At 73.9% G+C, this 42,967-nt stretch carries 41 protein-coding genes (1 of these 41 only partly in view); 16 read left to right on the forward strand and 25 right to left on the reverse strand.

The genetic code is table 11. The annotated features are described in order from the left end of the window. On the reverse strand, window positions 1–414 hold the 5' portion of the coding sequence (locus ACIRG9_RS06195; RefSeq protein ID WP_402850954.1) for a DUF5995 family protein. Its footprint begins 357 nt before the window's first position; the window shows 414 of its 771 coding nt (coding positions 1–414); it begins with the start codon at window positions 412–414; its stop codon lies off the left edge, out of view. Window positions 415–533: 119 nt separating this feature from the next. After that, window positions 534–3,473 carry a helix-turn-helix transcriptional regulator gene (locus ACIRG9_RS06200; RefSeq protein WP_402850957.1) on the reverse strand — a complete coding sequence of 980 codons (2,940 nt, stop codon included), beginning with the start codon at window positions 3,471–3,473 and terminating at the stop codon, window positions 534–536. 195 nt (window positions 3,474–3,668) lie between these two features. On the opposite strand from ACIRG9_RS06200, the gene ACIRG9_RS06205 reads away from it, so the two are divergent. Next, on the forward strand, window positions 3,669–5,879 hold the full coding sequence (locus ACIRG9_RS06205) for an AAA family ATPase (protein WP_402850960.1): 2,211 nt from the start codon (window positions 3,669–3,671) through the stop codon (window positions 5,877–5,879). Between the two features lie 117 nt (window positions 5,880–5,996). On the opposite strand, the gene ACIRG9_RS06210 is transcribed toward ACIRG9_RS06205, so the two are convergent. Genes ACIRG9_RS06210 through paaK form a run of 4 tightly spaced genes read right to left on the reverse strand, consistent with a single transcriptional unit; the run spans window position 5,997 to window position 9,502 of the window. Next, window positions 5,997–6,563: a dienelactone hydrolase family protein gene (locus ACIRG9_RS06210; RefSeq protein WP_402850962.1), complete on the reverse strand. Its 567-nt coding sequence runs from the start codon at window positions 6,561–6,563 to the stop codon at window positions 5,997–5,999. Between the two features lie 55 nt (window positions 6,564–6,618). Then, on the reverse strand, window positions 6,619–7,728 hold the full coding sequence (locus ACIRG9_RS06215) for a nucleotide disphospho-sugar-binding domain-containing protein (protein ID WP_402850965.1): 1,110 nt from the start codon (window positions 7,726–7,728) through the stop codon (window positions 6,619–6,621). A gap of 36 nt (window positions 7,729–7,764) precedes the next feature. Continuing rightward, on the reverse strand, window positions 7,765–8,157 hold the full coding sequence (gene paaI, locus ACIRG9_RS06220; RefSeq protein ID WP_402851877.1) for a hydroxyphenylacetyl-CoA thioesterase PaaI: 393 nt from the start codon (window positions 8,155–8,157) through the stop codon (window positions 7,765–7,767). Window positions 8,158–8,194: 37 nt separating this feature from the next. After that, the gene (paaK, locus tag ACIRG9_RS06225; protein WP_402851880.1) at window positions 8,195–9,502 is read right to left on the reverse strand and encodes a phenylacetate--CoA ligase PaaK; all 1,308 of its coding nucleotides are present in this window, start codon (window positions 9,500–9,502) and stop codon (window positions 8,195–8,197) included. A 281-nt stretch (window positions 9,503–9,783) separates the two neighbouring features. On the opposite strand from paaK, the gene ACIRG9_RS06230 reads away from it, so the two are divergent. Together ACIRG9_RS06230 and crcB are read left to right on the forward strand one after the other, a co-directional pair. Continuing rightward, on the forward strand, window positions 9,784–10,263 hold the full coding sequence (locus ACIRG9_RS06230; protein WP_402850967.1) for a CrcB family protein: 480 nt from the start codon (window positions 9,784–9,786) through the stop codon (window positions 10,261–10,263). Further along, window positions 10,260–10,622, forward strand: a complete 363-nt coding sequence (crcB, locus tag ACIRG9_RS06235) for a fluoride efflux transporter CrcB (protein WP_402850970.1) — start codon at window positions 10,260–10,262, stop codon at window positions 10,620–10,622. The genes ACIRG9_RS06230 and crcB overlap by 4 nt, the downstream gene beginning before the upstream one ends. 63 nt (window positions 10,623–10,685) lie before the next feature. On the opposite strand, the gene ACIRG9_RS06240 is transcribed toward crcB, so the two are convergent. Continuing rightward, a complete protein-coding gene (locus tag ACIRG9_RS06240; RefSeq protein ID WP_402850973.1) occupies window positions 10,686–11,018 on the reverse strand; it encodes a hypothetical protein in 333 nt (110 codons plus the stop codon). A gap of 97 nt (window positions 11,019–11,115) precedes the next feature. Next, window positions 11,116–12,333 (reverse strand): MFS transporter, encoded by a 1,218-nt coding sequence (locus ACIRG9_RS06245; protein ID WP_402850976.1) that lies wholly within the window; start codon window positions 12,331–12,333, stop codon window positions 11,116–11,118. A gap of 154 nt (window positions 12,334–12,487) precedes the next feature. Here ACIRG9_RS06245 and ACIRG9_RS06250 point away from each other — a divergent pair, with 154 nt between their 5' ends. Both ACIRG9_RS06250 and ACIRG9_RS06255 read left to right on the forward strand, forming a co-directional pair. Further along, the gene (locus ACIRG9_RS06250) at window positions 12,488–13,477 is read left to right on the forward strand and encodes a LacI family DNA-binding transcriptional regulator (RefSeq protein WP_402850979.1); all 990 of its coding nucleotides are present in this window, start codon (window positions 12,488–12,490) and stop codon (window positions 13,475–13,477) included. Window positions 13,478–13,548: 71 nt separating this feature from the next. After that, a complete protein-coding gene (locus ACIRG9_RS06255; protein WP_402850981.1) occupies window positions 13,549–14,244 on the forward strand; it encodes an alpha/beta hydrolase in 696 nt (231 codons plus the stop codon). A gap of 4 nt (window positions 14,245–14,248) precedes the next feature. On the opposite strand, the gene ACIRG9_RS06260 is transcribed toward ACIRG9_RS06255, so the two are convergent. Then, entirely contained in the window at window positions 14,249–15,424 is a 1,176-nt protein-coding gene (locus ACIRG9_RS06260) for an aromatic acid exporter family protein (protein ID WP_402850984.1), read from the reverse strand. Between the two features lie 169 nt (window positions 15,425–15,593). Beyond that, window positions 15,594–16,520 (reverse strand): aminoglycoside phosphotransferase family protein, encoded by a 927-nt coding sequence (locus ACIRG9_RS06265; RefSeq protein WP_402850986.1) that lies wholly within the window; start codon window positions 16,518–16,520, stop codon window positions 15,594–15,596. Window positions 16,521–16,736: 216 nt separating this feature from the next. Between ACIRG9_RS06265 and ACIRG9_RS06270 the strand changes: the two genes are divergently transcribed. After that, window positions 16,737–18,227: a cellulase family glycosylhydrolase gene (locus ACIRG9_RS06270; RefSeq protein ID WP_402850989.1), complete on the forward strand. Its 1,491-nt coding sequence runs from the start codon at window positions 16,737–16,739 to the stop codon at window positions 18,225–18,227. 100 nt (window positions 18,228–18,327) lie between these two features. Here the strand turns inward: ACIRG9_RS06270 and ACIRG9_RS06275 are convergent, their stop codons facing one another. The 4 genes from ACIRG9_RS06275 to ACIRG9_RS06290 all read right to left on the reverse strand — a co-directional run bounded on the left by ACIRG9_RS06275 (window position 18,328) and on the right by ACIRG9_RS06290 (window position 23,290). Further along, the gene (locus ACIRG9_RS06275; protein ID WP_402850992.1) at window positions 18,328–20,916 is read right to left on the reverse strand and encodes a discoidin domain-containing protein; all 2,589 of its coding nucleotides are present in this window, start codon (window positions 20,914–20,916) and stop codon (window positions 18,328–18,330) included. A gap of 187 nt (window positions 20,917–21,103) precedes the next feature. Beyond that, window positions 21,104–21,226 carry a 50S ribosomal protein L36 gene (locus tag ACIRG9_RS06280; RefSeq protein WP_073836781.1) on the reverse strand — a complete coding sequence of 41 codons (123 nt, stop codon included), beginning with the start codon at window positions 21,224–21,226 and terminating at the stop codon, window positions 21,104–21,106. A gap of 166 nt (window positions 21,227–21,392) precedes the next feature. Further along, on the reverse strand, window positions 21,393–22,724 hold the full coding sequence (locus ACIRG9_RS06285; protein ID WP_402850997.1) for a PHB depolymerase family esterase: 1,332 nt from the start codon (window positions 22,722–22,724) through the stop codon (window positions 21,393–21,395). A gap of 182 nt (window positions 22,725–22,906) precedes the next feature. After that, window positions 22,907–23,290, reverse strand: a complete 384-nt coding sequence (locus ACIRG9_RS06290; RefSeq protein WP_402851000.1) for a winged helix-turn-helix transcriptional regulator — start codon at window positions 23,288–23,290, stop codon at window positions 22,907–22,909. Window positions 23,291–23,376: 86 nt separating this feature from the next. Here ACIRG9_RS06290 and ACIRG9_RS06295 point away from each other — a divergent pair, with 86 nt between their 5' ends. Continuing rightward, the gene (locus ACIRG9_RS06295) at window positions 23,377–24,195 is read left to right on the forward strand and encodes an MBL fold metallo-hydrolase (RefSeq protein WP_402851002.1); all 819 of its coding nucleotides are present in this window, start codon (window positions 23,377–23,379) and stop codon (window positions 24,193–24,195) included. Between the two features lie 25 nt (window positions 24,196–24,220). Here ACIRG9_RS06295 and ACIRG9_RS06300 read toward each other — a convergent pair whose 3' ends face one another. Then, window positions 24,221–25,360, reverse strand: a complete 1,140-nt coding sequence (locus ACIRG9_RS06300; RefSeq protein ID WP_402851004.1) for an FAD-dependent monooxygenase — start codon at window positions 25,358–25,360, stop codon at window positions 24,221–24,223. A gap of 76 nt (window positions 25,361–25,436) precedes the next feature. Between ACIRG9_RS06300 and ACIRG9_RS06305 the strand changes: the two genes are divergently transcribed. Then, complete coding sequence (locus ACIRG9_RS06305; RefSeq protein WP_402851007.1) at window positions 25,437–26,048, forward strand: TetR/AcrR family transcriptional regulator; 612 nt, start codon at window positions 25,437–25,439, stop codon at window positions 26,046–26,048. Window positions 26,049–26,058: 10 nt separating this feature from the next. Here the strand turns inward: ACIRG9_RS06305 and ACIRG9_RS06310 are convergent, their stop codons facing one another. Beyond that, window positions 26,059–27,132: a DUF4037 domain-containing protein gene (locus ACIRG9_RS06310; RefSeq protein ID WP_402851010.1), complete on the reverse strand. Its 1,074-nt coding sequence runs from the start codon at window positions 27,130–27,132 to the stop codon at window positions 26,059–26,061. A gap of 88 nt (window positions 27,133–27,220) precedes the next feature. On the opposite strand from ACIRG9_RS06310, the gene ACIRG9_RS06315 reads away from it, so the two are divergent. Both ACIRG9_RS06315 and ACIRG9_RS06320 read left to right on the forward strand, forming a co-directional pair. Further along, window positions 27,221–27,445: a hypothetical protein gene (locus ACIRG9_RS06315; RefSeq protein ID WP_402851013.1), complete on the forward strand. Its 225-nt coding sequence runs from the start codon at window positions 27,221–27,223 to the stop codon at window positions 27,443–27,445. A gap of 62 nt (window positions 27,446–27,507) precedes the next feature. Continuing rightward, window positions 27,508–28,428 (forward strand): 5'-3' exonuclease H3TH domain-containing protein, encoded by a 921-nt coding sequence (locus tag ACIRG9_RS06320; RefSeq protein ID WP_402851016.1) that lies wholly within the window; start codon window positions 27,508–27,510, stop codon window positions 28,426–28,428. A gap of 13 nt (window positions 28,429–28,441) precedes the next feature. On the opposite strand, the gene ACIRG9_RS06325 is transcribed toward ACIRG9_RS06320, so the two are convergent. Beyond that, a complete protein-coding gene (locus ACIRG9_RS06325) occupies window positions 28,442–31,243 on the reverse strand; it encodes a DEAD/DEAH box helicase (RefSeq protein ID WP_402851018.1) in 2,802 nt (933 codons plus the stop codon). An 86-nt stretch (window positions 31,244–31,329) separates the two neighbouring features. On the opposite strand from ACIRG9_RS06325, the gene ACIRG9_RS06330 reads away from it, so the two are divergent. Both ACIRG9_RS06330 and ACIRG9_RS06335 read left to right on the forward strand, forming a co-directional pair. Beyond that, on the forward strand, window positions 31,330–32,094 hold the full coding sequence (locus ACIRG9_RS06330; RefSeq protein ID WP_402851021.1) for an HAD family hydrolase: 765 nt from the start codon (window positions 31,330–31,332) through the stop codon (window positions 32,092–32,094). A gap of 87 nt (window positions 32,095–32,181) precedes the next feature. Beyond that, on the forward strand, window positions 32,182–33,135 hold the full coding sequence (locus ACIRG9_RS06335) for an EamA family transporter (RefSeq protein ID WP_402851023.1): 954 nt from the start codon (window positions 32,182–32,184) through the stop codon (window positions 33,133–33,135). On the opposite strand, the gene ACIRG9_RS06340 is transcribed toward ACIRG9_RS06335, so the two are convergent. Then, window positions 33,098–34,024 (reverse strand): diacylglycerol kinase, encoded by a 927-nt coding sequence (locus tag ACIRG9_RS06340; protein WP_402851026.1) that lies wholly within the window; start codon window positions 34,022–34,024, stop codon window positions 33,098–33,100. The genes ACIRG9_RS06335 and ACIRG9_RS06340 overlap by 38 nt on opposite strands. A gap of 230 nt (window positions 34,025–34,254) precedes the next feature. Between ACIRG9_RS06340 and ACIRG9_RS06345 the strand changes: the two genes are divergently transcribed. Together ACIRG9_RS06345 and ACIRG9_RS06350 are read left to right on the forward strand one after the other, a co-directional pair. Then, window positions 34,255–34,830 carry a TOPRIM nucleotidyl transferase/hydrolase domain-containing protein gene (locus ACIRG9_RS06345; RefSeq protein WP_402851029.1) on the forward strand — a complete coding sequence of 192 codons (576 nt, stop codon included), beginning with the start codon at window positions 34,255–34,257 and terminating at the stop codon, window positions 34,828–34,830. Between the two features lie 51 nt (window positions 34,831–34,881). Further along, entirely contained in the window at window positions 34,882–35,004 is a 123-nt protein-coding gene (locus ACIRG9_RS06350) for a hypothetical protein (protein WP_402851031.1), read from the forward strand. Between the two features lie 1,082 nt (window positions 35,005–36,086). On the opposite strand, the gene ACIRG9_RS06355 is transcribed toward ACIRG9_RS06350, so the two are convergent. The 6 genes from ACIRG9_RS06355 to ACIRG9_RS06380 all read right to left on the reverse strand — a co-directional run bounded on the left by ACIRG9_RS06355 (window position 36,087) and on the right by ACIRG9_RS06380 (window position 40,293). Beyond that, the gene (locus ACIRG9_RS06355; protein ID WP_402851034.1) at window positions 36,087–36,353 is read right to left on the reverse strand and encodes a hypothetical protein; all 267 of its coding nucleotides are present in this window, start codon (window positions 36,351–36,353) and stop codon (window positions 36,087–36,089) included. Between the two features lie 199 nt (window positions 36,354–36,552). Further along, the gene (tatC, locus tag ACIRG9_RS06360; protein WP_402851037.1) at window positions 36,553–37,506 is read right to left on the reverse strand and encodes a twin-arginine translocase subunit TatC; all 954 of its coding nucleotides are present in this window, start codon (window positions 37,504–37,506) and stop codon (window positions 36,553–36,555) included. 17 nt (window positions 37,507–37,523) lie between these two features. Further along, window positions 37,524–37,814, reverse strand: coding sequence for a Sec-independent protein translocase subunit TatA (gene tatA / locus ACIRG9_RS06365; protein WP_402851040.1), 291 nt, complete (start codon window positions 37,812–37,814; stop codon window positions 37,524–37,526). A gap of 217 nt (window positions 37,815–38,031) precedes the next feature. Further along, complete coding sequence (locus ACIRG9_RS06370; RefSeq protein WP_402851043.1) at window positions 38,032–38,280, reverse strand: hypothetical protein; 249 nt, start codon at window positions 38,278–38,280, stop codon at window positions 38,032–38,034. Window positions 38,281–38,290: 10 nt separating this feature from the next. Next, a complete protein-coding gene (locus tag ACIRG9_RS06375; RefSeq protein ID WP_402851046.1) occupies window positions 38,291–39,298 on the reverse strand; it encodes a helix-turn-helix transcriptional regulator in 1,008 nt (335 codons plus the stop codon). Continuing rightward, a complete protein-coding gene (locus ACIRG9_RS06380; protein ID WP_402851048.1) occupies window positions 39,295–40,293 on the reverse strand; it encodes a helix-turn-helix transcriptional regulator in 999 nt (332 codons plus the stop codon). Before ACIRG9_RS06380 ends, ACIRG9_RS06375 begins: the two co-directional genes overlap by 4 nt. Window positions 40,294–40,442: 149 nt before the next feature. Between ACIRG9_RS06380 and ACIRG9_RS06385 the strand changes: the two genes are divergently transcribed. Together ACIRG9_RS06385 and ACIRG9_RS06390 are read left to right on the forward strand one after the other, a co-directional pair. Beyond that, on the forward strand, window positions 40,443–41,414 hold the full coding sequence (locus ACIRG9_RS06385) for a cation diffusion facilitator family transporter (RefSeq protein WP_402851051.1): 972 nt from the start codon (window positions 40,443–40,445) through the stop codon (window positions 41,412–41,414). 76 nt (window positions 41,415–41,490) lie between these two features. Further along, window positions 41,491–42,576 carry a DUF3866 family protein gene (locus tag ACIRG9_RS06390; RefSeq protein WP_402851054.1) on the forward strand — a complete coding sequence of 362 codons (1,086 nt, stop codon included), beginning with the start codon at window positions 41,491–41,493 and terminating at the stop codon, window positions 42,574–42,576. Between the two features lie 64 nt (window positions 42,577–42,640). On the opposite strand, the gene ACIRG9_RS06395 is transcribed toward ACIRG9_RS06390, so the two are convergent. Next, complete coding sequence (locus ACIRG9_RS06395; RefSeq protein WP_402851057.1) at window positions 42,641–42,832, reverse strand: hypothetical protein; 192 nt, start codon at window positions 42,830–42,832, stop codon at window positions 42,641–42,643. Window positions 42,833–42,967 lie beyond the last annotated feature (135 nt).

The raw sequence follows: 42,967 nt of genomic DNA on the forward strand, positions 1-42,967 counted from the left end.
CAGGTCGTAGTTGATGTGCGCGTTCACCCCGGCGGCAGCCGAGGGCAACGGCCGGGCGTCCGGGCCGCGCATCCGCTTGAGCAGGCACGACCACGCCTTCGGGGTGTTCGGGCTCGACTCGGTCCAGAACCGCAACGCGTCGAAGTAGCGCGCGGCGAACTCCACGTCCAGGCGGGCCAGAAAGGCCGGGTCGGTGAACCGGTCGTCGTACAGGCCGTCGAGGACCGTGCTGGTGATGACCAGATAGAGCTTGTTGAAGTCCGCCAGGGGGCAGCTGTCCTCCAGCGGAGGCAGCCGAACCAGCAGGTCCTGGAGCTTGGTGAGGTGGTCGACGACCGCCGGCACGTCGGCCGGGTGGTCGGCGAGCAGCCCGACGATGTCCTGGTGCACAGGACCCCAAACCGGTTCGGTCATCATTCCTCCACTGTGGCGTTACACCGGGCCGGCGCCACCGGCGACGCTGGACAGCCTGCCAGCCGGCGCGAGCCGGCCGGATCAGTAGAACGACGTATTCACCGCGACCTGTGTACGTCTCACTCCGGACGGTTACGCAGGAAGATCGCGCTGGCCTGCACCCGGGTCCGGACCTGGACCTTGTCGAAGATGTGCGACACGTGCACCCCGATGGTCCGTTCGCTGATGAAGAGCCGCTGGCCGATCTCCCGGTTGGTCAGCCCCTCGGCGACCGCGGCGAGCACCTCCCGTTCCCGGGCGGTGAGCACGGCCAGCTCGTCCACCGTCGGTGGGGCCGGTGCCGCGGCCCGGGGCCGGGGCGCGGGACCGGCGGCGGGGCCCTCCTCCAGGGTCACTCGCGCCCGGCCGGCCAGTGTCCGGATCTCCGAGCTCAGCGGTGCCGCGCCCAGCCCCTGCGCCATCTGGTACGCCTGCCGCAGAAGCTTGCCCGCGGTGGCCACCCGGGCCCGGCGACCCAGCAGCGCCTCGGCCTGCCGCAGCCGCGAGTACGCTGCCGGGTACGGGTGGTTGCGCCGGTCCCACTCGGTCGCCGAGCGGGCCCACAGCTCCGGATCCCCCCGGCCGTCGTCGAGCCGGCTGATCTCGGCGTCGCAGAGCGCCAGGAAGCCGTCGGCGACGTAGCGCACCGGGGCACCGGCCTTCTCGCTCTTGCGGGCCACCCGGTCGACCACCTCGCGGAGCCGGCGCACCGCCGTCGGATCCACCGCGATGGTCCGGCTGGCGTACGCCTCGGCCTCCGCCCGCAGCCCGTGCCAGGCGAGCGTGGCGAGCACGATGACGTCGTCGGAGCGGCTCTCGGTCAGCCCCCGCTGGACCGCCTGCCGGGCCAGGTCGTGCCGGCCCTGCCACATGGCCAGCCCGGCCCGCAGGATGAGCATCGGCAGCACGTGCCGGGCGCCACCGCCGGCGAGCATCGTCGCCACCGCCTCCAGATCGCGGTCGGAGGCCTCGATGTCGCCGTACCCGACGGAGAGCCGGCAGCGGGCGAGCAGCAGCTCCACCGCGTCGGCGCCGGAGGGCCGGTGCCGCAACGCGGCGGCGACCACCTTCTCCGCCTCGGCCCACTGCCCGACCCGGAACAGCCCGTTGGTGGCGATGGCCAGCAGCCGGGTCTCCCAGGTGCGGCCCAGGCCCAGCTCGGCGACCCGCTCGGCGCCCCGGCGGGCCACCACCACCCCCTCCTCGAGGATGTTCAGCGGCCCGGTCAACAGCTCGGCCAGGTGCAGGTACGCGAACGCCACATCCTCCGGCCGGCCGGACCGCTCGGCGGTCTCCACGGCCTGCCGCATGACGGCCAGCCCGCCGTCCGGGTCCTCCAGGAACGCCTCGCTGAAGCCGAGCGCCGCGCTGGCCAGCACCACCGCCGACGTGGAGCCCGGCACCGCGCCGGCGAGCTGAAGCGCCTCCCGTGCCTGGTCGCCGGCCTCGGCGTACCGGCCCAGGTGCAGCAGCAGCTCGGCCAGGTGCGCGGCGGCGGTGGCCCGCTCGCCGGGCGTGCAGTCGGCCGCCGCCAGGGCCTGCCGGTACTCGGCCTCCGCCGGCGCGGACCGGCCCGCCGCCGCCAGGTACCGGGCCCGGCGGATGTGCAGCACGCACGCCCGGGGACCCGCCGGATCATCGGCCAGCTCCTCCAGCAACGACAACGCCCGGGCATGCTCGCCGCAGTGGTGCGCAGCCTCCGCGGCGTGCTCCAGCAGCTCGACGCGGTCCACGTCGACCGGGGCGGGCCGGACGGGGTCGGGCGGCGCCACCGCCGGGGCGGTGGCCAGCTGCAGCGCGACCGACCAGTGCCGGTGGGCCTCGGCGTAGCCGTACAGCCGTTCGGCCTCGCGGGCCGCGGCCATCGCGGCCGGCAGCGCCCGTCCCGGCTCACCGGCCAGCCGCCAGTGGTGGGCCAGGCGGGCCTGGTGCAGCTCGGCGGTGGCCGAGGTCAGCGTCTCGGCGTAGCGGCGGTGCAGCGCGGCACGCTCGGCGGGCAGCAGCTCGTGCGCCAGCACCTCGGCGACCAGCCGGTGCCGCAGCCGGTAGCCGTCGTCGGCGCCGACCAGCAGCCGGTGCGCCACCGCTGCCCGCACCGCCTCGATCAGCTCGGCCTCGGGCAACGGCACCACCCGGGCCAGCAGCCAGTGCTCCACCGGTTCGACACCCGCGGCGACCGCGTGCACCACGGCGTGCGCGTGCTCCGGCAACGCGTCGACCCGGGCCAGGAACACCTCGCGCAGCGTGTCGGAGAGCCCGTCGCGGCCGTCACGCAGGTCCCGGGCCAGTTCCTCGACGACGAACGGATTGCCCCCGCTGCGCTGCCACATCTGGTCGGCGGCGTCCGGGGGCAGCGGCCCGCCGACGATCGCGGCGGCCAGCCCGTCGGTGCCCGCCCGGTCCAACGGCGCCAGGTCGACCACCTGCACCGACCGCAGCCGGCGCAGCTCGGTGAGCACCCGGCGCAGCGGGTGCGCGCCCTGCAACGCCTCGGCGCGGATCGCGGCGAGCACCGAGAGCTGGAGGTCGCCGAGGCCGGCGAGCAGATAGAGCAGGAGTTGCCGGGTGCTCCGGTCGACCCACTGCAGGTCGTCCAGGACGAGGACCAGCGGGCCACCGCCGGCGACCACCTGCAGCCCTCGGGACACCCGCTCCAGCAGCGCGCCGGCGCCGTCCGGCCCCGGGGTCTCCTCATCGAAGACCTGGAGCAGGCCGCGCACCGCCGAGGAGGTACGGGCCTCGGTGAGTTCGGCGTCGAAGCGGCGCAGCGCCTGCCGTAGCGGATGCAACGGCGAGGCGTCGCCGATGTCCAGGCAGGAACCGGTGAGCACCAGCGCGCCCGCGTTCCGCAGCCGGTCGCTGACCTCGGCCAGCAGCCGGGTCTTGCCCACCCCGCTCTCGCCGGTGAGGAAGACCGCCGCGGTGTGTCCGGGCGCGACGTCGTCGAGCAGTGCCGACCGCAGTGCCGCCAGGGTGTCGGCACGGCCGACGAGCGGTGCGGTGTCCACATCGCTGGCCATGGCTGGCAGCCTAATCACACGGCCCCGAACCGTTCTACGGACTCAAGACCCTTGTGGTACCTCTCGCGTCGAGTTTGCGACTAAAGGTTGCGGGTGGTCGACATACGTCGTCCTACAGATCCCCCGACGACCCGGTGGTGAAAGTCTCCGGAGGTCGTCAGGCACCGGACGGGCGAAAGGGTGGGTGCGATGCCAATGACCACGCTCGTAGACAGTCGGAAAGCCGCCACCGCCACGCGCTGGCCGGTGCCCGAGGAAAGACGTACGGTCACCGTGCTCTTCGTCGACATCGTCGGCTCGACCGGGCTGGTGGAGCGGCTCGACCCGGAGGACGTCCGAGAGCTGCAACGCGCCTACTTCGGCACGGTCGCCGGGGTGCTGCGCCGGTGGAACGGCGTGGTGGAGAAGTACGTCGGCGACGCGGTGATGGCGCTGTTCGGAGCGCACGCCTCCGACGGGTTCGACGCGTACCGGGCGGTACGCGCCGGGCTGGAGATCCAGGACGCGCTGGACCGGCGGATGCCGGCCGGCTTCCGGCTGCGGGTCCGGGTCGGCGTGGCCACCGGCGAGACCGTGGTCGACCTGGCCGCCACCCGCGACGGCGGGCACGGCACCGCCAGCGGCGCTGTGATCACCACCGCTGCCCGCCTGCAGGAGTACGCCCCGCCGGGTGGTGTGGTGATCTGTGCGACCACCCGTCGGACCACCGCCGGCCTGGTCGAGCAGCGTCCGCTGGCGGCGATGGCGGTGGCCGGCAAGACGCAGCCGCTGGACGTCTTTCGGGTGACCGGGTTGGCCCGGCCGACGCCGGCCCGCCACCACGGCCCGCTGATCGGCCGACGGCGGGAACTGGCCGCCGCCGGTGACGAGATCGTCCGCGCGGTCCGGGACCGCCAGCCGCGCTGGGTCTCCCTGGTCGGGCCGAGCGGCAGCGGGCGCAGCCGGCTGCTGCACGAACTGGCCCGCGCGGTGTCGGCTGTGGACGGACGTCCGGTCCGCTGGTTCGTGGCACAGTGCCCGCCGTACCCGGAGGGGGAGCTTGCCCCGCTCGCCGACATGGTGCGCGCCTTCGCCGGGGTCAGCGACACGGACCCCGCCGCGACCATACGCCGACGGCTGGCCACGGCGCTGGCCGGCCTGCTGCCACCGCCCCGGCACGGCGCGGCGGCGCACGCGCTGGCCGAGTTCGTCGCGGCACCGCAGGACGCGGGGGCCGCGGGCCGCGGGGCCGTGGGCTGGCGGCAGGTACTCCTCGCCCTGGCGGCCGGCCAACCGGTGGTGGTGGCGGTGGACGACCTGGACCGCGCCGCCCCCACGCTCAGCCGGTTCCTGCACCGGCTCTTCGCCACGGCTGGCGAGCGGCAACTGCCCCTCGCCGTGGTCGCCACGCACGGGCCGGGCTGGGCCGACCTGCTGCCCGGGGCCGGCGGCCGGCGTCGCCGGGTGCCGCTGCCCGCGCTGAAGGCTGTCGACACCGGGCGGCTGCTGCGGCACCTGCTGGACCGGGCCGGCCGCCCGGCCGCGCTGGCCGCGGAGCTGCTGCCCCTGGTCGGCGGCAACCCGGCCGCCGCGCGAGCGTACGTGCGGGCCCTCGGCGAGGACGCTGCCCCGGCCGGGGTGCCGGACGCGGTCCGCCGCATGGTCGACGCCCGGCTGGACCGGCTGGACGGCGACCAGCGGGCGGTGCTGATGGCCGGCGCGGCCCACGGGACGGAGCTTCGGGCCGAAACGGTGGAACGGCTGCTCGGCTGGGCGCCGGATCGGGCCGAGCCGACGTTGCACGCGTTGGTCGCGGCCGGACTACTGCGCCGCACCGGCCTCGGCGGGTACACCATCGCCGACCCCACGGTGGCCCGGGTGGCGCGGCACCGACTGCCCCGCGCGCTCCGGGCCGAGTTCGCCCGTCGGGCCCGGACCACCCCGCACCCGGCGGCGGTCGGCGGGAGAACCCACCCGAACGCCGCCGCCACCACGGCCGGCCCCGGTCTCGCGACGCACTCCGGTGTCGCGGACCGGCGCGATCTCGCCACGCCCCCTGGTGTCGCGGCACACCTCGGTCTTTCCGCGCAGCCCGGGATCTCGGCCCGCCCCAGGATCGCGGGGCGGCCGGTCGCCGTACTCCACGCCGACGGCTCGTCGGACCCGCCTTCCTCCCGCCCCGACGACGGCCCGCCCGCCGTGTCGCCGCCGCGCGCCGAGTTTCACCGCGCGGGGCTGTCCCCCGCCGGGCCGTCCCACCGCCGGGGCACACCGGCGGGAGGCCATTCGTCGGCCCCGCCCTCCCCCGGGCCCCCGGCCCGACCAGCCCTGGCGGTCCGGGTTCGGGGAGCGACGATCCGGGCAGCGGCCGGGGCACCGACACCCGGCCTCGGTGATACCAGGTCGCCGGCACTCGCCGCGGCCTGAGCCCGGCGCCGGGGCGGAGCGGGCACGGGGCTGCTCCGCCCCGGCGCCGACGACGGCACCGAACCGGCGAGCGATCAGGACGACCGGCCGGTCCGTGCCGGCCACGGTGCCGACGGTTCAGCGGTCGGCGAGGAACGCCAGGACACGGTCCCAGGTCAGCGCCGCCGCCAGCGCGTCATGATCGGGCACCTCGGGGTCGGTGTAGAGGTGCCCGGGCCCCGGGTAGCGGTAGACGGTCAGCTCGGCCCCGGCAGCGGTCATCGCCCGCCGCCACTCGTCCAGCTCGTCCGGCGGCTCGTACTCGTCGGGGTCGGCGAGGTGCAGCTGCACCGGCAGCCCCGGGCGCACCGACTCCGGGGCGCCGCCGGTGCCGTGCAGCAGGAGCAGCGCCGCCGCCTGCGGCCGCTCGGCGAGCAACGCGCCAGCCACCCCGGCACCCATCGAGAAGCCGGCCAGCACCGCCTCGGCCGGAAGGTCACGGGCCGCCGCCCGGGCCCGCTCCAGCACGGTGTCACGGCCGACCTTGTCGAGCAGCGCGAAGCCCTCCTCGACGGTGTCCGCCGGGGGCAGTCCGTACAGGTCGGGGGCGGTGACCTCATGCCCGGCGGCACGCAGCCGGGCGGCGGCGGCCAGCACGGCGGGCCGCAGCCCGTAGACGGAGTGCAACAACAGAATGTGTGCCATCGGCTAATCCTGCCCCGGACCACCGACAGAGCCGGCAGCCGCGCCGATGGGGGGCTCAGAGCAGAGACTCGAGCCGGACCACCAGCTCGTCCGGCGGCGGCATCGCCGCGATCTCCCGGCTCACCTGGCGGGCCGCGGCGGCAAGCTCGGCGTCGGTGACCAGCCGGGTCAGGATGTCGGCGGTGATCCCGCCGGCCGGCACGGCGATGCCGGCGCCCCGGTCGGCCACCAACCGGGCGTTGTACCGGCGGTCACCGGGACCGGTGGTGGCGACCTGCGGAACCCCGGCGACCAGCGCGCCGAGGACGCTGCCCGCACCCCCGTGATGGACCAGCGCCGCAGCGGCCGGCAGGGCCGCGTCGAGCGGGATCCAGTCGACGGTACGGACGTTGGCGGGCAACGCCGACCGGGACAGCCGGCCGGGCGGCCGGACCAGGACGAACTCGGCGTCCACCCGGCTTGCGGCCGCGACCACCGCCCGCATCGGGCCCGCCCCACCGGGGCCAGCCACGGTGCTCCGGCTGACCAGCACCCGCGGCCGGTCGCCCGGTGCACGCAACCAGTCCGGAAGCTCACCGCCACCGGCGGACGGTTCGTGGCGCATCGGCCAGCCATCCTGGGTCACCACACTGGGCGGGGCCACCGCGATCGCCCCGGCGGGTGGCGGGATCGCGGCGACCTGGTGCCGGCGCAGCGCCCGGGTGAGTCGTTCCGTGGTGACCCGGACCAGCTCGCGCCCGTCGAAGAGCGAGTTCTCCTGGCGCACCGCCGGGACGCCGACCCGGGCGGCCGCCAACGCGCCGGCCACCGCGAACGGCTCGTACACCACCAGGTCCGGTGACCATTCCCGGGCCAGGGCCACCAGGCCGTCGGCCAGTTCCTCGTTGACCTGTCCGAAGAGGAGGGCACCGCCCCGGGTGCCGGCCGTGCCGGCCAGCTCGGCACGCGCGATCAGCGGATGCCGAAGCATGACGCCGCGGGCGATCCGTCCGAAGTCGAACGCCGGCGCGACGTCGCGGACCGGCAGCCCGGACCGGGCCGCCACGAGGCCGTCGGCAGCCGTGGCGACCAGCACCTCGTGCCCGGCGTCGCGCATGGCGAGGGCGAGCGGCAGCAGGGGGAAGACGTGACCGAGCAGAGGCGCCGACGCCACCAGCACACGCATCACCCGATGCTACGAGGCTCCACCGGCCCCGGTGGCTCAGCCGGCCGATCCGTCCCTCGCGTCCCGGGCCAGGGTCCGGCTGCGACCGCGGAACTCGGCGACCACCTCGTCGTCCCGCCAGACCGTGACGTCGTAGATGCCGCTGCGCCCGTAGCGGACCCGCTCGGTGGCCCGGGCCTCCAGCAGGTCGCCCTCGTGCACCGGACGCAGGAAGCTGACCTCTCCGCCGGCGGCCACGGTGGCCGGGCCGTGGCTGTTGCAGGCCAGGGCGAACGCGGTGTCGGCGAGCAGGAAGACGAAACCACCGTGCCCGATGGCGTGGCCGTTCAGCATGGTCGCGGTCACCCGCATCCGGGCCACCGCCGCGCCCTGGCCGGCCGAGACCAGCTCGATGCCGAGCCCCTTGGAGGCCACGTCGACGTCGAACATGTCGTGGGCCGCGGTACGGCCGTCGTGCTCCGCCACGTCACTGCCCCCGCCGCTGATCCACGATCCGGCGCATCTTGCCCATCGACCGTTCCACCCCGTCCGGCTCGATGACCTGCACCGCCACGCTCACCCCGATCGTGTTCTTGACCTGCTGCACCAGAGCCGCCCCGGCTCGTTCCGCCTCGTCGGCGGCCACCCCGGCCCGCCGCTCGACCCGGACGGTGAGGGTGTCCATCCGGCCCTGCCGATCCAGCACGCACTGGAAGTGCGGCGACAGCGCGGGCGTACGCAGGATCAGCTCCTCGATCTGGGTCGGGAAGACGTTCACCCCACGTACGATCATCATGTCGTCGGTCCGGCCGGTGATCTTCTCGATCCGCCGCATCGTACGGGCGGTGCCGGGCAGCAGCCGGGTCAGGTCCCGGGTGCGGTAGCGGACGACCGGCATCGCCTCCTTGGTCAGCGAGGTGAGCACCAGCTCGCCCTGCTCTCCCTCGGGCAGCACCGCGCCGGTGACCGGGTCGATGATCTCCGGGTAGAAGTGGTCCTCCCACAGGTGCAGGCCGTCCTTGGTCTCCACGCACTCGACGGCCACCCCCGGCCCCATCACCTCGGACAGCCCGTAGATGTCCACCGCGTGCATGTCGAGGCGCCGCTCCATCTCACGGCGCATGTCCTCGGTCCACGGCTCGGCACCGAAGACGCCGACCTTGAGCGAGGTGGACCGGGGGTCGACGCCCTGGCGTTCCATCTCGTCGACGATGGCCAGCATGTAGCTGGGCGTGACCATGATGACGTCCGGCTCGAAGTCGCGGATCAGCATCACCTGCCGCTCGGTCATGCCGCCGGAGACCGGGATGACCGTGCAGCCCAGTTCCTCGGCGCCGTAGTGCGCGCCGAGGCCACCGGTGAAGAGCCCGTAGCCGTACGCCACGTGGACCCGGTCGCCGGGGCGGCCGCCGGCGGCCCGGATGGAGCGGGCCATCAGCTTCGCCCAGGTGGCCACGTCGGCCCGGGTGTAGCCGACCACGGTGGGACGGCCGGTGGTGCCGGAGGAGGCGTGCAACCGGGCGATCCGCTCGCGGGGCACGGCGAACATCCCGAACGGGTAGTTCTCGCGCAGCTCGGCCTTGCCGGTGAACGGGAAACGGGCCAGGTCGGACAGCTCGCGCAGATCGTCCGGGTGGACCCCGGCCGCCTCGAAGGCCCGGCGGTAGTGCGGCACGTTCTCGTACGCGTGCCGCAGCGACCAGCGCAGCCGGTCCAGTTGCAGCGCCCGCAGTTCGTCGACGCCGGCCCGTTCGACGGGCTCCAGCTCATCCGGACCAGGGGTGCGGTCCTGCACGGTTGCCTCCTGCGCGACGGTCCAGACGCCGCCTCGCGCCGGACGATGCCGCACACCGTACGCCCGTACCGTGCCGCTGTGCCAGGTCAGGCGGCGGCCGGCGGCAAAGCTGTTGATCATGGCTGGACGCCGTGCCCGGCGCAGGTCCGGGCCGGGCCGGCCGGGCTATATGCTCGACGGAGACCGGCGGTGGGGCCCGCCGTCCCGGGCCGCGCCGGGAGAACCGCGTGATGTCGCCAACGGTCCCTGCCAGTGATGCCCGTGACTGGTGGGGAGGCACCGTGACACCATCACCCGAACTGCCCGTCGACCCCGACATCGACCTGCACGTACCCGCCGACCGGGGGGAACTGGCCGCCCACCCGGCGGCGGTGCTCGGCGCGATCGCCGCCGGCGGCGTGCTCGGCGCGCTGGCCCGGGCCGGACTCCAGACCGCGTTCCCGCATCCGCCCACCGGCTTCCCGTGGGCCACCTTCGGCGTCAACGTCGTCGGCTGCCTGCTGATCGGCGTGCTGATGGCGGTGCTCACGGCCCGCCCGGCCGGCCCACTGGTCCGGCCGTTCGTCGGCGTCGGCGTGCTCGGCGGGTTCACCACCTTCTCGACGTACGTGGTGGACGCGCAGCAGGCGGTGACCGCCGGGGCGCCGGGTACGGCGCTGGCGTACCTGGCGGCGACACTGTTCGGGGCGCTGCTGGCGGTCTGGACCGGGGACGCGGTGACCAGCCGGCTGCTGGCCCGGGCCGGTGGGGCGGCCCGGTGACCGTCCTGCTGATCGCGATCGGGGCCGCGCTGGGCGCGCCGCTGCGCTACCTCACCGACCGGGCGGTGCAGGCCCGGCACGGCTCCGTCTTCCCCTGGGGCACCCTGACCGTCAACGTGGCCGGGTCGCTGCTGCTCGGCGCGCTGGCCGGGATTCCGGCCAGCCACGCGGTGACCGCGCTGATCGGCACCGGCTTCTGCGGCGCGCTGACCACCTGGTCCACGCTCAGCTACGAGACGCTGCGGCTGGCCCGGCCCGGCACCCACCGCCACGCCCTGGCGAACGTGCTGGTCAGCCTGGTCGCCGGGCTGGGCGCGGCGTCCCTCGGCTACGCACTCGGCCGGGCCCTCGCCGGCTGACCGGGACCGCGCCCGCGACGGGCAGGCACCGCGCACCGGACCGGGCCGGACAGGCGCCGCCCGTCAGCGGGCGCGGCGCTCCGGGTGGGCCCGGTTCCAGGCCCGCATCCGCTCCGGGTAGCCGGTGCGGGCAGCCTCGTACAGCGGGATCGCGTGTCGCCGGGCGATCTTGGCGGCAGCCCGGGGCGTGCCGGTGCGCCGGCGGATCCACTCGCCGTCGTGGGCGATGGCGACCACCGTGGTGTCGGTGGCCGTGGTCTCCGGTTCCAGGTAGAACTCCACGCCGTGGCGGCTGGTCACGAATGCTTCCAGCGCGGCCAGGTCCTCGCCGGTGGCCTCGCGGTCGAGCTTGGTCGGGGTGGTCGGGTCGGCGGCCCGTCGGCTGAACCAGCCCATGCCGGCCTCCTCTCGTCGGGTCCGCCCAGTGCAGCACCCCCACCTGACAGCCGGCTGCGAGCCCGGTGGGAGTCCGCTGACCGGCCCGGCCACCCGGTCAGCGGGCCGGCGGGCGCAGCACCGGGACCAGCGCGAGGGTGGGCAGCAGCAGGATCGGCACGACGCCCAGGGCGTGCAGGATGCCCAGGTGGTCGCCGAGGAAGCCGAGCAGCGGCGGCCCGCCCAGGAAGGCGGTGTAGCCGATGACGGCGACCACGCTGACCCGGGCCGGGGCCCGGTCCTCGTCGTCGGCGGCGGCGCTCATCCCGACCGGGAAGCCGAGCGACGCCCCGATCCCCCACAGCGCCACGCCGACCACGGCGAGCGGCCCCGAGCCGGCCAGGACGGCCAGGGCGGCGCCGGCGGCGGCCAGCCCGATGGTGCCGAACAGCACCGGCACCCGCCCCCAGCGGTCGATGGCGATCGTGCCGGCGGTCCGGCCGAGGGTCATACCGACCACGAAGACGCCGAACACGGTGGCGCCGATCGCCTCGCTGACGCCGTATCCGTCGACGAATGCGACCGCCAGCCAGTCGTTTGCGCTGCCCTCGGTGAACGCCATCACCAGCACCAGCAGGCCGATGAGCAGGGTGCGCGGCTCGCGCCAGGTGGCCAGCAGCGCCCGACGCCGGGCCGCCGGGTCCGCCGGGCCGTCCGCCTCGGCGGGGGCGGGCAGGAAGGCGCGGGCGCCGAGGAGCGTGCCGACCAGGACCACGGCCGCGAGCGCGGGCAGGTGTACCCCGACCGGTACGTCCAGCCGGGCCGCCCCGGCGCCGATCCCGGCCCCGGCCACCGTGCCCAGGCTCCACGCGGCGTGGAACCGGGGCAGGATCGTCCGGCCGAGCCGCTTCTCCACCGCCGCGCCCTCGACGTTCATCGCCACGTCGCAGGTGCCGGAGCCGTAGCCGAAGGCGAGCAGGCCCACCGCGACCCCGACCACCGAGCCGATCAGGCCGGCGGAGAGACCGGCGACGACCGTGCCGAACGTGACGAACAGCACCGACGCCGCCACCGTGCGGGCCGGGCCGAGCCGCTGGGTGACGAGCCCGGCGACGGGCATCGCCAGCACCGCGCCGGCCGACATGGCCAGCAGGAGCAGGCCGAGCCGTCCGGCGCTGAGCTCGAGCGCCTCCCGCACCGCGGGCACCCGGGAGAACCAGGTGCCCACCGCGAGCCCGTTGAGGGCGAACACCACGGCCACCCCGTTGCGCGCGGCCAGGACCGCCCGGGGCGCGACAGGTCGGCCGGTGGTCGCCGCGTCGATGGTGCTGCTCACCGCGTCATCTTCCTCTCCCCAGGCTGCCCGGCCATCTCACACCTGAGAGCGCTCACACGGCAAGCGCCGTCACCCCTTACCGTGGGCGGCCCGCAGGGTGCATGATGCCGACAAAGCCGGGTGTGGGGGCTCGGCCGGGCTTGGAGGACCGGAGATGGGTACGCCGACGACACGTCCCGCCACGCTCGACGACGTGGCCCGGGCGGCCGGGGTGTCGCGCGCCACCGCCTCCCGGGTGCTCGGCGGTTACGGATTCGCCTCGCCCGACACCCGGGACCGGGTCACCGCCGCCGCCGAGCGCCTCGGCTACGTGCCGAACACCGCGGCCCGCGCGCTGGTCCGCGGCGCCGGGGTACGGCTGGTGGTCGTCGCCTCCGGCACGGACGCCACGGTCCTCGACGACCCGTACGTGGACCGGGTGGTGAGCGCGGCGGCCCGGGTGTGCGCCCCGCAGGGGATCGGCGTGGCCCTGGAATGGCTGCCGCTGACCGCCCCGTCCTGCCTGCGCCGGCTGGGCGAGGATCGGAGCGTCCACGGGATGGTGCTGGTCAACACCACCGCGGCGGTGCTCGCCGAGGTCCCGGCCAGGCTGCGCGGGCGGGTCGCCTCGATCGGCACCGGCTCGCCGGCCGTCCCCTCCTTCGACGTGGACAACGCCGCGGGCGCCGAGGCGGTGCTGCGTCACCTGTACACCAGAGGCCGCCGCCGGATCGCCATGGTCACCGGTCTGCGCTGGCTCGCCTGCGCCGAACGGTCGGTGACCGCGTACCAGACGCTCATGCGGACGGCCGGGCTGCCGGTGCGCCTGGTGACCGGGGACTTCACCGCCGACCGGGGCGGCCCGGCGGCGCTGGAGGCACTCACCCGCTGGCCGGACACCGACGCGATCTTCGCGGCGAGCGACGCCACCGCACTCGGCGCGATCGCGGCGCTGCGCGGGCGCGGGTTCCGGGTGCCGCACGACGTGGCGGTCGCCGGTTTCGACGACATCCCGTACGCCGCGGTGAGCAGTCCGACGCTGACCACCGCCACCCACCCGGTCGCCAGGATCGCCGCGGCGGCGGCGACGGCGGTGCTGCACGGGCGGCGGGTGCCCCCGGTCACCGCGTTCCCCTCGTCGCTGGTCGCGAGGGAGAGCGCCTGACCGGCGCGGTTGGCTGGCCGGGAGCCGGGTATGCGCCGGCCGACCCGACCGCCGACGAAGGGCGAGCAGAGGTGACCGAGCCCGCGCCACCGCACCGGCAGCCCGAGGAGGGGCACCGGCACGGCCGGCTGAGCGCCCGCCCCGCCGCCGTGGTCACGCCCGGTGCGGCCGGGCTGGCCTTCGTCCCCGACCCGGAGGGCGGGCCGCCGGCGCTGCGGTACGTGCCGACCGGCGACGCCGGACCGTATCGGCTGGTGGTGCTGCTGCACGGCGCCGGGGGCTCGGCCCGGCAGGGGTTGGACCTGCTGCTGCCCCTCGCCGACGCGCGGCGACTGCTGCTGCTCGCGCCGCCGGCCGCCGCGAGCACCTGGGACCTGATCGCCGAGGGGTTCGGCCCGGACGTACGCCGGATCGACGCGCTGGTGGGCGCGGCGTTCGCGGCGTACCCGGTGGCCGGGGTGACGCTGGGCGGTTTCTCCGACGGGGCGTCGTACGCCCTCACCCTGGGCCTGACCAACGGCGACCTGGTCGACACGGTGCTGGCCTTCTCCCCCGGTTTCGCGGCGCCCCTGGTCACCCACGGCCGGCCGCGCGTCTTCGTCTCGCACGGCGCCGACGACCGGGTGCTCCCGGTGGACGTGTGCAGCCGGCGGCTGGTCCCGCGCCTGCACACCCTCGGCTACCCGGTGGAGTACGCCGAGTTCCCCGGCGGCCACGAGGTGCCGGAGGAGATCCGCTGGCGGGCGGTGGACTGGCTGGCCGGCTGAACGGTCACCGCGCCGGCCCGCTGACCGCCGCGTCGACCCGGCTCAGCACCGACGCGTCGTCGTCGACGCCCACCCCGCGCAGCAGGTCGATGGCGGTGGCCCGGACCTGCCCGATGATCATCGCGAGCGGCAGGGTCTGGCCCGGGGTGAACAGGCGGCCCGCCGCCCGGACCGCCGCCAGCGCGGCGGTGTCGGCCCGCTCGGCGTGGGTGTCGGCGATCCGGTCCTGCCCGTTGAGGTCGGCGGCGAGCGCGTCCCCGGCCGAGCGGACCGCCTCGGCCAGGGTCCGGACGGCGTCACCCAGGTCGGGTGGCACCGGCGCCGGGCTCCGGGTGAGAGTGACCGCCGCACGCGCGAGGACCCGTACGTTGCGTACCGCGTAGTCGATCTGCCGGATCGAGCCCGCCACCGAGCGCAGCCGCCCGAGGTGCTGGCGGCGGCGCAGGTTGAGCCGGAGCGCCTCGCCCGCGGCCTGCACCGCGTCACGCAGCCGCTCCACCCCGGCGTCGGCCCGCCGGGCCCGTTCCAGCGCCGCCAGGGCCGCCCCGTCGTCGCCCCGGTCCAGCGCCGCCGCGATCTCGTCGAGCACCCCGGCCAACTCCTCGAAGGTGTGCCGGAACTCGGTGACCAGCGGGGCGAGGGGCCGGCGGGCGTCGACGAGCTGGCTCGCCACGACCGCCACCGCGCCGCCGATCAACGCGTCGACGAACCGGAACGGGACCGGCGTCTCGCTCGGCGGCGCGACGACCACCAGGTAGAGGGCGGAGACGGCGGCCTGCACCACGGTCACCGAGCTGGCGCCGACCGCCACGGCGAGGGCCACGGTGAGCAGGATGACCGTGAAGACCGTCCAGGTGGTACGCGGACCGAGCGCCTGCACCACCAGGTCGGCGACGAGGACGCCGGTGGCCACGCCGAGCACCACCTCGACCGCCCGGCGGATCCGCTGGCCGCGCGCCTGGCCGAGCACGATCAGCGCGGCGGCCGGGGCGAAGAACGGCTGCGGGTGGCCGACCAGCCGGGTGGCGAGGATCCACGCGACGGTGGCCGCGAGGGTCGCCTCCGCCACCGGCGACCAGCCTCGCCGCAGCCGCCCCACGGCCTCGCGGGCGGCGGCGCCGGCTCGCGGCGCGTGGTCAGCTCCTGCGAGCCGGAGTCGCCAGCTGACCCACCGCGCCATCGTCGCCTCCGCTCGCCACACCCGACCACCCATGGTGCTCCCCCGGCGGCCCGCTGGCAGCGGTCGCAGTCACCCGTGGCGAGTGGCCTCTTTCACGAACGAGTGGCGATCGCACACGAAATCGCCACACTTTCCGGGAAACAGCGCGCGTCGGAACGCCGTGCGGCGGTCAGGCGGCGAGTTCGGCGTACTCGGCGAGGACGGCATCGAGCGTGTGGCGCGCCTCCGCGGCGCGGATCGGGTCGGGGTTGTCGAGCGTGATCAGGGCCTTCCAGAGCACCCAGCCCCGGCCCCGGGCCCAGGTCGCGTCGTCGACCCCGAGCGCGGCCCGGAACGCCGCCCGACTCGCGCCGGACAGCAGCGTCCAGGCGACGGCCAGGTCGCAGGCCGGATCGCCCATCCCGCAGCAGCCGAAGTCGATGACCGCGGCGAGCCGGCCGTCGCGTACCAACAGGTTGCCCCAGGCGACGTCGCCGTGGAACCAGACCGGCGGCCGGTTCCAGGTCGACTCCAGGGCGGTGGCCCAGATCCTCCGGACGGCGTCGGCCGGGATCCGCTCGCCGAGCAGCTCGACCGCCCGCCTGGTATCACCGTCGTACGTGGCCAGCGCCGCGCCCCGGAAGGCGCTGTGCGAGCCGGCCGGCGGGCCGCCGGCCGGCTCGGTGCGGTGCAGGGCGGTGAGGAAGCCAGCGAGGTCGGTGGCGAACCGGACCTGGTCGCCGATCCGCTCGGCGGCGGCGGTCTCGCCGTCGATCCAGCGTCGGACCGACCAGGGGAACGGGTAGCCCTCGCCGGGGCTCCCCTCGGCCAGCGGGACCGGCACCGCCAGCGGCAGCCGCGGCGCGAGGAGCGGCAGCCAGCGCTGCTCCTTCTCGACCTGCGGAACGTACCCCTCGGCGCTGGGCATGCGCACGGTCATCTCGTCGCCCAGGCGGAAGGTGCGGTTGTCCCAGCCGTCGACCGCGACGGGCCGGACCGGAAGGTCGGCCCAGTGGGGGAACTGGCCGGCGACCAGCCGGTGTACCAGTGCCGCGTCGATCCGCGGGACCTCGCGCGGCCCCGTCCGCGGGACCGATGCCTCGTGTCGTGTTGTCATCGCGGCCAGCATCGTCAGTGGCGACCGTGACGACAACCGGGTTCGCCCGACGCAGGCCCACAACCCACGAATGACTTTCGATGTGTTGCACCGCGCCGAAGCCTTCTCTACGCTCTCATGGGAGCGCTCCCGAGGCTGCCTGCGCCGAACTGTCTGGGCGAGTTCGCGACGGCACTGCCATGACTCACCACCACCCACCAGATGGGACGATCCCGCATGACCTCGATTCCGCGCCCGTCGCGGCGCTCCCTCTTCGCAGCGAGTGCCGTAGGCGCGCTCGCCCTGGCCACGGCGGCCCTGCTGCCGTCGACCAACGCCATGGCCGCGACCGGCTGCTCCGTCACGTACACCACCAACTCCTGGCAGGGCGGGTTCACCGCCAACATCACCATCCAGAACCTGGGCGACCCGGTGAACCAGTGGACGCTCGGCTTCACCTTCCCGAACTCCGGGCAGCGCGTCGACCAGGGCTGGTCGGCGACCTACCAGCAGAGCGGCAGCGCGGTCACTGCGAAGAACCTCGACTACAACGGCACGCTGGGCACCGGGGCGAGCACCACCATCGGCTTCAACGGCAGCTGGACCAGCGCCAACCCGAACCCGACCGCGTTCACCCTCAACGGCACGGCCTGCACCGGGAGCGTCCCCACCACCCCGCCCACCACGCCGCCGCGCACCACTCCCCCACCCACCACCCCGCCGCCGACGACCCCGCCGCCGACCACTGCGCCGCCCACCTCCCCGCCGCCGACCACGCCGCCGCCGACCGGTACCCCGGCGGGCATCAACGGCCAGCTGCGCGTCTGCGGGGTCAACCTCTGCAACCAGTACGGCAAGCCGATCCAGCTGCGCGGCATGAGCACCCACGGGTTGCAGTGGTTCGCCAACTGCTACAACGACGCGTCACTCGACGCCCTCGCCAACGACTGGCAGGCCGACCTGCTGCGGATCTCCATGTACGTGCAGGAGCAGGGCTACGAGACCAACCCGACGGGCTTCACCAACCAGGTCAACACCCTGGTGGACAAGGCCTCGGCGCGCGGCATGTACGCGCTGATCGACTTCCACACCCTGACGCCGGGTGACCCGATGTACAACCTGGACCGGGCCAAGACCTTCTTCGCCTCGGTCTCGGCGCGCAACGCCGGCAAGAAGAACGTGATCTACGAGATCACCAACGAGCCGAACGGCGTCAGCTGGTCCACCATCAAGAACTACGCCGATCAGGTCATCCCGGTCATCCGGGCCAACCACCCGGAGGCCGTCATCCTCGTCGGCACCCGCGGCTGGTCGTCCCTGGGCATCTCCGAGAGCGGCAACTCCGACGAGATCGTCAACAACCCGGTCTCGGCCAGCAACATCATGTACACGTTCCACTTCTACGCCGCGTCGCACAAGGACAACTACCGCAACGAGGTGCAGCGGGCCGCGGCCCGGATCCCGCTGTTCGTCACCGAGTTCGGCACGGTGACCTACACCGGTGACGGGGCCGTCGACACGGCCAGCAGCACCGCCTGGCTCGACCTGCTCGACCGCTTGAAGATCAGCTACGCGAACTGGACGTACTCCGACGCCAACGAGGGGAGCGCCTCGTTCAAGTCGGGCACCTGCGCCAGCGGCCAGTACGCCGGCACGGCGAACCTGACCTCCTCGGGGAACTTCATGCGCAACCGCATCCGTACCCCGGACAACTTCCCCACCAGCTGACCGGTCCGTCCGGCGGTGGCCCTAGGGTGGGCCGCCGCCGGACACGGGCCGGGCGTACGACGCGGGGGCGGCGCGGCGAGCGCGCCGCCTCCGCCCCCGGTCAGGGGTAGCTGACCAGGTTCACCGGCACGGTGTTGGTGCCCTGTGCCGGGGCGCCGGTGTCGTTGATGACGTGCGTGATCGACCCGCTGCCGCCCAGCGAGACGGTGAGCAGGTCGTGGAACCGGACGCCGGCCGTGTTCGGCGCCTCGAAGCCGTGGTACGCGGCGATGGTCGGATCGACGTTGAAGTAGCAGTAGCTGCCCATTCCCCAGCCCTCGAACGAGCTGACCGCGTTCGCCACCTTGAAGGCGGCGTAGCCGACCATCGAGCCGTTCATCCAGGCGCCGGCGTTGGGCGGGTCGTACGGCAACTCGTTCTGGAAGAAGATGGTCCGGCCGTTGTTGCCGTTCCAGATCACCTCGTACTTCTGATAGTGCTCGACGAAGAGCCCGAGCGCGGTGACGTTGTTCCCGTTGACGATCAGGCCGGTGTCGGCGGTGTTGACGGTCCAGCCCACGCCGGTGCCGTGGTCGGCCCGCCAGGCCCAGATGTGGTCGATCAGTGTGTCGTTCTGGTTGACCACCAGGCTGGTGGTGGCCTTGCCCGCGCCGGCGCCGCCGATGCGGAAGAAGACGTCCTGGATCGAGGTGGGGTTCGCGGCGTGGCTCGCGGTCGAGCCGGTGGGCCCGACCTGGAGCAGGACCGGCGAGTTGACCGGACCGGCGTCGAAGAGCAGGCCGGCCAGCCGTACCCCGTCGACGTCGGCCACCGACATGGCGGTGACACCGTTCTGCGGGATCAGCGTCGGGAAGCCGATGCCGAGGACCACGGTGCCCGGCCGGTTGACGGCGATGGTCTGGGTGACCGAATAGACCCCGGGGGTGAAGAGCAGGTTCAACCCCTGTGCCAGCGCCGCGTTGATGGTGGCGGTGGAGTCGCTGGGACGCGCCACGTAGAACTGGCTCAGCGGGATGGAGGTGCCGGGGGTGGCGCCGTTGAGCCAGGACGCCCCGGAGGCGTTCGTCCGGGTGGACGGGACGAAGACCTGGTAGTTGCCGGACGCGTCGAGGTAGAGGTACGGCGCGTCGCGGCTGACCGGGGTCTGGGCGAGGGTGGTGTAGGCCGGGTTGGGGAAGCTGGTGGCGGGAGCACCCACGACGCCGGACTGGACCATGTTCCACACCGCGTTGAGGTAGCCGCCGACGTTGCTGTCCCGGGTGTACCACTGCTGCTGCGAGTACGGCTGCACGGTGCCGGTGACCCGGCTGTCGGCGATGTACCCGCCGCTGGCCCAGCCGTAGCCGTTGGGGGCCAGGTTCAGGTTGCCCTGGATGTCCATCCGGCGGAACGGCGCGGCCTGGGAGACCGCCCAGCGGGTGAACCCGGCGGAGGGAAAGACCTCCATGTTGGACGCCGAGCGCCAGAAGTTCTGGGTGGCGTTGCCGTTGAACCAGCCCGCGTCGACCGTGATGTCGCCGTGGATGCGGACGTCGTCCGGGTTCCGGCCGAGGCCCATGATCGAGGTGTAGAAGCCGATCTGCGCGTTGATTCCGCTGTAGTCCCCGGGCTTGAACATCAGCGCGTACCGCTGGGTGCCGAACTGGTTCGACTCCTGGGTCCGGAAGACGGTGTCGAGCTGGCTCTGGATGGTCGCGCTGGACATCGACGGGTCGAAGGTGATCACGTTGGGTCCGAGCGATCCGCCGCCCGGGATGGTGCCCCCTCCTCCGGTGGTGTTCACGGTGAACTCCCAGAGCGAGTAGCCGTAGCCGGTGGCCCGGGCGGTGCCGTACACGCGTACGTACCGGCCGGTGCCGGTCAGGGTCAGGGTCTCGGTCCCACCGGCGCCGGTGGTGGTGGAGTAGACGGTGGTCCAGCCGACGCCGTCGGTCGAGGTCTGGATCTGGTACGCGCGCCCGTAGGCGGCCTCCCAGTTCAGCACGACCCGGCACAGGGTGCGGGCGCTGCCCAGGTCGACCTGGAGCCACTGCGGGTCGCTGGCGGCGCTGGACCAGCGGGTGCCGGTGTTGCCGTCGACCGCCGCGGTGGCGGGGAAGCCGGCGTTCTCGGTGGAGGAGGCGGTCGCGGGCCGCCCGAGGGCCGCGTTGGTCGCGGTGTCGCAGTCGGTGCCGCCGCCGGTGCTGCCGTAGACCTGGAACTCCCAGAGCGAGTAGCCGTAGGCGGTGGCCCGGGTGGTGCCGTACACGCGCACGTACCGGCCGGTGCCGCTGACGGTCAGGTCGGCGGTGCCGCCGGCTCCCGTCGTGGTGGACCAGATCGTGGTCCAGGTGGCGCCGTCGGTCGAGGTCTGGATCTGGTACGCCCGCGCGTACGCGGCCTCCCAGACCAGCGTGACCCGGGAGACGGTGGCGGTGGCGCCGAGGTCCACCTGGAGCCACTGTGGATCACTGAAGGCGCTGGCCCAGCGGGTGCCGGTGTTGCCGTCGGTGGCGTTTGCCGCCGGCGTGCCGGCGTTCTCCGTCGACGACGCGGTGGTCGGGCGGCCCTGCGAGAGCAGCGGGTCGGCCGCCTGGGCCGCGGACGGCGGGGCGACCAGCGCGGTCGCGGCGATCAGCGACGCCAGTGCGGCGAGCAGCCGCCGTGCCGGGCGCCGGGGTGGGGTGCGGTGCGGTGGGACCGGTGACATGGGCATCTCCGTGGTGGTGGGGAGCCGGGAGACGAACGGGTGTCCGCGGTGTTGCGAACGCCCGCCCGGTCGGGTGGAGATTCCCTGTCGCAGTGGCATATGTCAATGGATTCGAGGGTGTCGCCCTCCTTTTTTCACCTCTTGTGAAAAGTCCAAAAACAACTCTCTGAGCTGTACTTCCGCCCGGTCAGCCCTGCCGGGCCTTCTGCCTGGGGTCCGCCTTGTTGAGCACGAAGACCTTGCCTCGACGGCGTACCACGATCGAGTTGACCTTTCGCTTCAGCCCGCGCAGTGAGCTTCGGACCTTCATCCGGGTCACCCCCGTTCCTGCTGGACTCGGCTGACGGCTCCGCGTACCCGGCGACGGCAGGCTCATGCGGCGCGCCCGCAACGCGACGCCGACCGACAGCCCGGACAATCCCCGCTCAGGGCAATCACCGCCGGACGCCCCGGGTGGGACGTCCGGCGGCGATCCGTCAGGCGACCGTGCAGGAAGCGCCGTTGAGCGTGAACGAGGTGGGCTTGCCGGCGTTACCGGTGTGGTTGGCCTGGAAGCCGATGCTGACCGAGCCGTTCGGCGGGATGGCCGCGTTGTAGGAGACGTTGCGGGCGGTCACCGCGCCGCTGGACGGGCTGTACGTCGCGTTCCAGCCGCTGGTGATGGTCTGCCCGCCCGGCAGCGTGAACACCAGACTCCAGCCGTTGATCGTCGTACCGCCGGTGTTGGTAATGGTCACGTCCGCGGTCAGGCCGGTGTTCCAGGCGTTCACGGTGTACCCGACGCGGCACCCGGCGGCAGGCGGCGGGCTGCTGGGCGGGGCGGTGGTCGGGGGCGTGGTGGTCGGGGGCGGCGTGGTCGTCGAGGGCGTGGTGGGCGGCGCGGTGGCGGTGTCCAGGCCGAAGAAGCGAATCGCCTGGGCGGCGTCGACGGGGAGGTTGTGCGGCACCCCCTGCATGCTGATCGCCTCGACCGGCGCGGTGCCGCCGCTGCTGCCATACCGGGTACGGGTGTAGCCGGACTGTGGGGTGTCGGTGAACGTCGGGGTCTGGCTCAGCCCCTGCAGGTTGGTCCACTGCTTGATCTCTTCACCGAAGTTCGGGTAGCGCAGGGTCTCGTCGCTGGTGCCGTGCCAGAGCTGCATCCGGGGTCGCTTGCCGCTGTACCCCGGGTACGCGTTGCGGACCAGGTCGCCCCACTGCTGCGCGGTCTTGATGACCTGGCCGTTGGCGCACTCGCTGTTCCACTCCGAGCCGTTGGTGGTGGCGAAGCATCCAAACGGCACGCCGGCGAAGGCCGCACCCGCGGCGAAGACGTCGGGGTAGAGCCCCAGCATGACGTTGGTCGTCATGGCTCCGGACGAGACGCCGGTGGCGAAGATCCGGTTCGAGTCCACGTTGTAACGCTGCCGCACGTAGTTGACCATCGACATGATGCCGACCGGGTCGCTGCCGCCGTCGCGGCGCAGCGCCTGCGGCGAGGAGACGTCGAAACACTGGCCACTGCGGGTCGCCGACGGGTAGACCACGAGGTAGCCGTAGCGGTCGGCCAGCGACGCGAACTGGGTGCCGGTGTACATCGCCGGCCCGGAGCCGGTGCAGTAGTGGATCACCACGACCAGCGCCGGCTGCGACGCGACCCGGTCCGGCACGTACAGGTGCATCCGCAGGTTGGTCGGGTTCGCGCCGAAGTTCGTCACCTCGGTCAGCGCCGCCGCCGAGGCGGGAGTCGCGGCCGTGACGGCCGCCAGCGCGGTCAGCCCGGCGGCGACCAGGGCCGCGCCGAGCATTTTGAGCCTCGTTCTCAACATGATTCTCCTCGGGTGGTGGGGACGCCACGCGTCAGCGGACACACGCGACGGCCTCGCCGGCGAGGCGCCATCACGGCGGCCCGGACCCTCGGAGACGAGATAGATGACCGAGTATAGATACGGTCATCGTGGAGTTTACGGGCCGGCATCGCCGCCGACAACGACCCGCCCGGTCGAGCCGGCTACCCGCCCCGGGACCCCGCCGGGTCCGCTCCCCAGTCCCACATCGCCCGAAGTACCGGGAGCAGTGCCCGCCCCCGGTCGGTGAGGGTGTACGTGACCCGGGGCGGCCAGGAGGGGGTACGGCGGCGGACGACGACCCCCGCCTCCGCCAACTGGGCCAGCCGATCGGCCAACACCTTGTCGGACAGCGCGGGTAGCGCCTGCGCGAGCGCGGTGAAGCTCCGGGGGCCGCGGGCGATCTCGCCGATCACCAACGCGGTCCACCGCCCGCGCAGCGCGGCGAGGGTGATCTCCACCGGGCAGGACGGGTCGGGGCGGACATCCGGACCGGAGCACAGGTCCAGCAGTCCCGCCCCGGTGTGGCCAACCGTTTGGTGAGTCACGAGAGCGCCTCCTAGCGTTCGGCGCGGCCGCATCCGACGCCAACTCAGGGGGAAACGTGCGAATCCATCATCTCAACTGCGGGTCCATGCGGGAGATCGCCCCGGCCACCGACCTGGACGGTACGCTCCGACCCCTGCCCGCGGTCTGCCACTGCCTGCTCATCGAGACCGCCTCCGACGGGCTGGTGCTGGTGGAGACCGGCTTCGGCACACTCGACACACAGGATCCCGAGGCGAGGTTGGGGCAGGACTTCCTCGCCTGGGCTCAGCCCGTCCTCGATCCGGCGGAGACGGCCATACGCCAGATCGAACGGCTCGGCCACTCGCCGGCCGACGTCCGTCACATCGTGCTGACCCACCTGCACCGGGACCACGCCGGCGGGCTGGCGGACTTCCCGCACGCCCAGGTGCACCTGCACGAGACCGAGCATCGGGCGGCGACGGCGACCCGCCGTGACCGGTACCCCCAGGCGCAGTGGGCCCACGACCCGCGCTGGGTCACGTACTCGGGCGCCGACGGGGAACGCTGGTTCGGCTTCGACAACGTGCAGCCGCTCGCCGGCCTGCCGCCGGAGATCCTGCTGGTGCCACTCGCCGGCCACACCGAGGGGCACCTCGCCGTGGCCGTCCGGCGTTCGGCCGGGCCCGGCCCGGCGTGGCTCGTGCACGCGGGCGACGCGTACTACTACCGCGGGGAGGTCGCGCCGGGGCTGCCGGCGACACCGCCGATGTTCGACGCGCTGCAGGCATCCGTCGAGACCGACCGTCCACTCCGGCTGGAGAACCTGGCCCGGCTCCAATCGCTGCTGGCGGAGCACCCCGGTCAGGTGGAGGTCGTCTCCGCCCACGACCCATGGGAGTTCCAGCGGGTGTCCGCCGTGGACGGCGTCACGGCGGCCGGCTGACGACGGCAGCGGGGGCGCGCGGGCGCTACCGGGCCGGGGGCGGACCCGGGGTGGCCGGCCGGACGCGGGCGAGCGCCCGGGCGGCGGCGTCGCGGGTCGCCAGGCCGACCCGGGTACGGGGCACGAGCAGCCCGGCGACGTACCGGGCGGCCCGCCGCTTCAGCTCGGTGCGGCGACGGTGCACCGCCTCGTAGCGACGGAAGGCCGCACCGTGCTCGCCGCCCGCCAAGGCCTCGGCGAGGGTGTGGGCACCGGCGATGGCGAGGCTGGAGCCCTCGCCGAAGAGCGAGACGCAGGAGGCGGCGTCACCCACGAGCACGATCCGCCCGCGCGACCAGCAGGACAGGTGCACCCGGCTCACGCTGTCGAAGTAGATGTCGTCGGCGGCGCGCACCCGGTCGAGCAGTTCCGGCACCCGCCAGCCCCGCTCGCCCTGGTACGCCTCGACGACGAGCCGCTTGTGCCGCCCGACGTCGCGATGGTCGAAGCCGTCGACCATCGGGCCCCGGAAGATGAACGCGGCCATGGCCTCGCCCCGCGCCGGGTGCACCGAGGCGAGCCGTCCCGGGGTGTTGTACAGCAGCACGTCGTGCGGATCGTCGGCGGGCCCGCCCAGCGGCAGGCCGGCCACCCACACGCCGAGATGGCGGACGTACTCCGCCGCCGGCCCGAAGGCGAGGCGGCGCACCGTCGAGTGCAGGCCGTCGGCCCCGACGACCAGGTCGTAGCGACGCGGCTCGCCCCGGGCGAAGGTCACGTCGACGCCGCCCGTGTCCGCGGTCAACGCGGTGATCGTGTCGTCGTACCGGAACTCGACCTCGTCGGCGGCGGCCCGGTGCAGGATCGCGGCCAGGTCGGCGCGGGGGATCTCCAGCTCGGTGCGGCCGGCGGGGCGTTCGAAGCCCATCGGGAACCTGGCGACGGTCGCGCCGGCGGCGTCCACCAGCCGCGCGCCGGTCACCGAGGTGGCGGCCGCGCGCAGGGGCTCCAGCAGCCCCATCGCCTCGACCACCGGGGCGGCGGGGCCGCGCACGTCGACCGGAGCGCCGCTGGACCGCTGACCGGCGGCGCGCTCCACGACCGTCGACCGGAATCCGTGCCGGGCAAGCCACCAGGCGAGCGTGTTGCCCGCGATGCCGCCGCCGGAGACGAGCACTGTGCGCATGACGGCGACGATACTGGCACCCACTGCCATTTTGCAATGACTGCCATACGGCTTTCAGTGCCGTATCATCGCCGGCATGTCGTCGCTACGTGACCGAAAGCGGGCCCGGACCCGGCAGGCGCTCATCGACGCCGCCGTCGACCTCTTCGAACGGCACGGCTACGACCGCACGGGCGTCGCCGACATCGCCGCGGCCGCCGAGGTCGGCACCCGGACCTTCTTCCGGTACTTCCCCAGCAAGGAGGCGCTGCTCTTCCCCGAGAGCGACGACCGGATCCGGGCCGCTGTCGAGGCGATCGCCGGTCGCGGGCCGGACGAGGGGCCGGCCGAGGTGCTGCTGCGGGCGCTGCGCACCGTGACCGCGGGCAGCGAGGAACTGGGCAGTCGGCTCGCCGCGCTGCGGCTGCGGCTGATCCGCGAGGTGCCGGTCGTACGCGGGCGCGCCCTGCAGCTCCAACTCGACGCACAGCGGGAGATCGCCCGACACCTCGCCGCCGCGTACCCGCGGCAGCTCGACCCGGTGACGGCGGCGGCGCTGGTCGGGGCGTTCCTCGGCGCGGTGGCCGGTGCGCTCCAGGTACTCCTCGACGACCCGGACCAGGCCGCCGACCCGGCGGCCGTGCAGGCCGCGCTGCGCCGGGCCACCGAGATCGCCCTCACCGGCTGGGCCGCCGCCCCGACCGGCTGACATCCGGCGGTCAGTCCGGCAGCACCGCCGCGGCGACCCGGCGCACCCGCGCCGGGTGGGTGAGCACGTCGACGTTGTCGAGGTACTGGTCGACGGCGCCGACCGGCGGGCGGGCCCGCAGGGCCGGGTCCTCGACCGCGGCCCGCAGCGCGGCGCCGAACCGGTTCGCGTCCAGGACCAGGAAGGGCCGGTCGTGGAACGGCCGGACGGTCGGGTCGACCGGAGCGACCAGCCCGGTGTCGTTGGTCCAGCCCGCGACGGTCTCCAGCGCCCGGACCAGCCCGGCCTGCCGCGCCGGCCACTCCCCGGGCCCGAGGGCGGCGGCCAGGGCGTCCAGCACCGGGGCCGCCGCCGGCAGCGCGGCGAAGATCGTGCCGAGCCACTTCGCGTACGGCGGCCAGCGCCGGTGCAGCAGCAGCCCGAGGCGCATCAGATCCCGGGCCACTCCGGCGGCCACCACCCGGCTGCCCAGCTCGTCACCCACCTCGGCACACCTGCCCACCAGGTGCTCGGCCTGGCCGACCCGCTGCCAGCCGGCCGCCAGCACGTACCGCCAGACATCGTCCGGATACCACGCCAGCCGGGCGCGGGCGGCCGTCAGCTCCCCGTCGAGCCCGTCGTGGAAGACCGCGCCGCCGGTCAACTCGGCGAGCCGCTGGGTGGGCGCGCAGAGCCAGTCCGCCACCGCCATCCCGGTGCGCGGGTCGCAGCCGAGTCGCTCGCGCAGCCAGCCGCCCAGCTCGTCGACGCCCACCCCGTGCCGGTCGCCGTCGGCGCTCACCACGCCGAGGCGGACGTCCGGGCCGCCGACGAACCGGGTCGGCCAGCCGAGGAACTCCGCCGGCAGCGCGGCGTCGAGGGCCGCCCGTACCCGCGCGACGTCGGCGGCATCGGCGACGAAGAGCTGGGTACGCGGGCCCCAGTCGTGGTCGGTGGAGCGCGGGGTGTCCAGCCCGAGCAGCTCCGAGCCGCCGTCGAGCAGGCCGGCGGCGTAGCGGAGGCCGGGCAGGCGGAGGGCCAGCAGCGGGGCGAGGACCTCGTCGTGGAAACGCCGGCAGAGCGCCAGACCGGGTACGAAATCCATGCCGCCAGTCTGCCGGACCGCCCGGCGGTTATCGGTTCACCGGCCCGCCCCCGCCGATAGCCTGGTTGCGGGTGAAGGAGGCAGAGCGGTGACGGACACGGGCCAGGACCGGGCAGCCGTACGGCGCCGCCGGCTGTGGTGGGCCGGCCTCCTCGCCGTGGTCGGGCTGGCGCTGCTCCTGATCGGCCTGATCGTCGCCAGCGGCACCCTGGCCTGGGTCGAGGTGGCGCTGGCGCTCGTGCTGCTCGTCGCGAGCTACGCGCTGCAGCGGGCGGCCCGCCGGGAGACCCTGTACCGGCACGACGGCCGCTGACGCCCCGGCGGCGCCGGTCGCCGATCCCCCACCTCGTCACACCGCTGTGCCAGGCTGGTGGCGTGGCACACCAACCCCCGATCCTGCTGATCGACTCCCCCAGCCTCTACTTCCGCGCCTACTTCGGCATCCCGGAGTCGGCGGCGAGGACTGCCGACGGCCAGCCGGTCAACGCCGTTCGCGGTTTCCTCGACATGCTCGCCCAACTCGTCCGTACCCGTCGGCCGGACCGGATGGTCTGCGCGCTCGACCACGACTGGCGGCCGGCGTGGCGGGTGGAGCTGCTGCCGTCGTACAAGGCGCACCGGGTCGCGCCGGAGGGCGGCGAGGTGGTGCCGGACACCCTCTCCCCGCAGGTCCCCATGATCCTCGAGGTCCTCGACGCGCTCGGCATCGCCGTCGTCGGCGCCACCGGCTACGAGGCCGACGACGTGCTCGGCACCCTCGCGGTGACCCAGCCCGGCCCGGTGGAGGTGGTCTCGGGCGACCGTGACCTGTTCCAGCTCGTCGACGACGACCGCCGGGTGCGGCTGCTCTACATCGGGCGCGGCGTGGCCAAGCTGGCGGACTGCGACGACGCGGCCGTCCGCACCCGCTACGGCGTCCCCGCCGACCGGTACGCCGACTTCGCCGCCCTGCGGGGCGACCCGAGCGACGGGCTGCCGGGCGTGCCCGGCGTGGGCGAGAAGACGGCCGCCCGACTCATCGACCGGTACGACGGGCTTCCCGGCATCCTGGCCGCGCTCGACGACCCGGCGTCCGGTTTCGCCCCCGGGCTGCGGACCAAGCTGGAGGCGGCCCGGGACTACCTGGCGGTCGCGCCGAAGGTGGTGCAGGTCGCCACCGACGTACCGCTGCCGGAGCTGGCCACGGCGCTGCCGACGGCGCCGGCGGACCCGGACCGGCTACTGGAGCTGGCGCAGCGGTGGAACCTGGCCGGTTCGTGCCGGCGCCTGGTGGACGCTCTGGCCGGCGGGTCCTGAGCGGCGGTGCCGCTCAGGCGGCGGCGTGGTAGGCCAGCACCCCCCGGTTCACCGCGGCGATCGCCTGCCGGGCGGTGGCCCGCACTTCCGCCGACGCGCCGCCGGAGTCGGCGAGCTGGCCGAGCAGGTCGACCACCTGCCGCGCCCAGCGGACGAAGTCGCCGGCGGGCATCTCCCCGTCGATCTGGTGGCCGCTGGCGAGCACCTTGGCGAGCGCCTCGCCCCGCGCCCAGCGGTAGATCGGCCAGGCGAAGCCGAGGTCGGGCTCCCGGGTGACGGCCAGCCCCCGGGCGGCCTCGTCCGTCTCGATGTCGGTCCACAGCTTGAGCGTCTCGTCGACGGCGTCGGCGACCGGGCCGCGTGGCAGGGAGGCCCGCTCGTCGACGTCCCGGCGCGCCTCGAAGACCACCACGGACACGGCGGCGGCCAGCTCGGAAGGCGAGAGCCCGTCCCAGATCTTGCGGCGCAGGCACTCGGCGACCAACAGGTCCGCCTCGGTCCAGATCCGGCCGAGCATCCGCCCGGCGTCGGTGACCTCACCCCCGGCGGAGAGGTAACCCCGTGCGGTCAGCAGCGCCACGATCCGGTCGAAGGTGCGGGCGAGGGAGCCGGTCCGGCCGGCAACCCGCTGGCGCAGCTCCTCGGTGTCGCGTTCCAGGCGGCGGCGCCGCTCCGCCCAACGGGCGTGCTCCTCCCGGTCCGGGCAGGCGTGACACGGGTGCCGGCGCAGCTCGGTACGGAGCTGGCTGAGCCGGTGGTCCTCGCCGGCGGCCTGCCGGGACCGCCCGCCGCGCCGGCCGCCGTGCCGGTCCAGCCCGGTGCCGCTGACCGCGGCGGCGAGGTCCCGCCGGGCGGCCGGGGACCGGTGGTTGAAGTGCTTGGGCACCCGGATCCGGGCGAGCACCTCGGCCGGGGTGGTGAAGTCGCCGGGAGTGACCCGGCCGGCCCACCGGTCCTGGGTGAGCACCAGCGGACGCGGCTCGCCGAAGCCGCCGGTGGCCGGGTCGAGGACCACCGCCAGGCCGGCCCGGCGGCCGGACGGCACCCGGATCACGTCACCGACCCGCAGCCGCTCCAGCGAGGCGACGGCAGCGGCCTTGCGCTGGGTCTGCCCCTGCCGGGCGATGGCCCGCTCCCGGTCGGCGATGGCCACCCGCAGGGCGAAGTACTCGTCGAAGTCACCCTGGTGGCATGCCGCGTCCGCGCCGTACGCCTCGATGGACTCGGTGTTGCGCTGCACCTGCCGGGCCAGGCCGACCACCGACCGGTCCGCCTGGAACTGGGCGAACGAGGACTCCAGCAGGGCCCGGGCCGGCTCGGCGCCGACCGTGCCGACCAGGTTGACCGCCATGTTGTACGACGGCCGGAAGCTGGACCGCAGCGGATACGTCCGGGTGGACGCGAGGCCGGCGACGTGCCGGGGGTCGGTCTCCGGCGACCAGACCACCACCGCGTGCCCCTCCACGTCGATGCCCCGGCGGCCGGCCCGGCCGGTGAGCTGCGTGTATTCGCCCGGGGTGAGGTCGACGTGCGCCTCGCCGTTGAACTTGACCAGCCGTTCGAGCACGACGCAGCGGGCCGGCATGTTGATGCCCAGCGCCAGCGTCTCGGTGGCGAAGACCGCCTTCACCAGGCCGCGCACGAAAAGCTCCTCGACGACCTCCTTGAACGCCGGCAGCATGCCGGCGTGGTGGGCGGCGAGCCCGCGCTCCAGGCCGTCGAGCCACTCCCAGTAGCCGAGCACGGAGAGGTCCTCGCCGGGGATGGCGGTGACCCGCGACTCGACCACCCGGCGGATCTCGGCGCGCTCCTCCGGGGAGGTCAGCCGCAGGCCGGCGGCGAGGCACTGCTGCACGGCCGCGTCGCAGCCGGCCCGGCTGAAGATGAACAGGATCGCCGGGAGCAGTCCCTCCCGGTCGAGCCGGTCGACGATGTCGGGGCGCATGGGGCCGCGCCAGCGTGGCCCGCGCCGGCCGCCGCCGGGGCCGGCGCTGCGCCCCTCCCCCAGTTCGAGCCGGCGCATCGTCTCCCGGGTGTAGCGCAGCAGCTCCGGGTGCACGTCGTGCTTGCGGGCGGCGTCGGCGTCGTGGAACAGGTCGAACATCCGCCGGCCGACCAGCATGTGCTGCCAGAGCGGCACGGGCCGGTGCTCGCTGACCACCACGGCGGTCTCGCCCCGCACGGTGACCAGCCAGTCGGCGAACTCCTCGGCGTTGGAGACGGTGGCCGACAGGGAGACCAGGGTGACCGAGGCGGGCAGGTGGATGATCACCTCTTCCCAGACCCCGCCGCGGAACCGGTCGGCGAGGTAGTGCACCTCGTCCATCACCACGTAGGCCAGGCCCTCCAGGGTGGCCGAGCCGGCGTAGAGCATGTTGCGCAGCACCTCGGTGGTCATCACCACCACGGGCGCGTCGCCGTTGATCGCGTTGTCGCCGGTGAGCAGGCCGACCTGCTCGGCGCCGTAGCGGTCCACCAGGTCGTGGTACTTCTGGTTCGACAGCGCCTTGATCGGCGTGGTGTAGAAGCACTTGCGCCGGGTGGTCGGGCCCGGGCCGCCGTCGACCGCCGCCGGCTCACCGGGTGTGCCGCGCAGAGCCAGGTGTACGGCGAACTCGCCGACCACCGTCTTGCCGGCCCCGGTCGGGGCACAGACCAGCACACCGCTGCCCCGTTCCAGGGCCTCGCACGCCTCGCGCTGGAAGTCGTCGAGATCGAACGCCAGCTCGCGGGCGAATTCATCCAGGGCCGGGAAGGTGGAGGCCTGCGCGGCCCGGCGGCGCGCCGCGGCGTACCGCTCGGCGGGGCTCGACATGCATCCAAGATTAATCGGTCCGTCCGACGACCACCGGCCAAGGCCATCCGGCAACCGGGTAGGAGCGGGTCGGTAGGGTGCACGACGTGCCGGATCATGCCGAACCGACCCACGCCTCGAGCCGCGCCGACGGCGCTCCGCGCCCGAGCACGTCCCGCCGGCCCGTGGAGGCGGTGCTCTTCGACTTCCACGGCACCCTCGCCCAGGTGGAGGAGCCCCGGGAATGGGTGCTGGCCGCCGCGGCCGCATGCGGGGTGGAACTGGACCGGGTCCGCGCCACCGCGCTGGCCGACCGGCTGCTCACCGCGGGCCGGGCGGGCGGACCGCTGCCGGCCCGGGTGCCGCCCCGACTGGCCGAACTGTGGGCCGACCGCGACCTCTACGAACACGCCCACCGGGGCGCCTACACGGGGCTGGCCGAGACCGTCGACGTGGGCATCGACGGGTTCGCCGACGCGCTCTACGAGCGGGTGCTGGTCCCCGACGGCTGGGTGCCGTACCCGGACGCCGAGGCGGTGCTCAGCACGCTGCGCCGGGCCGGGGTGAAGGTGGCGGTGGTCAGCAACATCGGCTTCGACATCCGGCCGCTGATCGACGCCTGGGGGCTCACCGAGCTGATCGACGCGTACGCCCTGTCGTACGAGGTGGGGCGGTGCAAACCGGACCCGGGCATCTTCCTGCGTGCCTGTGGGATGCTCGGCGTCGACCCGGAGCGGGCCCTGATGGTGGGCGACACCCCCGCCGACGCGGGCGCGGTCGGGGCCGGCTGCGCGGTGCTGGTGCTGCCCTGCGTCGACGCCGGGCGCCCCAACGGCCTGGGCGCGGTGCTCGACCTCGCCGTGCCCGCCTGACCGGTTCGCCGCCCGCCGAAGTGACCGCCGACCCACCCCGGGACGCCCGGCGGACCACCGCCTGAGCTGGGGAATAGCGTCGCGGGCATGACGACCGGCGGATCCCCCACCGCGCCTGCCCCGGCCCGCCGCACCGGCATCGGACTGGTGCTCGGCGGGGCGCTCTCGGTGCAGTTCGGGTCCGCGGTCGCCGCGCTGCTGTTCCCTCGTATCGGGGTGGCCGGAGCGGTGACGCTGCGGCTGGCCATCGGCGCGCTGCTGATGCTGGCCGTGTGCCGGCCCCGGTTGCGCGGACACGGCCGCGCCGACTGGGTCGCCGTGGTCACCTTCGGGCTGGCGCTGGCCGGGATGAACTCGGTCTTCTATCAGGCCATCGAGCGGATCCCGCTCGGCCCGGCGGTGACCCTGGAGGTGCTCGGGCCGCTGGCGCTGTCGGTGCTCACCGCCCGCCGACGGGCGGCCTGGTGCTGGGCCGCGCTGGCCCTGGCCGGGGTGGCGCTGCTCGGGCAGGGCGGCTTCGCACGGCTGGATCCGGTCGGGGCCGGGCTGGCGCTGGGCGCCGGCGCGCTGTGGGCGGCGTACATCGTCTGCTCGGCCCGGGTCGGCGGGCGGTTCCCCCGCGCCGACGGGTTGGCCCTGGCGTTGGCCGTGGCCGCGTTGGTCACCCTGCCGATCGGGCTGGTCGACTCGGGGAGCCGGCTGTGGCACCCGGCGGTGCTGGGGCTGGGCACCGGGCTGGCCGTGCTCGCCTCGGTGCTGCCGTACACGCTGGAGCTGCTGGCGCTGCGGCGGCTGCCCACCGCGACCTTCGCGGTGCTGATGAGCCTCGGACCGGCGGTCGCCGCCCTGGCCGGTTGGCTGGTGCTCGACCAGCGGCTGGAGGCGGTGGAGATCCTCGCGATCGGGCTGGTGATCGCCGCCAGCGCCGGCGCGGTCCGGGCCGGCGCGCGGGGCCCCGGCGGGCCGACCGGCGGTCCGCCGGCACCGGAGGACGTCGAGCTGATCAGCGCAGCAGCCGCAGCGCCGCCGGCACGGCGGTGATCCGCAGCGGCAGGTCGGCCGTCCGCTCCCCGTCGGCGTAGGTGGTGATTCCGGCGGCGTCCAGCTCCACGGTCCGGGCCCGGTGTACGCGCACCAGCGGGTGCGCGACGTGGGTGCCATGGTAGATGCGGGGCTTGACCCGGATCAGCGTGCGCCGGTCGAAGCGCCCGCCGATCACCACGTCCAGCAGCCCGTCGGTGGGGTCGGCATCGGGGCAGATCCGCATGCCGCCGCCGTAGCTGGCGCAGTTGCCGACCGCGACGAGCACAGCGTCCACCTCGTGCTCGGCACCGTCGAGGCGCAGCCGGTAGCGGCGCGGGCGCAGCCGGGCCAGCTCGACCAGGATGGCCAGGTCGTAGCGGCGTGGACCGCGCGGCCAGCGCATCCGGTTGGCCCGCTCGTTGACGATCGCGTCGAAGCCGGCCGCCAGCACCGCCCCGTACCACCGGTCGCCGCCGTCGGCGGTGGTCACCCGGGCCAGGTCGACCGGGCGGGTGCGGCCACCGCGCAGCGCCGCGACGATCACCTCGACGGCCGCGAGCGGGTCGGCGGGGAACCCGGTGTCGGCCGCGAAGTCGTTGCCGGTGCCGGCGGGAACCGGGCCGAACGGCACGGCCGTACCGGCGACGGCCTGCACCGCCCGGTGGACGGTGCCGTCCCCGCCCACCGCGACCAGCGCGGCGGCGCCGTCGGCGACCGCGGCGTGGCAGGCGGCCTCCGCCTCCTCGGGAGTACCCGCCGCCAGCAGCCGGACCGGTCGGCCGGCGCGCTTCAGCCGGTCCACCAGCCGGGGCAGCAGGCCACTGTGCCGGCCCCGGCCGGCGGTCGGGTTGGCGAGCACGGCGACGGGGCCGGGCGGGAGGGGATCGTGCGCGGTCACGGCGAGCACCGTACGGCACCGCGAACGGCACCTCCAGCCTCGTGCCGGCCGGATCTGTCCGGTCGGGCGCACTGGGTGGGCGTGGCGCCGCGTACCGGGCGAGCGGTCCATGACCACCGGTTCGGCGCGGCGGGCGGCCGGGTGCTGGTCACCGGACCACTCCCGGTTATCCGGTTGCCGGGGTCGGCCCGGGCGGGCAGGGTGGGCCGAGAGTTCGGCGCGGACCGGGGAGGCGTGCGGTGGACCTGCGAAGCGGCCTGACCGACGCCGCCGGCCTGTCCGCCGCGACCGTCGTGCTGGTCGAGGGCGACAGCGACCGCCGCGCGGTCGAGGCGATGGCACGCCGACACGGTCGCTCGTTGCACGGCGTGGCGGTGGTGCCGATGGGCGGGGTGACGAACGTCCGGTACTTCGTCGAACTGTTCCACGACCGGCGGCTCGCCGGCCTCTACGACGCCGCCGAGGAGGGGTACGTCCGGCGGGCCCTGACGGAGTGCGCCTTCGGCCCGGCCGGGTCCCCGGCGGGGCTCGCGGGCCTCGGCTTCCACGCCTGCCGGGCCGACCTGGAGGACGAGCTGATCCGGGCGCTCGGGACCCGTAAGGTCGAACAACTCGTCGAGACCGTGGGGGACCTGCGCTCCTTCCGGCTGTTCCAGCGACAGCCCGCCCAGCGGGACCGCCCGCTCGCCCGCCAACTGCACCGCTTCATCGGCACCCGGTCCGGCCGCAAGAGCCACTACGCCACGCTGCTCGCCGACGCCGTCGACCCCGCACGGACACCACCGCCCCTGGACCGCCTGCTGGCGCTGCTCTGACGGCCCGGCCCCGATACGCGGAACGCCGCCCCCTACTCGGGGACGGCGTTCATGTTCGACACCGACCGCATGGCCGAGACCACCGTGAGCGTGAAAGGCGACATGATCGACGCGTGGTACTCGCGTGGCACTCCGGGCAACACCGCGACTTCGGGGCGAAAATTCAGGCTGTAATGCGCCCTACAGGCTCCCGATCTGGACCTCGGATGCGATGCCCGGACATCTGCATGACCTGGCCTGCGCCCAACGTTTGGACGTCACCGGCGCACTCTACTGGGCGGCCTCCGAACTGCAGCTGCCGACCCTGGCGGACTCAGGCTACGAAGGCGCTGGCCAAGGCATCCACACTCCGTACAAACAGCCAGCCGACGGCCGCCGGCTTGCCGTCGGACCTACAACGCCGTCCTTCGATCAATGCGGTGCCTCGGAGAACGCGGCTTCGCGATCCTCGTCGGCCGCTGGCAGACCCTGCGTCACAGCACAGCCAGCCCACGCCAGGTCGGCGACATCGTCCGCGCCGCTCTCCACCTCACCCATTTCGAATACCGATACCTACCGGAATCCGGAATCTTGTTGAGATCGGGTCAATAGACGAAGCCTACAACATCCCGACGAGCTACAGTCGAGCTAGCATTGGAGTTACGTCCGAGAACCGCTGGGTACGCGAAATGCCGTCCCATAACGAAACGACACTCCACGCATCCGATCATGATCAGCTAGCCATGTTCCAGTGCCGCTAGATAAGCACTAAGGAACCGAGCCGACGTAACTAGGCCGCCTTCCACGGCGCGCACGCGTAGCCAGTTCGGCAGGGCTGGAATTCGACCACAGGGTCACTAGAGGTGGTCACGGTCCTTCCACCGCAGCCGGCGGCCGAGCCATTGGCATCGCCAACCGACCCGGTGGCACCACTGCGAAGCTTGTACGCAGCGCTGAAGCCTTGGCCGTCCGCGTTGGTGTCGCATGCCGTGACGTAGGTGTGATCACTGGAGACACTCGCGGTACCGCAGACTTCATTCCAAAGCGGCCCGCAGAAGTTTGGCCCACTGTAACTAACGGCATGAGCAAAGGCGGGTGTGACCGAAACTGCAACCGCAGCCGACGTCGAAACCAAAACGCCGGCAATGTTGAGGGCGACAAGCCTTGTTCTACGCTTCACGATTCATCCTCCCGTGCGTGTCAGCAAACCTTAACGCATAGATGATCGTTGTGCAAGGCGCGTGCTTTAGAGGGCAGGAACAGGATCCAATCACATTTCAGATCGCACTGCGGAGCACGCCCGTCAGCTCGGCATAGACGATGCTGGCGTAGCCACCGTCGCCCCAGATCAGGCCGATGTTCGGGTAAAACGGGCCGTGATGCTGGTCAGGACGAGTTTGCTCCGGCCCCGGGCCTGGGATGCTGGCCGAGTGCACCACGCACGCCAGTAGCCGCCCGTTGACGCCCACCAGCAGTCGCCGCTTGCGGCCACGTACCTTGGCCGGCGTCGGAGCCGATCTGCTGCCCAGACCGGCAGGCGTCATCCCCACCGGGTCTGGGCAGTCCTCACAAACTCCCCCTGATCGGCGGGGAGACCCACCACAGCCCACGACCCGCTGGCCCGCCCACAGGGACCTCAATCACCAGCCGGTCAGCTAACACTCTCTTGGAGCACCGGGGCCGCACACAACGACAAGGACCATCTCCACGGGCGGCCATTACGTCACATCCGGTCAATAGCTGTTACGTCATTTCGTCGTAGCGGCGTTCGATCGGCGCCGGTTTGGCGATCGGTTCCGGCGACTCGATCGGGGTGGCCGTGTCGACCCGCCGGACGGCCTCCACCGGCTCGGTGGACAGGTCCAGCGGCGAGACCTCGTCGTCGGCGACGCCCGCGTACATCTCCTTGCCCCGCCCGCGCCGCTTGTCGTTGAGGAAGGCAACCAGGACCGCGCCGAAGTAAAGCGCGGAGAGGCAGATGGCCAACGCGGTCATGCCGAACGGGTCGGGCGTCGGGGTGACCACCGCGGAGAAGGCGAAGAACACGAAGATCGCCACTCGCCACCAGCCCAACAGCCGCTTCGCGCTGGCCAGCCCGACGAAGTTGAGCATCAGCACGACCAGCGGGAACTCGAACGCCACCCCGAACAGCAGGATCAGGTTCGTGACGAACGAGATGTAACGCGTGATGTCGAGCGTAGTGGTGATGTCCCCGCCGCCCGAGACGTTGAGCAGGAACTCCAGGCCCTTGGACGTCACGAAGTACGCCAGCACCGCCCCGCCGGCGAACAGCGGCGCCGCCAGGGCGGTGAAGACGTAGGCATATCGCCGCTCGTGCTTGTGCAGGCCCGGCGCGATGAACGCCCAGAGCTGGTACAGCCAGACCGGTGCCGCGATGATCAGGCCGACCCAGAGCGCGACCTTCATCTGGAGCAGGAATAGGTCGGCCGGCCCGAGCTGGACGAAGTTGCACGTCCCGTTCGCCAACCGCGCCTTCGGCAGATCGCAGTACGGCTTCTGCAGCAGGTGCAGCACCCGCCCGGAGAGCCAGATGCCAAAGCCGAAGCCGACCACAATCGCCACCGAGGCGCGGAACAGCCGGTTGCGCAACTCACGGAAGTGTTCCATGAGCGTCATCGACCCGTCGGCGGCTCGCTCGAAGTTGCTCGAGCTGTGTTTCTTCAACGCGAAGGCCACGGTGGTGGGCCCTCCGGTCAGTTGTCGCGGACGCGCTGCACCGGGTCGACCGGCTGCTGCGGCTGCGGGGCGTACTGCTGCTGCGCGTACTGCTGCTGGCCGGCGTTCGGCGGAAGCGGCTGGTAGCCGGCCTGCGCGTCGGCCTTCTCGGCCAGGTCACCGTCTTCGTGCAGGCTCTTGGTCTCGGCCTTGATGATCCGCAGCGAGCGGCCCAGCGAACGGGCCGCGTCGGGGAGCCGCTTCGCGCCGAAAAGCAGGATCAGCACAACCACGAGTACGGCGATGTGCCACGGCCTGAGGGCACCCATGGGAAGCTCCAGTCGCTCAAGTGTCGGTGAGGGGTGGTCGGAGCCCATCGTACGTGCGTCACGGTGGGTTGCCACCCCGCCGGGCCTGTCAGTACAGGCCTGGTCGGTGAAGTCTCGACCAACCCGAAGTGTCCCGTCAACCACCCTACGCGGCGCGATTGTGCGCGCAACCACCGGCGAACGCGCACCTACCACGCACCCGACCGACGGGCGTCGATCAGCGCCCTGGCCTGGCCTTGATCAACGCCAGCCGCTCCTGCACGACGGCCGCCCGCTCCTGCAGCGCGCCGGCCCGCTCCTGCAGCCCCTCGGCTGCGGAGCGCAACGCCTCCGCCTCGGCCTGGCGACGTTGCAGCGCCACCGCGGCCCGACGCAGCCGGGGCAGCCGCGCCACCACCGACCGGACCGCCAGGGCCAGCACGACGAGCGCGAACAGGACGACCCCGAGCACGATCAACGTCACCACGGCAGTCAGCCTACTGGGTTCGGCCGGCCACCGCCGGGCCGGCGCGATCCGCCGGCGTCGCGTACGCGTCGAGCGCGGCGACCGCCTGGGCGCGGACCTGCTCGGCCAGCTCGGCCGGGGCGACCACGGTGACCTCCGGGCCCAGCCCGAGCACGAACCGCCGCGCCCAGCCCAGGTCGGTGACGCGCAGCGACACCAGCCACTGCTCGCCGTCGGCCTCGACCCGCTCGCACGGGTAGTACTCGGTGATCCACCGCTCGCCCCGGCCGATCCGCAGGACGATCGACGGCAGGTCGGGCGAGGGACGGAACACCCCGTCGCTGAGGTCGTGCGGGCGGGCCTGCGCCGGCACCACCGCTGGCTCGTCCAGCTCGGTGACCGCGTCGATCCGGTCGGCCCGGAACAGCCGGACCGCCTCGGCGCGGCGGCACCACGCCTCCACGTACGCGCGGCCGCCGACCATCAACATCCGCAGCGGGTCGATGGTCCGCTCCGTGGTCTCGTCCCGCGCGGCGGTGTAGTAGGTGATCCGCAGCGCCTGGCCGCGTTCCACGGCGGCCCGCAGTTCGCGTACCCGGGGGGAGTCGCCGGGCAGCCGCACCTCCACCGGGGCGCCGGCCAGGTCGCCGGCGGCGCCCTCGATCTTGGCGAGGGCCCGTTCCACGGCCTCCCGGTTGGCCACCCCGGGCGTCTCGGCGAGCATCCGCAGCGCCACCACCAGGGCGAGCGCCTCGTCCGGGGTGAGCCGTAGCGGCCGGTCGATGCCGGCGTCGTAGGTGATGGTGACCCGGTCACCGTCGAACGCCATGTCGATCAGGTCACCCGGGCCGTAGCCGGGCAGCCCGCACACCCAGAGCAGCTCCAGGTCCTCGCGGAGCTGCCGCTCGGTCACCCCCAGGTCCCGCGCCGCCTCGGCGATCTCGATGCCGGGGCGGGCCAGCAGGTAGGGCACCAGGTTGAGCAGCCGGGCGAGCCGGTCCGCCGAGGCGCGGCCACCCCGGGCCGCCGGCCGGGTCACCGCGCACCCCCGGCCGCCGCCAGCTCGTCGTGCCGGGCGGCGATCTCCTTCAACCGTTGGATGACCGCCTCCCGCACCTCCGGCGGCTCCAGCACCCGCACGTCCGGGCCGTACCCGACCACCTGGCCGGCCAGGTAGTCCGCGTCGGCATACGGCAGGACCAGCCGGTCGCCGTCCGGCCCGGAACTGGTCTCCGTCGCCCAGCGGCGCAGCCCGGCGGCCCGCCCCGGGGCGACCAGCACGGTCGCCCGGTTGGACCGCTCCACCGGCCCGGACCAGCGGGCCACGTGGCTGATCAGGTCCACGCCGGCGGGCGGCTCGTACGCCCCCGGGTCGCCGGTCACCCGGACCGTGCCCACCACTCGGGAGAGCCGGAAGCAGCGGGTGGCCGCCCGGTCCAGGTCGTGACCGACCACGTACCACCGGCCGCGCCAGCAGACCACGCCCCACGGCTGCAGCCGGCGGCGGGTCGGGGCGTCCCGGTCCGGCACCCGGTAGTCGAAGTTGACCTCCCGCCGGTCGCGGGCGGCGGCGGTCAGCGGGGCGAATGCCGGGTCGACCGTCACCATCGGCTCCAGACCCAGGGTGGCCTGCGGGTCCACGTCGATCCCGGCGGCACGCAGCTTCGCCAGCCCGGACGACGCCGCGGCGGCCAGGCCGGCGTGCTGCCACAGCCGCGCCGCGATGCCGACGGCGGCGGCCTCGTCGGGTTCGAGAGGAATGTCGGGCAGGGCGTACTCGCGGGGGGCGATCCGGTAGCCGGGCTCGGCGTCGAACACGCTCGCCGTCCCCGTCTCCAACGGCACCCCGAGCTCCCGCAGCTCGGCCTTGTCCCGCTCGAACTTACGCTGGAACGCCTCGTGGTCCTTGGCGTCCTCCGGATCGTGCTCGTAGCCCGGCACGGTCGCGGCGATCTGCGCGGCGGTCAGGAACCGTCGCGTGGACAGCAGACAGATCACCAGGTTGACCAGGCGTTCGGTACGGCTCCGCGACACGTGTGAACGCTAGCAGCCCGCGCGCCGGGAACGTGAACCCGCGCGGGCGCGCCGCGGCCCGGACCGTCACGGGCACCGTCCGCGCCCCGGCGACCGCCGGTGATTCCGCGCGCCGCGCGGGCCGTCCGGCCCGGTCATAGGCTGACCGCATGACCGAAGCCGAGGTCAAGACCGAGAGCGTCGGCACCGTCGTCGTGGCCGGCACGGCGAACCTCGCCATCGCGGCCGCCAAACTGGTCGCCGGCCTGCTCTCCGGCTCGGCGGCGATGCTCTCCGAGGCCGCCCACTCGGTCGCCGACACCACCACCGAGGCGCTGCTCTTCCTGGCGCTGCGCCGCGGGGCCCGCCCCGCCGACAGAGGGCACCCGTTCGGGTACGGCAAGGAGAGCTACGTCTGGGCGTTCCTCGCCGCGCTGTTCACGTTCGTGGTGGGCGCCGGCTTCGCCATCACCCACGGGGTGACCACCATCCTCGTGCACCAGCACACCGGCAACTACCTGGTGTCGTACGTCGTGCTGGTGATCTCCTTCGCGATCGAGTCGGTCTCCTTGACCCGGGCGGTCCGGCAGATCCGCCGGGAGTCCCGCCGCTGGCGGGCCACCCCGCGCCGCTATCTCCGGCTGACCGCCGACACCACCGTCAAGGCGGTCTTCCTGGAGGACTCCGCCGCCCTCATCGGTCTGCTCATCGCCGGTGTCGGCCTCGGGCTGTCCGAGCTCACCGGCGACGAGCTCTACGACGGGATCGCCTCGGTCCTGATCGGCGTGCTGCTGCTGGCGGTCGCCACCATCCTGGCCAGGAGCAACGTCTCGCTGCTCGTCGGCCGGGCCGTCTCGGAACGCATCCACCGGCAGATCGAGGAGGAACTGGAGGCGCTGCCGGCGGTGAACCGGGTCGACACCCTGATGACCATGCTGCTCGGCCCGGACGACATCCTGGTCGCCGCCAAGGTCGACTTCCACAACGACGCCACCGGCGCCGACATCGAGGCCGCCGCCGACGAGGCCGAACGGCGGCTGACCGAGCGCTACCCGGAGATCGAGTACGTCTTCCTCGACCCGACCCGCTCGATGCCCGGCACCGACGGCGGCGGCGCCCGGCGTACCCAGAACGAGAAGTGACCTCCGGCCGGTCCCGACCCGCGCGCCGGCGACCCGGCCGCGCCCCGGGCCGTCGTCGGCCGATAGCGTGCCCGGCATGGTGCGATGGCGGTCAGGCACGGTCACGGCGGTACGGCGACGGTGGGCCGGCGCGACAGAACTCGACGTCGACCTCGCCGACGGCGGCCGGATGCGGGCCCTCGCCTACCCGGCACTGGTCGGCGACCCGGAGCCCGGCGACCGGGTGCTGCTCAACGCCGGTGCCCTGCTGATGGGCCTCGGCACCGGCGGGTACGCGCTGGTCGTCGCCCTGCCCGACCGGCTCCCCGCCGACCCGCCGCAGGCCGTCGACACCCGCGCCGCCGGCCACCTGGTCAAGGCCCGCTACACCCCGCTGCAGCCGATCCTGCTCGGCGTCGACGAGGACGCCTCCCCGCACCACGACCTACTGGCCGCCGCGGAGAGCATCGACGGACTGCCGGTGGTCACCGCCGACCTGCACTCCGCCCTCCCGGCGATCCTGGCCGGCGTGCACGCCGACGCTCCCGACGCCCGCGTGGCGTATGTGCTCACCGACGGCGGGGCGCTGCCGGCCTGGTTCTCCCGCACCCTCGCCGGGCTCGCCGGCCACCTCGTCGGCACGATCAGCATCGGGCAGGCGTTCGGCGGCGACCTGGAGGCGAGCACCCTGCACAGCGGCCTGCTCGCCGCCCGGCACGTGCTCCGCGCCGACGTGGCGATCGTCGCCCAGGGCCCCGGCAACCTCGGCACCGGCACCCGCTGGGGCTTCTCCGGCGTCGCGGTCGGCGAGGCGGTCAACGCCGTCGCCGCCCTCGGCGGGCGGGCCGTCGGCTCGCTGCGCATCTCCGCCGCCGACCCCCGCCCCCGGCACCGTGGCGTCTCCCACCACAGCCTCACCGCGTACGGGCGGGTCGCCCTCGCCGCCGCGGAACTGGCCGTGCCGGACGGCCTCGATCCGGCCCTCGCGGCCGACGTGGCCGCGGCGCTGTCCCCGCTCGCCGACCGGCACCGGATCGTCACCGTGGCCGCCGACGGCCTGGACGCGGCACTGCGGGCCAGCCCGGTCGGCCTGTCGACGATGGGTCGCGGCCTCGACGCCGACCACGCCTACTTCCTCGCCGCGGCCGCCGCCGGCCGCCACGCCGCCCGCCTCCTCGGCTGACCACGCCATCCCGCCTCCGCAGAAGGGTGGTAGGTCGGCGCAGCCGGCGGGTGGACGGGTCCGCTCAGCCGGCGAGGAAGATCAACGCGAGCCAGGCGCCCACGATGAGAACCAGGATCGCCGCCAGCACCCAGGTCGGCACCTTGTGCTCGCCGCGGCGATTCTGCTCGATCTCGGCGCGGATCTTCTCCCGGCGCCGGTCGATCCAGTTGAGCTTCTCGGTGCCGTGGTCCCGGGAGGGTTCGGAAGTGTTCATCGCGACGCCAGCGTACCTGCGCGCCGGGGGGGCGGGGGGGCCCCCCCCCCCCCCCCCCCCCCAACCCCCCCCAAAACCCCCCCCCCCCCCCCCGGCCCCCCCCCCGGGGGGTGTCCACACCGGGGGGCGGGGCGG

This window comes from Micromonospora sp. NPDC093277 (assembly GCF_044765245.1).
Classification (GTDB): Bacteria; Actinomycetota; Actinomycetes; order Mycobacteriales; family Micromonosporaceae; genus Micromonospora.

What these genes read in the sequence shown, in the direction of transcription:
- ACIRG9_RS06200 (WP_402850957.1), bottom strand. Translation starts at nt 3,473, where the DNA reads ATGGCCAGCGATGTGGACACCGCACCGCTCGTCGGCCGTGCCGACACC.
- ACIRG9_RS06205 (WP_402850960.1), top strand. Translation starts at nt 3,669, where the DNA reads ATGACCACGCTCGTAGACAGTCGGAAAGCCGCCACCGCCACGCGCTGG.
- ACIRG9_RS06210 (WP_402850962.1), bottom strand. Translation starts at nt 6,563, where the DNA reads ATGGCACACATTCTGTTGTTGCACTCCGTCTACGGGCTGCGGCCCGCC.
- ACIRG9_RS06215 (WP_402850965.1), bottom strand. Translation starts at nt 7,728, where the DNA reads ATGCGTGTGCTGGTGGCGTCGGCGCCTCTGCTCGGTCACGTCTTCCCC.
- paaI (WP_402851877.1), bottom strand. Translation starts at nt 8,157, where the DNA reads ATGTTCGACGTCGACGTGGCCTCCAAGGGGCTCGGCATCGAGCTGGTC.
- ACIRG9_RS06240 (WP_402850973.1), bottom strand. Translation starts at nt 11,018, where the DNA reads ATGGGCTGGTTCAGCCGACGGGCCGCCGACCCGACCACCCCGACCAAG.
- ACIRG9_RS06250 (WP_402850979.1), top strand. Translation starts at nt 12,488, where the DNA reads ATGGGTACGCCGACGACACGTCCCGCCACGCTCGACGACGTGGCCCGG.
- ACIRG9_RS06260 (WP_402850984.1), bottom strand. Translation starts at nt 15,424, where the DNA reads ATGGCGCGGTGGGTCAGCTGGCGACTCCGGCTCGCAGGAGCTGACCAC.
- ACIRG9_RS06265 (WP_402850986.1), bottom strand. Translation starts at nt 16,520, where the DNA reads ATGACAACACGACACGAGGCATCGGTCCCGCGGACGGGGCCGCGCGAG.
- ACIRG9_RS06270 (WP_402850989.1), top strand. Translation starts at nt 16,737, where the DNA reads ATGACCTCGATTCCGCGCCCGTCGCGGCGCTCCCTCTTCGCAGCGAGT.
- ACIRG9_RS06275 (WP_402850992.1), bottom strand. Translation starts at nt 20,916, where the DNA reads ATGTCACCGGTCCCACCGCACCGCACCCCACCCCGGCGCCCGGCACGG.
- ACIRG9_RS06280 (WP_073836781.1), bottom strand. Translation starts at nt 21,226, where the DNA reads ATGAAGGTCCGAAGCTCACTGCGCGGGCTGAAGCGAAAGGTCAACTCG.
- ACIRG9_RS06285 (WP_402850997.1), bottom strand. Translation starts at nt 22,724, where the DNA reads ATGTTGAGAACGAGGCTCAAAATGCTCGGCGCGGCCCTGGTCGCCGCC.
- ACIRG9_RS06295 (WP_402851002.1), top strand. Translation starts at nt 23,377, where the DNA reads ATGCGGGAGATCGCCCCGGCCACCGACCTGGACGGTACGCTCCGACCC.
- ACIRG9_RS06300 (WP_402851004.1), bottom strand. Translation starts at nt 25,360, where the DNA reads ATGCGCACAGTGCTCGTCTCCGGCGGCGGCATCGCGGGCAACACGCTC.
- ACIRG9_RS06305 (WP_402851007.1), top strand. Translation starts at nt 25,437, where the DNA reads ATGTCGTCGCTACGTGACCGAAAGCGGGCCCGGACCCGGCAGGCGCTC.
- ACIRG9_RS06310 (WP_402851010.1), bottom strand. Translation starts at nt 27,132, where the DNA reads ATGGATTTCGTACCCGGTCTGGCGCTCTGCCGGCGTTTCCACGACGAG.
- ACIRG9_RS06325 (WP_402851018.1), bottom strand. Translation starts at nt 31,243, where the DNA reads ATGTCGAGCCCCGCCGAGCGGTACGCCGCGGCGCGCCGCCGGGCCGCG.
- ACIRG9_RS06335 (WP_402851023.1), top strand. Translation starts at nt 32,182, where the DNA reads ATGACGACCGGCGGATCCCCCACCGCGCCTGCCCCGGCCCGCCGCACC.
- ACIRG9_RS06350 (WP_402851031.1), top strand. Translation starts at nt 34,882, where the DNA reads ATGTTCGACACCGACCGCATGGCCGAGACCACCGTGAGCGTGAAAGGC.
- ACIRG9_RS06355 (WP_402851034.1), bottom strand. Translation starts at nt 36,353, where the DNA reads ATGACGCCTGCCGGTCTGGGCAGCAGATCGGCTCCGACGCCGGCCAAG.
- tatA (WP_402851040.1), bottom strand. Translation starts at nt 37,814, where the DNA reads ATGGGTGCCCTCAGGCCGTGGCACATCGCCGTACTCGTGGTTGTGCTG.
- ACIRG9_RS06385 (WP_402851051.1), top strand. Translation starts at nt 40,443, where the DNA reads ATGACCGAAGCCGAGGTCAAGACCGAGAGCGTCGGCACCGTCGTCGTG.
- ACIRG9_RS06390 (WP_402851054.1), top strand. Translation starts at nt 41,491, where the DNA reads ATGGTGCGATGGCGGTCAGGCACGGTCACGGCGGTACGGCGACGGTGG.
- ACIRG9_RS06395 (WP_402851057.1), bottom strand. Translation starts at nt 42,832, where the DNA reads ATGAACACTTCCGAACCCTCCCGGGACCACGGCACCGAGAAGCTCAAC.